The 55,452-nt window shown below is 71.7% G+C and carries 57 protein-coding genes and 3 tRNA genes (1 of these 60 only partly in view); 28 read left to right on the top strand and 32 right to left on the bottom strand.

The window, feature by feature from the left end:
- The first annotated feature begins 132 nt into the window (after positions 1–132).
- Positions 133–1,146 carry an arabinan endo-1,5-alpha-L-arabinosidase gene (locus ACFHWE_RS02450; RefSeq protein ID WP_416598885.1) on the top strand — a complete coding sequence of 338 codons (1,014 nt, stop codon included), beginning with the start codon at positions 133–135 and terminating at the stop codon, positions 1,144–1,146.
- Positions 1,147–1,194: 48 nt separating this feature from the next.
- Here the strand turns inward: ACFHWE_RS02450 and ACFHWE_RS02445 are convergent, their stop codons facing one another.
- The gene (locus ACFHWE_RS02445) at positions 1,195–2,973 is read right to left on the bottom strand and encodes a Na+/H+ antiporter NhaC family protein (protein WP_416598884.1); all 1,779 of its coding nucleotides are present in this window, start codon (positions 2,971–2,973) and stop codon (positions 1,195–1,197) included.
- Between the two features lie 246 nt (positions 2,974–3,219).
- Between ACFHWE_RS02445 and ACFHWE_RS02440 the strand changes: the two genes are divergently transcribed.
- Complete coding sequence (locus tag ACFHWE_RS02440) at positions 3,220–3,762, top strand: hypothetical protein (protein ID WP_416598883.1); 543 nt, start codon at positions 3,220–3,222, stop codon at positions 3,760–3,762.
- A 63-nt stretch (positions 3,763–3,825) separates the two neighbouring features.
- On the opposite strand, the gene ACFHWE_RS02435 is transcribed toward ACFHWE_RS02440, so the two are convergent.
- Positions 3,826–4,272 (bottom strand): carboxymuconolactone decarboxylase family protein, encoded by a 447-nt coding sequence (locus tag ACFHWE_RS02435; RefSeq protein ID WP_416598882.1) that lies wholly within the window; start codon positions 4,270–4,272, stop codon positions 3,826–3,828.
- Positions 4,273–4,421: 149 nt separating this feature from the next.
- Positions 4,422–5,063, bottom strand: coding sequence for a TetR/AcrR family transcriptional regulator (locus ACFHWE_RS02430; protein WP_416598881.1), 642 nt, complete (start codon positions 5,061–5,063; stop codon positions 4,422–4,424).
- A gap of 177 nt (positions 5,064–5,240) precedes the next feature.
- Here ACFHWE_RS02430 and ACFHWE_RS02425 point away from each other — a divergent pair, with 177 nt between their 5' ends.
- Positions 5,241–6,416 (top strand): acyl-CoA dehydrogenase family protein, encoded by a 1,176-nt coding sequence (locus tag ACFHWE_RS02425; protein ID WP_416598880.1) that lies wholly within the window; start codon positions 5,241–5,243, stop codon positions 6,414–6,416.
- A gap of 75 nt (positions 6,417–6,491) precedes the next feature.
- Here the strand turns inward: ACFHWE_RS02425 and ACFHWE_RS02420 are convergent, their stop codons facing one another.
- The 3 genes from ACFHWE_RS02420 to ACFHWE_RS02410 all read right to left on the bottom strand — a co-directional run bounded on the left by ACFHWE_RS02420 (position 6,492) and on the right by ACFHWE_RS02410 (position 9,011).
- Complete coding sequence (locus tag ACFHWE_RS02420) at positions 6,492–6,866, bottom strand: FKBP-type peptidyl-prolyl cis-trans isomerase (protein ID WP_416598879.1); 375 nt, start codon at positions 6,864–6,866, stop codon at positions 6,492–6,494.
- Between the two features lie 117 nt (positions 6,867–6,983).
- Entirely contained in the window at positions 6,984–8,168 is a 1,185-nt protein-coding gene (gene manA / locus ACFHWE_RS02415) for a mannose-6-phosphate isomerase, class I (RefSeq protein WP_416598878.1), read from the bottom strand.
- Between the two features lie 267 nt (positions 8,169–8,435).
- Complete coding sequence (locus ACFHWE_RS02410) at positions 8,436–9,011, bottom strand: TetR/AcrR family transcriptional regulator (RefSeq protein ID WP_416598877.1); 576 nt, start codon at positions 9,009–9,011, stop codon at positions 8,436–8,438.
- A gap of 145 nt (positions 9,012–9,156) precedes the next feature.
- On the opposite strand from ACFHWE_RS02410, the gene ACFHWE_RS02405 reads away from it, so the two are divergent.
- Positions 9,157–10,749 (top strand): MFS transporter, encoded by a 1,593-nt coding sequence (locus tag ACFHWE_RS02405; RefSeq protein WP_416598876.1) that lies wholly within the window; start codon positions 9,157–9,159, stop codon positions 10,747–10,749.
- Here the strand turns inward: ACFHWE_RS02405 and ACFHWE_RS02400 are convergent.
- Positions 10,689–11,870 carry a molybdopterin molybdotransferase MoeA gene (locus ACFHWE_RS02400; protein ID WP_416598875.1) on the bottom strand — a complete coding sequence of 394 codons (1,182 nt, stop codon included), beginning with the start codon at positions 11,868–11,870 and terminating at the stop codon, positions 10,689–10,691. The genes ACFHWE_RS02405 and ACFHWE_RS02400 overlap by 61 nt on opposite strands.
- A gap of 143 nt (positions 11,871–12,013) precedes the next feature.
- Between ACFHWE_RS02400 and ACFHWE_RS02395 the strand changes: the two genes are divergently transcribed.
- The 3 genes from ACFHWE_RS02395 to ACFHWE_RS02385 all read left to right on the top strand — a co-directional run bounded on the left by ACFHWE_RS02395 (position 12,014) and on the right by ACFHWE_RS02385 (position 12,286).
- Positions 12,014–12,086: transfer RNA gene (locus tag ACFHWE_RS02395), tRNA-Gly, on the top strand.
- A gap of 40 nt (positions 12,087–12,126) precedes the next feature.
- Positions 12,127–12,197, top strand: a tRNA-Cys gene (locus ACFHWE_RS02390).
- A 15-nt stretch (positions 12,198–12,212) separates the two neighbouring features.
- Positions 12,213–12,286, top strand: a tRNA-Val gene (locus ACFHWE_RS02385).
- 160 nt (positions 12,287–12,446) lie between these two features.
- Here the strand turns inward: ACFHWE_RS02385 and ACFHWE_RS02380 are convergent.
- Positions 12,447–13,388 (bottom strand): NAD-dependent epimerase/dehydratase family protein, encoded by a 942-nt coding sequence (locus ACFHWE_RS02380; protein WP_416598874.1) that lies wholly within the window; start codon positions 13,386–13,388, stop codon positions 12,447–12,449.
- Between the two features lie 128 nt (positions 13,389–13,516).
- On the opposite strand from ACFHWE_RS02380, the gene ACFHWE_RS02375 reads away from it, so the two are divergent.
- Complete coding sequence (locus ACFHWE_RS02375; protein WP_416598873.1) at positions 13,517–14,242, top strand: TetR/AcrR family transcriptional regulator; 726 nt, start codon at positions 13,517–13,519, stop codon at positions 14,240–14,242.
- A gap of 87 nt (positions 14,243–14,329) precedes the next feature.
- Here ACFHWE_RS02375 and ACFHWE_RS02370 read toward each other — a convergent pair whose 3' ends face one another.
- The 5 genes from ACFHWE_RS02370 to ACFHWE_RS02350 form a co-directional block, all read right to left on the bottom strand.
- Positions 14,330–15,373, bottom strand: coding sequence for an ABC transporter substrate-binding protein (locus ACFHWE_RS02370; protein WP_416598872.1), 1,044 nt, complete (start codon positions 15,371–15,373; stop codon positions 14,330–14,332).
- A 15-nt stretch (positions 15,374–15,388) separates the two neighbouring features.
- Entirely contained in the window at positions 15,389–16,207 is an 819-nt protein-coding gene (locus ACFHWE_RS02365; RefSeq protein WP_416598871.1) for an ABC transporter ATP-binding protein, read from the bottom strand.
- Entirely contained in the window at positions 16,204–17,229 is a 1,026-nt protein-coding gene (locus ACFHWE_RS02360; RefSeq protein WP_416598915.1) for a FecCD family ABC transporter permease, read from the bottom strand. The genes ACFHWE_RS02365 and ACFHWE_RS02360 overlap by 4 nt, the downstream gene beginning before the upstream one ends.
- A 140-nt stretch (positions 17,230–17,369) precedes the next feature.
- Complete coding sequence (locus tag ACFHWE_RS02355) at positions 17,370–19,112, bottom strand: prolyl oligopeptidase family serine peptidase (RefSeq protein WP_416598870.1); 1,743 nt, start codon at positions 19,110–19,112, stop codon at positions 17,370–17,372.
- A gap of 4 nt (positions 19,113–19,116) precedes the next feature.
- Entirely contained in the window at positions 19,117–20,319 is a 1,203-nt protein-coding gene (locus tag ACFHWE_RS02350; RefSeq protein ID WP_416598869.1) for a hypothetical protein, read from the bottom strand.
- A 113-nt stretch (positions 20,320–20,432) separates the two neighbouring features.
- Between ACFHWE_RS02350 and amiA the strand changes: the two genes are divergently transcribed.
- From amiA to rpmF, 10 genes are all read left to right on the top strand, one after another.
- The gene (amiA, locus tag ACFHWE_RS02345) at positions 20,433–20,531 is read left to right on the top strand and encodes a streptamidine family RiPP (protein WP_416598868.1); all 99 of its coding nucleotides are present in this window, start codon (positions 20,433–20,435) and stop codon (positions 20,529–20,531) included.
- Between the two features lie 89 nt (positions 20,532–20,620).
- Complete coding sequence (locus ACFHWE_RS02340) at positions 20,621–21,487, top strand: hypothetical protein (protein ID WP_416598867.1); 867 nt, start codon at positions 20,621–20,623, stop codon at positions 21,485–21,487.
- Complete coding sequence (locus ACFHWE_RS02335; protein WP_416598866.1) at positions 21,484–22,482, top strand: CocE/NonD family hydrolase; 999 nt, start codon at positions 21,484–21,486, stop codon at positions 22,480–22,482. Before ACFHWE_RS02340 ends, ACFHWE_RS02335 begins: the two co-directional genes overlap by 4 nt.
- Positions 22,479–23,909 carry a YcaO-like family protein gene (locus ACFHWE_RS02330; protein WP_416598865.1) on the top strand — a complete coding sequence of 477 codons (1,431 nt, stop codon included), beginning with the start codon at positions 22,479–22,481 and terminating at the stop codon, positions 23,907–23,909. The genes ACFHWE_RS02335 and ACFHWE_RS02330 overlap by 4 nt, the downstream gene beginning before the upstream one ends.
- A 7-nt stretch (positions 23,910–23,916) precedes the next feature.
- Positions 23,917–24,990 carry a hypothetical protein gene (locus tag ACFHWE_RS02325; RefSeq protein WP_416598864.1) on the top strand — a complete coding sequence of 358 codons (1,074 nt, stop codon included), beginning with the start codon at positions 23,917–23,919 and terminating at the stop codon, positions 24,988–24,990.
- Positions 24,987–26,642, top strand: a complete 1,656-nt coding sequence (locus tag ACFHWE_RS02320) for an ABC transporter ATP-binding protein/permease (protein WP_416598863.1) — start codon at positions 24,987–24,989, stop codon at positions 26,640–26,642. The genes ACFHWE_RS02325 and ACFHWE_RS02320 overlap by 4 nt, the downstream gene beginning before the upstream one ends.
- The gene (locus tag ACFHWE_RS02315) at positions 26,639–28,327 is read left to right on the top strand and encodes an ATP-binding cassette domain-containing protein (protein ID WP_416598862.1); all 1,689 of its coding nucleotides are present in this window, start codon (positions 26,639–26,641) and stop codon (positions 28,325–28,327) included. Before ACFHWE_RS02320 ends, ACFHWE_RS02315 begins: the two co-directional genes overlap by 4 nt.
- 106 nt (positions 28,328–28,433) lie before the next feature.
- Complete coding sequence (gene rpmG, locus ACFHWE_RS02310; protein ID WP_416598861.1) at positions 28,434–28,598, top strand: 50S ribosomal protein L33; 165 nt, start codon at positions 28,434–28,436, stop codon at positions 28,596–28,598.
- A 33-nt stretch (positions 28,599–28,631) separates the two neighbouring features.
- Positions 28,632–28,877: a type B 50S ribosomal protein L31 gene (locus ACFHWE_RS02305; protein ID WP_416598860.1), complete on the top strand. Its 246-nt coding sequence runs from the start codon at positions 28,632–28,634 to the stop codon at positions 28,875–28,877.
- Between the two features lie 51 nt (positions 28,878–28,928).
- A complete protein-coding gene (rpmF, locus tag ACFHWE_RS02300; protein WP_028649759.1) occupies positions 28,929–29,099 on the top strand; it encodes a 50S ribosomal protein L32 in 171 nt (56 codons plus the stop codon).
- Between the two features lie 21 nt (positions 29,100–29,120).
- On the opposite strand, the gene ACFHWE_RS02295 is transcribed toward rpmF, so the two are convergent.
- The 3 genes from ACFHWE_RS02295 to ACFHWE_RS02285 are packed head-to-tail and all read right to left on the bottom strand — an operon-like array spanning position 29,121 to position 31,389.
- On the bottom strand, positions 29,121–29,753 hold the full coding sequence (locus tag ACFHWE_RS02295) for an MBL fold metallo-hydrolase (protein WP_416598859.1): 633 nt from the start codon (positions 29,751–29,753) through the stop codon (positions 29,121–29,123).
- Positions 29,750–30,832 (bottom strand): S-(hydroxymethyl)mycothiol dehydrogenase, encoded by a 1,083-nt coding sequence (locus ACFHWE_RS02290; RefSeq protein WP_416598858.1) that lies wholly within the window; start codon positions 30,830–30,832, stop codon positions 29,750–29,752. Before ACFHWE_RS02290 ends, ACFHWE_RS02295 begins: the two co-directional genes overlap by 4 nt.
- A gap of 50 nt (positions 30,833–30,882) precedes the next feature.
- Entirely contained in the window at positions 30,883–31,389 is a 507-nt protein-coding gene (locus ACFHWE_RS02285; RefSeq protein ID WP_416598857.1) for a cytochrome P450, read from the bottom strand.
- Positions 31,390–31,531: 142 nt separating this feature from the next.
- Between ACFHWE_RS02285 and ACFHWE_RS02280 the strand changes: the two genes are divergently transcribed.
- Positions 31,532–31,885 (top strand): hypothetical protein, encoded by a 354-nt coding sequence (locus ACFHWE_RS02280; RefSeq protein WP_416598856.1) that lies wholly within the window; start codon positions 31,532–31,534, stop codon positions 31,883–31,885.
- Here the strand turns inward: ACFHWE_RS02280 and ACFHWE_RS02275 are convergent.
- Both ACFHWE_RS02275 and ACFHWE_RS02270 read right to left on the bottom strand, forming a co-directional pair.
- A complete protein-coding gene (locus ACFHWE_RS02275) occupies positions 31,882–32,139 on the bottom strand; it encodes a hypothetical protein (RefSeq protein WP_416598855.1) in 258 nt (85 codons plus the stop codon). The genes ACFHWE_RS02280 and ACFHWE_RS02275 overlap by 4 nt on opposite strands.
- A 231-nt stretch (positions 32,140–32,370) precedes the next feature.
- On the bottom strand, positions 32,371–32,769 hold the full coding sequence (locus ACFHWE_RS02270) for an IclR family transcriptional regulator domain-containing protein (RefSeq protein WP_416598854.1): 399 nt from the start codon (positions 32,767–32,769) through the stop codon (positions 32,371–32,373).
- A gap of 207 nt (positions 32,770–32,976) precedes the next feature.
- Between ACFHWE_RS02270 and ACFHWE_RS02265 the strand changes: the two genes are divergently transcribed.
- Entirely contained in the window at positions 32,977–33,990 is a 1,014-nt protein-coding gene (locus ACFHWE_RS02265) for an alpha/beta hydrolase (protein WP_416598853.1), read from the top strand.
- Positions 33,991–34,095: 105 nt separating this feature from the next.
- Here the strand turns inward: ACFHWE_RS02265 and ACFHWE_RS02260 are convergent, their stop codons facing one another.
- Positions 34,096–35,010, bottom strand: a complete 915-nt coding sequence (locus ACFHWE_RS02260; protein WP_416598852.1) for a LysR family transcriptional regulator — start codon at positions 35,008–35,010, stop codon at positions 34,096–34,098.
- A gap of 115 nt (positions 35,011–35,125) precedes the next feature.
- Here ACFHWE_RS02260 and ACFHWE_RS02255 point away from each other — a divergent pair, with 115 nt between their 5' ends.
- From ACFHWE_RS02255 to ACFHWE_RS02230, 6 genes are read left to right on the top strand one after another with little or no spacing between them, the layout of a single operon-like run.
- Complete coding sequence (locus ACFHWE_RS02255) at positions 35,126–36,133, top strand: fumarylacetoacetate hydrolase family protein (protein ID WP_416598851.1); 1,008 nt, start codon at positions 35,126–35,128, stop codon at positions 36,131–36,133.
- Positions 36,133–37,092: a cyclase family protein gene (locus tag ACFHWE_RS02250; protein ID WP_416598850.1), complete on the top strand. Its 960-nt coding sequence runs from the start codon at positions 36,133–36,135 to the stop codon at positions 37,090–37,092. Before ACFHWE_RS02255 ends, ACFHWE_RS02250 begins: the two co-directional genes overlap by 1 nt.
- Before the next feature lie 10 nt (positions 37,093–37,102).
- A complete protein-coding gene (locus tag ACFHWE_RS02245; protein WP_416598849.1) occupies positions 37,103–38,230 on the top strand; it encodes an FAD-dependent oxidoreductase in 1,128 nt (375 codons plus the stop codon).
- Positions 38,227–39,237, top strand: coding sequence for an amidohydrolase family protein (locus ACFHWE_RS02240; RefSeq protein WP_416598848.1), 1,011 nt, complete (start codon positions 38,227–38,229; stop codon positions 39,235–39,237). Before ACFHWE_RS02245 ends, ACFHWE_RS02240 begins: the two co-directional genes overlap by 4 nt.
- The gene (locus ACFHWE_RS02235) at positions 39,234–40,172 is read left to right on the top strand and encodes a VOC family protein (protein WP_416598847.1); all 939 of its coding nucleotides are present in this window, start codon (positions 39,234–39,236) and stop codon (positions 40,170–40,172) included. The genes ACFHWE_RS02240 and ACFHWE_RS02235 overlap by 4 nt, the downstream gene beginning before the upstream one ends.
- Before the next feature lie 15 nt (positions 40,173–40,187).
- Positions 40,188–41,129, top strand: coding sequence for a fumarylacetoacetate hydrolase family protein (locus tag ACFHWE_RS02230; protein ID WP_416598846.1), 942 nt, complete (start codon positions 40,188–40,190; stop codon positions 41,127–41,129).
- 73 nt (positions 41,130–41,202) lie between these two features.
- Here ACFHWE_RS02230 and ACFHWE_RS02225 read toward each other — a convergent pair whose 3' ends face one another.
- Positions 41,203–42,414, bottom strand: coding sequence for an RNA-guided endonuclease InsQ/TnpB family protein (locus tag ACFHWE_RS02225; protein WP_416598845.1), 1,212 nt, complete (start codon positions 42,412–42,414; stop codon positions 41,203–41,205).
- A gap of 267 nt (positions 42,415–42,681) precedes the next feature.
- On the opposite strand from ACFHWE_RS02225, the gene ACFHWE_RS02220 reads away from it, so the two are divergent.
- Positions 42,682–43,467: an SDR family oxidoreductase gene (locus ACFHWE_RS02220; protein ID WP_416598844.1), complete on the top strand. Its 786-nt coding sequence runs from the start codon at positions 42,682–42,684 to the stop codon at positions 43,465–43,467.
- Between the two features lie 54 nt (positions 43,468–43,521).
- Here the strand turns inward: ACFHWE_RS02220 and ACFHWE_RS02215 are convergent, their stop codons facing one another.
- From ACFHWE_RS02215 to ACFHWE_RS02205, 3 genes are all read right to left on the bottom strand, one after another.
- Positions 43,522–44,904 (bottom strand): PepSY-associated TM helix domain-containing protein, encoded by a 1,383-nt coding sequence (locus tag ACFHWE_RS02215; protein ID WP_416598843.1) that lies wholly within the window; start codon positions 44,902–44,904, stop codon positions 43,522–43,524.
- Between the two features lie 216 nt (positions 44,905–45,120).
- Positions 45,121–45,294, bottom strand: coding sequence for a DUF397 domain-containing protein (locus ACFHWE_RS02210; protein WP_416598842.1), 174 nt, complete (start codon positions 45,292–45,294; stop codon positions 45,121–45,123).
- A complete protein-coding gene (locus ACFHWE_RS02205) occupies positions 45,291–46,067 on the bottom strand; it encodes a Scr1 family TA system antitoxin-like transcriptional regulator (RefSeq protein WP_416598841.1) in 777 nt (258 codons plus the stop codon). Before ACFHWE_RS02205 ends, ACFHWE_RS02210 begins: the two co-directional genes overlap by 4 nt.
- Before the next feature lie 181 nt (positions 46,068–46,248).
- Between ACFHWE_RS02205 and ACFHWE_RS02200 the strand changes: the two genes are divergently transcribed.
- The gene (locus ACFHWE_RS02200) at positions 46,249–46,434 is read left to right on the top strand and encodes a hypothetical protein (RefSeq protein ID WP_416598840.1); all 186 of its coding nucleotides are present in this window, start codon (positions 46,249–46,251) and stop codon (positions 46,432–46,434) included.
- A 419-nt stretch (positions 46,435–46,853) separates the two neighbouring features.
- On the opposite strand, the gene cas2 is transcribed toward ACFHWE_RS02200, so the two are convergent.
- The 9 genes from cas2 to ACFHWE_RS02155 form a co-directional block, all read right to left on the bottom strand.
- The gene (gene cas2, locus ACFHWE_RS02195; RefSeq protein ID WP_416598839.1) at positions 46,854–47,120 is read right to left on the bottom strand and encodes a CRISPR-associated endonuclease Cas2; all 267 of its coding nucleotides are present in this window, start codon (positions 47,118–47,120) and stop codon (positions 46,854–46,856) included.
- Positions 47,121–47,159: 39 nt separating this feature from the next.
- Complete coding sequence (cas1, locus tag ACFHWE_RS02190) at positions 47,160–47,657, bottom strand: CRISPR-associated endonuclease Cas1 (RefSeq protein WP_416598838.1); 498 nt, start codon at positions 47,655–47,657, stop codon at positions 47,160–47,162.
- A gap of 1,330 nt (positions 47,658–48,987) precedes the next feature.
- Positions 48,988–50,259, bottom strand: a complete 1,272-nt coding sequence (gene cmr1, locus ACFHWE_RS02185) for a type III-B CRISPR module RAMP protein Cmr1 (protein WP_416598837.1) — start codon at positions 50,257–50,259, stop codon at positions 48,988–48,990.
- Positions 50,260–50,265: 6 nt separating this feature from the next.
- Positions 50,266–51,870, bottom strand: a complete 1,605-nt coding sequence (locus ACFHWE_RS02180; RefSeq protein WP_416598836.1) for a hypothetical protein — start codon at positions 51,868–51,870, stop codon at positions 50,266–50,268.
- Positions 51,867–52,853 carry a hypothetical protein gene (locus ACFHWE_RS02175; protein WP_416598835.1) on the bottom strand — a complete coding sequence of 329 codons (987 nt, stop codon included), beginning with the start codon at positions 52,851–52,853 and terminating at the stop codon, positions 51,867–51,869. Before ACFHWE_RS02175 ends, ACFHWE_RS02180 begins: the two co-directional genes overlap by 4 nt.
- Positions 52,850–53,752, bottom strand: a complete 903-nt coding sequence (gene cmr6 / locus ACFHWE_RS02170; RefSeq protein ID WP_416598834.1) for a type III-B CRISPR module RAMP protein Cmr6 — start codon at positions 53,750–53,752, stop codon at positions 52,850–52,852. The genes ACFHWE_RS02175 and cmr6 overlap by 4 nt, the downstream gene beginning before the upstream one ends.
- 190 nt (positions 53,753–53,942) lie before the next feature.
- Positions 53,943–54,392, bottom strand: a complete 450-nt coding sequence (cmr5, locus tag ACFHWE_RS02165) for a type III-B CRISPR module-associated protein Cmr5 (RefSeq protein WP_416598833.1) — start codon at positions 54,390–54,392, stop codon at positions 53,943–53,945.
- Positions 54,385–55,296 carry a type III-B CRISPR module RAMP protein Cmr4 gene (gene cmr4, locus ACFHWE_RS02160; RefSeq protein ID WP_416598832.1) on the bottom strand — a complete coding sequence of 304 codons (912 nt, stop codon included), beginning with the start codon at positions 55,294–55,296 and terminating at the stop codon, positions 54,385–54,387. Before cmr4 ends, cmr5 begins: the two co-directional genes overlap by 8 nt.
- A protein-coding gene (locus ACFHWE_RS02155; RefSeq protein WP_416598831.1) for a type III-B CRISPR module-associated Cmr3 family protein crosses the window boundary here: on the bottom strand, positions 55,293–55,452 show its 3' end. It continues 1,013 nt past the right edge of the window; 160 of the gene's 1,173 nt are visible here — the last part of the coding sequence; its start codon lies beyond the right edge, outside the window — the gene reads right to left on this strand; the stop codon is at positions 55,293–55,295. Before ACFHWE_RS02155 ends, cmr4 begins: the two co-directional genes overlap by 4 nt.

Raw genomic sequence — 55,452 nt, 5'->3', positions numbered from 1 at the left:
ACCGCACGCCACCCCCGTGCCCAGCACCATCGGTGCCGACGCCCTCCTCCCGTACCGGACGCCCGGGTTCCACGCCCGGGGCGCACGGCGGTGCACCCCCCACCCCCCAGCAGAGCCCGAGGAGACTCCCCCATGACGGACCACCCGCTCACGTCCTCCGTCCCCACTCGCCCCGCACCCCTCTCCCGCCGCAGGATGCTGGGCACGGCCCTGGCCGCCGGAGCGGTGGCCGCCGCGCCGTCCCTGACCGGCGCGGCGGCCGCGGCCTACCCCTGGCCCGGGCCCGTGAACGGGGACGTCGCCATGCACGACCCCTCCTTCGTCAAGCGGCCGGAGGGCGGCTACCTGGTCGCCCACACCGGGAACGGGGTGTCCCTGACCACCTCGACCGACCGCACCGCCTTCCACTACGCCGGCGCGGCCTTCCCCTACGGCACCTCGTGGGCCTACCGCTACACGCGCTGGTCGCGCAACCTGTGGGCACCGCACCTGTCCTACCACGACAGCCGGTACTACCTCTACTACTCCGCGTCGACCTTCGGCTCCAACCGGTCGGCGATCTTCCTCGCCACCAGCATCAGCGGGAACCCCGGCACCTGGAACAACGAGGGCCTGGTCGTGGAGTCGTACAGCTCCAACGACTACAACGCCATCGACCCCCACCTCCAGGTCGACGAGCAGGGGCGCTGGTGGCTGGCGTTCGGCTCGTTCTGGTCGGGGATCAAGATGATCAGCATCGACCCGGGGACCGGCCTGCGCTCCGGACGCACCATGTACTCGCTCGCGAGCCGGGGCGGCGACCCCATCGAGGCCCCGACCCTCTTCCGGCACGGCGGCTGGTACTACCTGTTCGTCTCCTTCGACCTGTGCTGCCAGGGGGCCGACAGCACCTACCGCGTCATGGTCGGCCGGTCCCGGAGCATCACCGGCCCCTTCTACGACCGCAACGGCACCGACATGATGCGGGGCGGAGGCACAGAGATCCTGGCCGGCCACGGCGGCATCCACGGCCCCGGCCACCAGGACGTCTTCGCCGACGCCGACAGCGACATCCTCGCCTACCACTACTACGCCGACGACGGCACCGCTCTGCTGGGTGTCAACTGGCTCGGCTGGGACTCCGCAGGATGGCCCTACGTGCACTGACCCGCCGTGACCGGGGCGCGGCGGTGGCACGACCGCACCCCGGGGCGCCTATCCCGCGCCCTCCGGACCGGAAGCGGGCTCCGGACCGGAAGCGGGCTCCGGCTCCCGCTCGGAGCAGCTGCCGAGGAGCCACAACCCTCCCACGGCCGCCGCCGCGCACAGGGGCATCGCCGCCCACCAGGGCAGGCCGAGCCCCACGGGCAGCAGGCCCAGGACGATCGCGACCGCCGCCACGAAGAGCGCGTAGGGCAACTGCGTGCGCACGTGGTCGACCACGTCGCACCGGGAGGCCAGGGACGAGATCACCGTGGTGTCGGAGATGGGGGAGCAGTGGTCGCCCCACACCGCTCCGGCCAGGACGGTGGAGACCGACGCGAACAGCAGGGGGTGGCCCTCCGGCCCGGCCAGGCCCCGGGCCTCCAGCACCGCCCAGGCCAAGGGGACCGCCAACGGCGTCAGGACGCCCATGGTCCCCCAACTGGTGCCGGTGGCGAAGGCCACGGCGGCGGCGACCACGAACAGCAGGGCCGGCAGGAGGAAGGGCGGCAGTACCCCGCCGAGCGCTCCGGCGACGAAGTCGGCCGTGCCCAGCAGGGCCGTGATGTCGGACAGCGACCAGGCCAGCGTCAGGATGACGATCACGTACATCACGGACGTGACTCCCTGGAACCAGGCGTCGACGACCTCCCCCAGGGTCAGGATGCGCTGGGCGGCGCTCATGGCCCACGCCGCGGCCAGCGCCAGGAGCGAGCCCCACAGCAGGGAGGAGAAGGCGTCCCCGCTGCCGACCCGCATCACGAACGAGTCGCCCTGGCCGGTGGTGAGCAGTCCGGTGACCGTGGTGGCGACCAGGACGAGGATCGGCACGAGCGCGTTGAGGAGCCTGCGGGGCGTCTCCCGCGCCGGTTCCAGCGCGTCGGCGCCTCCGGCACCCAGGTGCGAGCCCTCCCGCAGGACCGCGCCGGTGGTGCGGGCCCGGCGCTCGGCCGCGAGCATCGGGCCGAAGTCGCGTCCGGTCAGGGCGACGGCGAAGACGAACACGACCGCCAGAACCGGGTAGAAGGCGTACTTCAGGGACTCGACGAAGACGGCGAACCCGCCCATCACCAGGCCGGTCCCTGCGACGGACTCGTCGATGAGGGCCACCTGGAAACCGATCCAGGTGGAGAGCAGCGCGAGGGTGGCCACCGGCGCGGCCGTGGAGTCGACGACGTAGGCGAGTTTCTCGCGGGAGACGCGCAGCCGGTCCAGGACGGGGCGCATCGTGTTGCCGACGACCAGGGTGTTGGCGTAGTCGTCGAAGAAGACGACCAGCCCCAGGCCGCCGGTGACGGCCTGGCCCCGGCGGGGGGTGGAGGCCCACCGGGTCACGGCGCGGACGATCCCGTCGGTGCCGCCGTTCTTGCGGATGACACCGACCAGCCCGCCGATCATCAGGGTGAAGAGGACGATCGTGATGCGGTCGGCACGGGCGAGCGCGCCCACGACATAGATCCCCGCGGAGTCGAGCAGGGACAGGGCCAGCCCCGCCGGGGACAGTCCTTCGAGGAGCCAGGCGCCCAGCCAGACGCCGGCGAACAGCGCGGGCAGGATCTGGCGTGTGGTGAGCGCCAGGCCGATGGCCAGGACGGGCGGCAGGACCGACCACCAGCCCCCCGGTTCCAGGTCCCCCGGTTCCCGGAGGGTTCCGGCGGGGGCGCTGCCCGCCGCGAAGGCGCCCAGGACGGCCACCCCCGCCATGGCGGCCAGCACGGCGGCGGCACGGCGGCGCCGGGCCCGGCGCGCGCGGTACCCGGTGCCGTCCGTGGTCGGTCTGCTCTGTGCCATCGCCGTTCCTTCCGGAGGGGGGACCCCACGTCGGAAGTGTGCTGGTACGCATCGGGCCTTACCTGACGGAAAATCCGAGCTTTGCCTGATTTGCGAGGAATGTTGGGAGAGCGCTGACCACCGTTGTCGGATGATGAACGCAACGGTGCGCGTATCCGCGCGTCCGCACTGTGACATCCGAGGTTCCGCCCACGGTCCCGGACCGGTGAGGGTCCGGCCCGGGCGGCCGCTAGGGGGCACGACACCATGCGCAAGACATCAGCGAACGGTTGGCAGTTCTTCGTCGCGACACTGCTGATCGTCATCGGCGTCATCAACATCGGCCAGGGGCTCGTCGCCCTCGTGACTCCGGAGTTCTACATCGCCACCGAGGCGAACATGCTCTTCCTGGAGTACGGGGCGTGGGGCGCCCTGCTGGCCCTGTGGGGGGCGGTCCTGGTCATCGCGGGCTTCTCCGTACTGTCGGGCAGCACGTGGGCCCGGGTGTTCGGCGTGGTGCTCGCCGCGTTGAACATCATCGCCCAACTGGTCTTCCTGTTCGCCATGCCGCTGTGGTCGCTGGTGGTGATCGCCGTCAACGTCCTGGTGATCTACGGCATGACAGCGGGCTGGCCGTCCAAGGCGGAGCTGAGGGAGCAGGAGGCCCGGGAGGCGGAGGCCTCCTACCGGGCCGGCTACCGGGCCGCCCACGAGAAGCCCCGCGAGGAGAAGGCGCGCACGGAGAAGGCGCGCCACGCCGCGGAGAAGGCCGGGGGCGAGACCCGCGAGCACGAGCAGCCGACCGGCTGACCGGTCGCCGCGTCGGTGCCCGGCCGGGGCCGCCCTCCGGCCGGGCACCGACGCTTCGCGGGCTCAGTGCTTGCGCGGACGCAGGTGCGAGGCCACCGCCAGCCTGTTGTAGAGGTTGATCATCGCGATCGCCGCCATCAGCGCGGCGACCTGCTCGTCGGAGAAGTGCGCGGCGACCGCGTCGTAGACCTCGTCGCTCACCCCGCCCTCCCCCATCCGCGTCATCTCGTCGGTGAGCGCTAGGACGGCCCGCTCCGCGCCGGTGAAGATCTCGCCCGCCTCGTGCCAGGTCGCCACCTGGAAGAGGCGCTGGCGGCTCTCCCCCTCCTTGAGCGCCTTCTCGGTGTGCAGGTCGACGCAGAAGGCGCAGCCGTTGAGGATCGAAGAACGCAGTTTCAGCAGTTCCAGGAGCGTGCCGTCCAGGTGGTCGGCGACGACCTTGTCGATCTCGTCGAGTTTCCCGTACACCTCGGGAAGCTTCTTGGCCCAGATCACGCGCGCTTCGGCCATGGGTCCCCCTTCGTCCGCCGCCACTCCTCGTAGTGGCCGTTCGACACCACCATGGCACGGACACCCCCGCCGCGCCCCCTCAACGGCGTCCCCGGGGCCGTGTCCGGGGGCGGGGTTCAGTCCCGGGCCGCGCCCGGCGGCGCGTCCCCCTATCCGGCGGTGGCCGCCCGGACCCGCTCGAAGACGCGGGCGAGCCCGTCCAGGAAGGCCTCCAGGGCCAGGTCGAAGCTGGCCTGGTCGATCTCAGCGGCGTGCTCGGACAGCCTGTGCGCCTGGGACAGGTTGGGGTAGCGGTCGCGGTAGACCCACACGTCGTCGGCGAAACCGCGCGCGAAGGACTGGGTGGCGGCACCCACCACGAGGTACTTGGCCGAGGCGCCGATCATCGTGGCGTAGCGCGGGGGCCATCCCGCTCGGACGAGGGCGCCGTGGACGGCGTCCGCGCGGCGCAGCGCCTCGTCGCGCCGGCCGGGACCGGCCGCCACGACGGGGACGAGGTTGGGGTGCTCGGCCAGGGCCGCGCGGTAGGAGCGGGCCCACGAGCCGATCCCCTCACGCCAGTCGCCGCTGTCGAACCCGGAGACGTCGATGCGCGAGGTCACCTCGTCGGCCACCTCGCCGAGCAGCTCCTCCTTGGTCCGGTAGTGGCTGTAGAGGGAGGCCGCCTGCACGTCGAGTTCCTGGGCGAGTTTGCGCATGGACAGCCACTCCAGGCCCTCGCGGTCGATGAGGGCCAGAGCGGCGGCGCGGATGGCGGGCTTGCTCAGGATCGGCGTTCTGGGTCGGGCCACTGACGGGGTTCCCTTCTCGGTTCAGCGGCGGACGGTCCGATCCGTCCCTTCCGGGCTGATCATCGCACGTTCGCGCACGGTCGGGACCGCTCTTTCGAGCGGAGGCGGGCTTGCGTGCCTGGTAGGGGACACCGTACCCTCAAATAACCGAACACCGTTAGGTTACTGGGAGCAGCCGTGATCGATTTCTCGCTGACCGACGAGCAGCGCGCCATCCGTGACTGGGTGCGGACCTTCGTGGAGCGCGAGCTCATGCCACTGGAGAACGAGATCTTGCGCCGTGAGCGCGAGGGACACGTTCCGGGCCTCACCGCGGAGGAGACCAAGAGCCTGCGTGAACTGGCCCGCAAGTCCGACTTCTGGGGCGTGGACACCCCCGAGGAGTACGGCGGCATGGGCCTGGATCCCATCTCCGTCGCCCTCATCGAGACCGAGCTCGGCCGCACCTTCGCCAGTTTCAGGTTCGGCGGCAGCGCCGACAACATCCTCTTCCACGCCAACGAGGAGCAGAAGGAGCGGTACCTGCTCCCCACCATCAACGGTGACCGCCACTCCTGCTTCGCCATCACCGAGCCCGGTGCCGGGTCGGACGCCAAGGCCATCCGCACCCGCGCGGTCCGCGACGGCGACGAGTGGGTCATCAACGGCGAGAAGACCTTCATCACCGGCGGCGAGCAGGCCGACTTCACCATGGTCTTCGCCGTCACCGACCAGGAGAAGGGCGCCAACGGGGGCGTGACCTGCTTCCTGGTCGACCGCGACATGGGCTGGACCTCCGAGCCCATCGACACCATGGGCGAGCGCCGCCCCGCGTCCCTGGTCTTCCAGGACGTGCGCGTACCGCACGAGAACATCCTCGGCGAGGAGGGCCAGGGCTTCGCGCTGGCCATGCAGTGGATCGGCAAGGGCCGCTACATGCTGCCCGCCCGTGCCCTGGGCGGCTGCGAGCGGCTGCTCGGCATGGCGATCGATTACTCCCGGACCCGTGAGACCTTCGGCGAACCGATCGCCGAACGCCAGGCCATCCAGTGGATGATCGCCGACTCCCAGACCGACGTCGAGGCGCTGCGCCTGCTGGTGCTGCACGCCGCCTGGCAGGTCTCCCAGGGGATGGACTCCCGGCACGCCCAGTCGATCGCCAAACTCTTCGGCGGCGTCAAGGCCAACGAGATCGTCGACCGCGTCATGCAGATCCACGGCGGCATGGGCTACACCCGTGAACTGCCGATCGAACGCTGGTACCGCGACCTGCGGCTGCTGCGCATCTTCGAGGGCACCGACGAGATCCAGCGCCGCACGATCGCCCGCGACCTGCTCAAGGGCCACGTGAAGGTGGGCGCAACCCTGAGTTAGGAGCGGGAACGAGAACGGGGCCCGTGCCGCGCGCCAGGGAGCGCGACACGGGCCCCGTCACATGCGGCCCCGGTGTCAGGCGACGTCGACCAGGTCGACGACGAACACCAGGGTCTCCCCCGGCTTGATGGCCGGTGTCGGGCTCTGGTCGCCGTAGGCCAGGTGCGGCGGTATGACCAGCTTGCGGCGGCCACCCACGCGCATACCCATGACCCCCTGGTCCCAGCCCGGGATGACCATGCCCGCGCCCAGGCGGAAGTTCAGCGGGGTGCCGCGATTCCAACTGGCGTCGAACTCCTCACCGGTGGAGTGGGAGACCCCGACGTAGTGGACGCCGACGTTGCTGCCGTGCCCGGCCTGGGCGCCCTCCCCGATGGTGATGTCGGTGACCTCCAGGTCCGCCGGCGGCGGGCCGCCCGGGAAGTCGATCTCGGGACGCTCAAGGGCCATGGTGGTTCCCCTCGTGTTGTCGGAGCTTCGTCGAAGGGCCAGCGTATCGGCGCCCGGAACGGCCCGTGGCGCGGAGAGTCCCCGGAGGGGCCGCGCCCCCGTCGCGGAACGGTCCTCTCACAGGGCGCCGACGGTCGCCGCCACCACGTGGCCGCGCCCCTCGACCTTGACCGGTCCGCTGCCGGCGGGGATGAACACCGACTCCCCGCGCACCAGGGTGAGGCCGTGGCCGACCTCGGCGACCAACTCCACCCGGCCGTCCAGGGCCAGCACCACCGAGGGCCCCTCCCCCGGCAGGTACGCGGCGACGCGCCCGGGCCCGATCTCATGGAGCGTGAACTCGGGCGCCTCCGGGCGGAACTCACGGCGCCCGTCCAGACGGCGGGGGCCGGTGTAGGGGACCGGCAGGACCGAGAAGTCCACCACGTCCAGCAGTTCGGGCACGTCCACGTGCTTGTGGGTGAGCCCGGCACGGAGCACGTTGTCGGAACTGGCCATGACCTCGACGGCCGTTCCGCGCAGGTAGGCGTGCAGGTTGCCCGCCGGCAGGAACAGGGCCTGGCCGGGCCGGAGGGTGACCCGGTTGAGCAGCAGGGCCGCCACGGCGCCCGGGTCGCCGGGGTAGCGGTCGGCCAGGTCGGTGACGATGCCCGTGTGCGCGCCGCGCCCACCGCAGGCCGACCACTCGGCGACGAACTCGGCGAGCAGTCGTCCGCGCTCCGGCGCGGGCAGTCTGAGCAGGCGGGTCAGCGCCGAGCGCAGGGCCTCGTGGGTGTCGGACGCCGCCAGGTCCCCTCTCAACAGTCCGGCCAGCTCGCCGTCCAGGCCCTCCAGGTCCCGCCGGGCCGCGGCGGGCTCGCGGAACCCGCACAGCGCCTCGAAGGGATCCAGGGCCAGGAGGAGTTCGGGCTTGTGGTGGGGGTCGCGGTAGTTGCGGTGCGGGGCGCCGACGGGGATGCCCGCCCGTTCCTCGGCCTCGAACCCCGAGCGGGCGCGGGCGGTGTCCGGGTGCACCTGGAGCGACAGGGGCGCGTCGGCGGCCAGGAACTTCAGCAGGAAGGGGAGCCGGGCGCCGAAGCGTTCGACGGTGCGGGGGCCGAGTACGCCGTGGGGGTCGTCGGCGATGAACCGGGGCAGGGGGACGGGCCCCCCGTCCGGGTGCACGGTGCTGGGCGCGCCGTGGTGGGCTCCCAGCCACAGTTCGGCCTGGGGGGTGCCGTCTGGCTCGGCACCCAGGAGCCTGGGGATCGCGGTCCGGGCACCCCAGGCGTACGGCCGTACCTGGTTGGTGAGCCTGAGCATCCGCTCCGCCTTCCCATGTGCGTGTCCTCACCCCGCGGACACCCCGGCGGGGTGACATCCAGTGTCGCGGAACACGGTGCCGAGGTCGATACGGCCCACCCCCACGTCCTGAGTGGTACACACCCCACCGTGCCAGGCGGGCGGATATCCAACGCTCCCGGGGCCGGGAAGCGGCGATGAAGTTACCGACGGCCAAACCATGACCGGGAACCCACGGACCAGTGCCGGGACGTCACCGAATGGTGAGACATACACCCGTATTCCTGGTCATTCCCTGGACCGTGCCGTGGACACGCGCGGGCGACGCACCCGGTCGGACTCCTCGATGAGGCGGTCGCACATCCGCTGGAGCATCTCCGGCTCGGGCTGGGACAGTCCGGCGATCGACGCCAGGTAGAGCCCGTCGCCCGCCCGGAGGATGATCTCGGCGAGCACCGGGTCGGTGAGCTCCTCCCTGAGCAGTGCGCCCCAGTGCTCGAAGAGGTGCCGCACGAGCGCGCCGGCCTCCTCCGAGAGCTCCTCCTGACTGCGCAGGGAGGCGATGACCGCCCAGTACAGCTCACGCTCCTCGGAGCTGCTCGGCAGTGACGTGCGCAGGAACACCCGTACCACGCCCTCGCCCCCGGTGAGGGCCTCCTCGAACTGGTCCTCGGCGAGTGCGCCCAGACGGTCGATCAAGCCGGTGAACAGCGCCTTCTTGGACGGGAAGTGATAGAGCAGGCCGCCCTTGGAGACGGCGGCGGCGTGGGCGACCGCCTCCAGGGTGACTCCGGAGTAGCCCTGGTGGATGAGGATGTCCTGGAGGGCGTCGAGGATCCGGTCCCGGGTGCTGGATGTACTCACGATTGCGACTTTACCGGCCGGACGGTACTGTACCGTCTGGACGGTTCACTAGGGTCCCGGGGTCTCCCGGTCGACCGCCGTCCCCGCGGCCCGCGCCACCACGGCGCCGCCCGCGCAGACACCGCTTCGAAAGTCACGAGGAAAGATGAGTTCCGCCAACACGCTCGCGGGCCCCCGCGAGTGGACCGCGCTCGCCGTCCTGGTCCTGCCCGTCGTCCTGATCTCGGTCGACATGACCGTGCTCGGGTTCGCCGTACCCGCACTGAGCGAGGACCTCGACCCCACGTCCGGGCAACTGCTGTGGATCGTCGACGTCTACGGCTTCGTCCTGGCCGGGCTGCTGGTCACCATGGGGGCGCTGGGCGACCGCATCGGCCGCCGCCGACTGCTCATGGTGGGCTCCGCCGCCTTCGGCACCGCTTCGCTGGTGGCGGCGTTCGCTCCCAGCGCCGAGGTGCTCATCATCGCCCGGGCGCTGCTCGGCGTCGCGGGCGCCTCCCTGATGCCCTCGACCCTGTCACTGCTGCGCAACACCTTCCTCGACGACCGCCAGCGCCTGCTGGCCATCGCCGTCTGGGCCTCCGGCTTCTCCGCCGGGGCCGCGCTCGGCCCGATCCTGGGCGGCTGGCTGCTCGAACACTTCTCCTGGGGATCGGTCTTCCTCGTCAACCTGCCCGTGATGGCCGTGCTCCTGGTGGCCCTGCCGCTGCTGGTGCGCGAGTCCCGCGACCCCTCCCCCGGCCGGATGGACCCGCTCAGCGTCGTGCTGTCGCTGGCGACCATGCTGCCCGCCGTCTACGCGGTCAAGGAGCTGGCCGCGCACGGCCCCTCCCTGACCGCGTTCGGCCTGCTCGCGGCCGGGCTGATCGCGGGAGCGGTGTTCGTCCGGCGGCAGCGGGCCCTGCCCGACCCGCTGATCGACGTGGACCTGTTCCGCTCCCGCGCCTTCAGCGTGACCGTGGCCACCAACCTGGTGATGGTGTTCTCCCTGGTCGCGTCGTTGTTCTTCCTGACGCAGTACCTGCAACTGGTCCTGGACATCTCGCCCATGCGCGCCGGGTTCGTGCTGGTGCCCGGACTGGTGGTCTCGGTGGTGGCCAGCTTCGTCGCGGTCCGCCTGTCCCGGCGGCTCAGCCTGGCCGCCGTGGTCGGCGGCTCCCTGGCCGTGACCTCCTCCGGGTTCGCCCTGCTGGTGCTGGCCTCCCCCGGCGCCCCCGCCACCGGGGCGCTCATCGTGGCGACGGGGTTCGCGCTGGTCGCCCTGGGCTCGGGCCTGGCCGAGACCCTCACCAACGGCGCGATCATGTCGGCGGCCCCGCCGGAGCGCGCCGGCGCGGCCTCGGCCATCTCCGAGACCGCCTACGAACTGGGCGGGGCCCTCGGCGTAGCCGTGCTGGGCAGTGTGCTGACCGCGTCCTACCGCGCCGACCTGACCGCCGTCGACGGCGTACCCCAGAGCGCGGTGGAGAGCGCCCGGGAGACGCTGGGCGGTGCCGCCCAGACCTCCGCGGAGCTGGGCGGCACGGCGGGCGCCGACCTCATGGCGGCGGCGCAGTCCGCGTTCACCAGCGGAATGCACATCACCAGCGCCATCGCGGCGGTGATGGTGCTGGTCGCCGCCGTGCAGGCGTGGCTGCTGCTGCGCGGCCAGGCGGGCCCCGCCGCGGAGGCCCCCGGTCAGGACAGCCGGACCAGCTCCACCTCGGAGCCGTCCCAGCCGGGCGGCACCACCGCGTAGGCGTCGGCCCGCGCCGGTTCGCGCAGGCTGCCCGGCCGGTCCCGGCCCACCGGCCGGGCGCCGTCGGCCCCCACCCGCACGGCGACCAGGCGGGTGTCCCGGTGGTGGGCGCGCACGTCCCCCGCCAGGGGCACCCGCTCCGGGACCCGTGCCGGATCCGGGCGTCCGGCCATGCCGGTGAGCAGCGGGACCAGGAGGGTGAGCGCGGCCACCAGGGCGGCCCCCGGGTTCCCCGGCAGACCCACCAGAAGGGTGGGGCCGGCCGATGCCAGGACCTGGGGATGGCCCGGACGGCAGGCGACGCCGTCCACGACGGTGTCGGCCCCGATCTCCTCCAGGACCGCGCGGAAGTGGTCGGCGGGCCCCTTGGAGGAGGAACCGCACACCGCGACCACGTCGGCGGCGGCACCGGTGACGCACTCCCGGAGCATGCGGCGATCGTCGCCCAGATGGCGGACCCGCCCCACCTCCGCGCCCGCCCAGACCACGATGCCGGGCAGCATCGGACCGATGGCGTCGCGGACGGTGCCCTCACCCGGCAGCCCGCTCCGGGCGACCTCGTCCCCGGTGACGACCACGTCCACCCGGGGGCGCACCACCGGCAAGGACTCGTGGCCCAGGCTCGCGGCCAGGCCGAGCGCGGCGGGCGTGACCTCGGCGCCCCGCGCGAGCACCGTCTCCCCCGGCGCGGTCTCCTCGCCCTCCCAGCGCACGTGCCGCCCCGCGTCGATGTGTCCTTCCACACCCCCGGATCCGGTGGTCGCGTGCTCGTAGGGCAGGACCGCCTCCGCCCCCTTGGGCACACGCGCGCCCGTGGCGATCTCCACCGCCTCCCCCGGGCGCAGCCCCGAACGGACGGCCGAAGCGCCGGCCAGATGGGCGCCCACCAACCGCCACGGGCCCGCGCCCGCCACCGCGTACCCGTCCATGGCGGCGGCGTCGAAGGCCGGAAGGCCCACCAGGGCACGCAGGTCAGCGCCGAGGACGGCCCCCAGCGCCCGCCCCAGCGGCACGTCCCGGGGCACGGGGGCACACTCCTCACCGAGTCGGCGCGCGACCGCGCGCGCCTCCGCCCACGTTCGGCCCATCCCGCTCTCCCCTCGTCTTACGCCTGGCTCCATTGTCCCCGGGCGGCCCCGCCACCCCCCATCGCGCCGGGCCCGGCGAGGCGGTCCCGATTTCGATTTGCGGTCTGCGGGCTTTCCGCTAGAGTTCTTACCAGCGGCACGGCAGGGTCACGCAGGAGGGACCCGGGCCGAGCGGCGCGGACGTGGCTCAGCTGGTAGAGCATCACCTTGCCAAGGTGAGGGTCGCGGGTTCGAATCCCGTCGTCCGCTCGGAGGAGGCGCGGGGCGTCATCACGTCCCACGTGTGCTCGGTGGAGTGGCCGAGAGGCGAGGCAGCGGCCTGCAAAGCCGTCTACACGGGTTCAAATCCCGTCTCCACCTCCCTGTTTTCCCTCGGGGCGGTTAGCTCAGTTGGTTAGAGCGCTACCTTGACACGGTAGAGGTCACAGGTTCGAATCCTGTATCGCCCACTCGACTCCGAGGCGGCCCTGTTCGCGCGTGAACGCGCTCACCGGGCCGCCTCGTCATTTCCCTGGGGGACACCCCCAGACCCCCAGACCCCCAGACCCCCGGACTCTGGACGACCCTGCTCGGGGGCCTGCGGCCCCCTCGCCGGGTCGTCCGCGGCTGTCAGGGGGTGCGGGCGCCGTCCCGGATCCAACGGGCGGTCTCGCGCACGATCTCCTCCCACGGTGTGGCCTCGATACCGAAGGTCTCGGTGGTCACGCCCGCGTCGAGGAGGTAGGGGCGGTCCCACTGGTACAGCAGTTCCCCCATCTCCCGCAGGAACGGGGAGAACGGGAGGGCCGCTCTGAGCAGCGGTCGGGGGAACCTCCGCACACGCGGGCCGCGCGCCCCGCCCTCCCGGACCAGGTCCGCCACCATCGCGCGCACGGTGAGCGCCGGCGGCGAGGGCACGTGCCAGGCCCGGCCCCACGCCCGCTCGTCGGTGGCCGCCGCGGCGAGCGTGCGGGCGACGTCGGGGACGTAGGTGACGGTGTGCGGCAGGTCCCAGCGGCCGAAGGTGCGTACCGTCCGGCCCTGGAACGCCTGTTCGGCGTAGAAGACGACATAGCTGCTGAGCGGGGCCACCGCGCCGATGTAGTCGGAGGAGCGCACCTCCACCGCCCGGATCGCACCCGCCTCGTGACGGTCCAGCGCCTCCTGCCACATACGTGCCCGCAGGCGGCCCTTGTGGTCGGTGGCGGCGAGCGGGAGGTCGCGGTGCATCGGGCCGTCGACCGGCCCGTACCCGTAGAGGTTCCCCGCGACGACCAGCACCGCGCCGGTCTCCTCGGCGGCGTGGAGCAGGGATGCGGCCAGCGGCGGCCAGTCCCTCTCCCACTGGGTGTAGGAGGGCGGGTTCGCGCAGTTGTAGAGGGCCGCGGCGCCGCTCGCAGCCCGGGTGAGCGCGGCGGGGCCGGAGGCGTCGGCCCGCACCCGCTCGATTCGGGGGTGCCGGGGACCGCCGCCGGAGCGGGTGACGACGCGGACCTCCTCCCCCGACTCGGCGAGCAGGCGGGCGAGCGCGGTACCGAGCGGTCCGGCGCCGACGATGGTGTGGAGGGGCATGGCGCGACCTTTCCCAAAAAATCGAGAACACTGATCTCTTCTGTGATCACTGTTCCACCTTCGGGCGATCCGGCCAAGAACACTGTTCTCTTTTGAAATCACCGTTCTTCCCATGGCAGACTCGCCGTATGGCTGGTATCCGAGACCGCGTCCGCGCCGAGTTCGCCGCCGAGATCACCGAGGTAGCCCGGCGGCACCTCGCCGAGCACGGCGCCGCCGGGTTGTCCGTGCGCGCCGTCACCCGGGAGCTCGGCATCGCCCCGTCGGCGGTCTACCGCTACTTCCCCAACCGGGACGCGCTGCTGACGGCGCTCATCGTCGCCGCCTACGAGGGGGTGGGGGACGCGGCCCGCGAGGCCGAGGCCGCCGTCGGCCGCGACGACCTCGCCAGGCGGTGGACCGCCGTCTTCCGGGGGGTGCGGGGCTGGGCGCTGGAGCACCCGCACGAGTACGCGCTCATCTACGGCTCACCGGTCCCGGGGTACGCCGCGCCGCAGGACACCACCGAACCGGCCACCCAGGTGGTCCTGCTGCTGGCGCGCATCGCCTTCGACGCCTCGCGGGGGCCGGGGCTGGTGCCCTCCGGCCTCCCGCCCGCCCCGGCGGCCGTGCGGGCCGACGTCGAGGCCCTGATCGCGCGGATGTCCGCCGACACCGATCCCGAACAGGCCGAGGTGCTCACCGGCTCCCCGCCGGAGACGGCGCTCGGCGTCATCGACGCGTGGACCGCCCTGTTCGGGACGGTCAGCTTCGAACTCTTCGGCCAGTACGACCGGGTCGTCGAGGCCCGCGCGGCACACCTGGACCACCAGGCGCGCCTGACCGCGCGCGCCGTCGGCATCCCCGGCGCCTGAGGCGGGCCGGGGGCGCCGACGGCCTCCCGTTGGAGATCACTGCATCGGCGACCGGGCCGAGAGGCCGCCGTACACGGTGTGCGGCGGTCAGAAGGCGTCGGGGTAGAGAACCTGCGCGATCACCTCCACCGCGTCGATGTTCCCCAGGGTGCCGGGGAAGAGGTCGCTCGCGGGAACGGCGACGAGGAGGTCGTCCTCCACTGCGGGGACCTCGGGGAAGGTGCTGCGGAGGTACTCCCGGACCTGCTCCTCGTGCTCGGGGCCGCTCACGCCGAACACGATGGCGTCGGGGCTGCGGGCGATGATCTCCTCGGGGTTGATCTGGGCCGCGAAGAAGTCGGCGAACTCGGGGGCGTCGGGGTCGAAGACGTTGTCGCCCCCGGCCGTCGCGATGATGTCGGCCTCGACCCCGGCCCCGATCGCCGACAGCGACTCGCCCTCGACGTAGACCTGGGCGACGGTGGGACGCGGGGAACCGCTGATCGCGTCCGCCACGGCGGACAGCCGTGCCTCGGCCTGCGCCGTGAGTTCGTCGGCCGCCTCCGGGACGCGCATGATCGCGCCGAGGTCGGCGATGTCGGTCAGGACGTCGGTGACCTCCGCGGTGTTGCGGCGGTCGGCGCAGCCGCCGGTCGCGACGTAGGCCTGGGCGCCGTTCTCCCCGAGCTGCTCGATGCTGGCGAAGCCCTGCTCCGCCGTGAACTCGTACTCCGTCGGTGCGACGACCAGGTCGGGGGCGACGGCGAGCAGGTCCTCGCGGGCGGGCGGAGCGTCGGTGCTGAGCACCGGAAGACCGGCGGCCTGGTCGGCGATGTCGTCGGGCAGCTCCGAGACCTCGGTCTGGGCCTGGGCGGCCATGGACTCCACTACACCGAGGCGGATGAGCAGCTCGGTCTGTGAGGGCATCATCCCGACGACGCTCGCGGGAGCCGTGTCGAAGGTCAGTTCCCGTCCGCAGTTGGTGACGGTCACGGCCCCCGCGGAGACGTCGGCGGTGCTCGTCTCCTCGGGTGTGACAGCGGTGCCGCAGCCCGCCAGTGCCAGCACCGCCGCCGCGGACACCGCGCTTGCGGTCGTGAGGCCGCGGGCTCGGGGGCGCCGGGACTCGGTCTGGTTCTCCGTGTACGTCATGGTCTCGTGATCTCTCTATGTGTGTGAGGCGGGTTGGTTCCGGGGGGTGTGACCGTTCGGCTCCAGCGGGCTGCGGGCGTCGAAGAGGAAGTGCCGCCGTCCGGAGTCCGGATGTTCGACGGCCGTCGAATCGACACCGAAGACCGAACGGATCAGGTCGGTGTGCAGCACCTCGTCCGGGCTGCCGAGCGAGAGCAGACGTCCCCCGGCCAGGACGCCGATGGCGTCACAGGAGCGCGCGGCCAGGTTCAGGTCGTGCAGGGCGACCAGGACGGTACGTTCGGTGGCCTTGACCAGGTCGAGGAGTTCGAGCTGGTGGGCGATGTCGAGGTGGTTGGTGGGCTCGTCGAGGACGAGCACGGGGGTGTCCTGGGTGAGCGCGCGGGCGAAGAGCACGCGTTGGCGCTCGCCTCCCGAGAGCTGCGCGAACGAGCGGTGGGCCAGGTGGTCGGCACCGGTGCGTTCGAGGGCCTCCAGGGCCACGGCGACGTCGTGGTCGGAGTCGCGGCCGTATCCGCGGCCGTGGGGGATGCGCCCGAGCAGCACCATGTCGAGGACGGGGATCTCGAACTCCTCGCTGTGCTCCTGCGCCATCACCGCCACACGCCGCGCCAGTTCCCTGCGGTGCAGGGTGGCGATGTCGGTGCCGTCCAGGCGCACGCGCCCAGTCGAGGGGGTGCCCAGGCCCGCCACGACGCGCAGGAGGGTGGACTTGCCGCTCCCGTTGGGGCCGACCAGTCCGAGCACGGTGCCCGAGGGCACCGAGATGTTCACTCCGGCGACGACGGGCCGCCCGCCGCGCCGGGCTCCGAGGTCCTCGATCTCCACCCTCATCGGCCCGCCCCCACGCTGTCGGCCCGGTCGCGCCGCAGCAGCCACAGGAAGAACGGTGCTCCGACCAGGGCGGTGAGCACGCCCAGCGGGATCTCCGCCGGTGCGGCGAGGGTCCGGGACAGCAGGTCACAGGTGGCGAGGAACGCCGCCCCGGCGAGGAGGGCGACCGGGAGCATCCTGCGGTGGTCGGAGCCGACGACGATGCGTGCGATGTGGGGGATGATCAGGCCCACGAAGCCGATCCCGCCGGAGACCGCGACGACCGACCCGGTCAGCAGTGCGGCGGCGACGAGAGCGCCGCTGCGCAGCCGGTTGACGTTCACCCCCAGCGACGCGGCCGCGTCGTCACCGACGAGGAGGGCGTTGAGGGAGCGTGCGTGCAGCGCCGTGTAGAGCCCGACCGCGGACAGCGCCGCCACCGGCAGGGCGAGGTGCCCCATCGTGGCGGCGGAGACCGAGCCGAGCAGGAAGAACATGATGCTGAAGACGTTCTGCGCGTCGGTGGTGATCGTCAGGTAGCTGGTGATGGCGCTGAACAGGGAGCCCAGGGCCACGCCCGCGAGGATGAGGCGCTGCGGTGCGATACGGCCGTTCTTGTGGGCCAGGGCGTAGACGGCGGCGGTGGCCAGGAGCGCGCCGACGAAGGCCGAGGCCCCCACTCCCAGGGAACCGACCCCGAGGCCCAGGACGATGAACGACACCGCGCCTACCCCGGCGCCCGCGGAGACGCCGAGGATGTAGGGCTCTGCCAGGGAGTTGTGGACCACCGCCTGCATCAGCGCACCGGCCAGGGCGAGCGCGGCGCCGGTGGTGGCGGCCAGCAGTGCGCGGGGCAGGCGGAACCGCCAGACGGCGCTGTCCTGGACCGTGGTCAGCGAGCCGTCCGACATCCACGGCATTCCGGGGACGAGGTGGCCGGTGACGATACGCAGCGCCTCCACCGGGGAGACCTCGATCGTGCCGACCGCCGCCGACAGCAGCAGCACGGCCACGAGCACGAGTGCCAGGGCGGGGACGAGGATCCGGGCGGCGAGTGCGCCGCGGCGCCGGGGAGCGCGCTCGCGGGAGCCCTTCTCGGACCGGGCTCCGCTCGGGAGGGGTGGGCGGGGGGCCGGTGTGCGTCCCCCGTCGGTTGTTCGTGCCATGTGTCCGGGGTGCCTTCTCAGGTGGTCCGTGGGGTGGTCGATGCTGACGCGGTGGTGGCGGCGAAGCTGAGCACGGTCGCCCCGAGTCGGTGGAGACCGTCGAGGTGGTTGCCGCCGTGCCCGGTGTCCGGCAGGCGCCACAGCTCGGCGTCGCCGCCGGATCTTCGGAGCGCCTCGACGACCGCCCGGGTGTCGTCGGCACTCACCCGGGAGTCCTCCGCCAGGACGGTGCCGAGGAATCGGGGTGGGACCGTGTCGGGGGCGAGGGTCTGGGCGCGGTGCAGGGGGGAGATCCGGCGCAGGCGCTCCGTGCCCTCCGGGGTGTCCGAGGCGCCGAACTCACCGGTCCAGTGCGCGCCCAGGGGGTGGGACCCAAGGTTGAGCAGGTCGAGTGGCGCGGCCGTACTGGCGACGCCGGCGCACAGTCCGGGGGAACCGAGCGCGGCGCTGGCGGCCAACACCCCGCCGTGGGAGGCGCCGACCAGGACGAGCAGTCCGGGCCGGGTGAGCCCGGACTCGGCCAGCCCTCGGGCGACGGCCGCGAGGTCGTCGACGCCGCGGGCCTTGTGGACGCCCGCTCCGGCCCGCCGCCAGGCGGCACCGTGCTCCCCGCCGCCCCGGACCTGCGCGATGGCGTACCGTCCCCCGTGCTCGATCCAGGCCGGCACGGTCGGCTCGAACACCGGCAGGCTCGCTGCCCCGAAACCGCCGTAGCAGGTCAGGATGAGCGGAGTGGGGCCGTCCGCGTCCGCCGGTGAGGTGACCACGACCGGTACGGGCGTACCGTCGTCGGCGGTCACGGTGTGCCGCTCGGTGCGTGCCCAGACCCTCCCCCGTGCCGCGGCGGGCCGGTCGGACAGCAGTTCCCCGACGGGCACGGCCCTCGGGGGAAGCACCGGCCCCTCGATGAGGGCGTGGAACCGTCCCGCGTCGGCGCCCACCGCCGTCACGACGGCCGGATCCCCCTGGTAGAGGGCCTCCCGCTCGGCCGTGACCGCGCCCCGGTCCAGTCGCACCAGGACGCTGCGGCCGGCGCGCACGCCCGCGAGCACGACGTCCGGGCCGCAGGCGGCGACCGAGGTGACGCGCAGGTCCGGGTCCTCCCAGTGCCACCTCCCGGTACCGCTGTGCGGGTCGAGGGCGTGCAGGCGGGTGCCGTCGTCGACGAGGACGTCGTCACCGAGGGGCAGGACCCGTCTGATGGCGGCGAACACGGCGACCTCGTCCCCGGTGGCCCGGTCGACGAGGCGGCTGGGACCGCCGGGGCGGCTCTCGGCGAGCAGCCCGCGCGGGCCGCCGGGAAAGAGCCTGGTCCGGCCGTCCCCGCTCACGGGCGAGACGGAGCACCGCCCGGTGCTCGCGTCGAGGGCGACGAGGCCGCCGGACCGTCCGGCGACGAGCTCGGCCCTGGAGGAGTCGCTGTGCCAGAGCACCGGGTCGTAGCGGCAGCGGACGTCCGGGTAGAGCCGCAGGGCGCCCGTGGCGGTGTCGACCAGGCCCAGCGCGGCGTCCTCGTCGGCGCGGTCGGCCAGTTGGACGCAGATGCGGCGCCCGTCCGGGGAGGGGTCCATGCGCAGGATGTGCCCCTCGGGTTCGAGTACCGGTGCGCCGGTGTCCACCCGGTAGATCCCGCGCCGCCGCTTTCCGGGAAGGCGGCCGAGCGTGAACCCGTTCTCGGGCAGGCCGGGGCGTCCGTGGTGCTCCCACCGGGCGAGCGCGGCGTCGAGGGAGGGGACGGGCGGGGGAAGGGGTCCGTTCACCGCTTCACCGACCGATCGTGTCGGTGCCGCCGGGCCAGTGGAGGCAGCCGCCCTCGTCGAGAGGGCTGGGCAGGGTGAGGGTGGTGGGTCCGCCGTCGTGGAACAGGTGGAGCTGGCCGTCTCCGCCGCGGGTGACAGCGACCGTCGTCCCGGCGGGGTCGACGGCCACCGACCGCCGCTGCGCGGGGGCGTCGCCGACCGGGTCCCAGGGCAGGTGCCCGGGGGCGGGCGGGCACGACATCGGGGGGAGCGCGGTCCGGTACACCACGCGCATCCGCGGTTCGGCGCGCTCGATGACGGTCAGCTCGTCCCCATCGGGGTGGATGGTGGCGACGGCGGCCCGGGTGCCGCCGAGCGCGAACCGGAAGGCCAGCCCCGACGGCAGTGGGAGGCAGCGCGTCCGCCCGGTGGCGAGGTCGATGTCGGCCAGGTGGTTGCTCCACTCGGTCCAGGACCGGGGTGAGGCCGGGCCGCCGCGGACCACGCCCACCGCACGGCCCGCGGAGGGGTCGAGCCGCAGGTAGTAGGCGCGTCCGGGGACCGGCCAGTCCACGGCGCCCAGCGCGCGCGGAACCCCGCCGTCGACGACGAAGCGCTCCAGCCCCCTGCCGGTGGCGGTCGCCGCGATGCCGGTGCGGTGGTCGACGACGTCGCCGTGCCCGTCGTCGGCGATGCCGTCCAGGACCGCACCGGTCACCCTGGGAACGTGGGGCGGGGTGTCGAGGCAGTGGGCGAGCGGGAACGCCTCGACGGCCCCGGGTTCCCTGTGGCGCAGCACGACCGCGGGCTCGCCGCCGGACTGGTCCGGGACGACCATCGCCCCGGGTTCACCGACCCGGGAACGGAACCGCACCGACGCGCCCCGTTCCAGGTCGACCAGGGTGACCACGTCGCTCCAGGCCTCCGGGTTGGCGCCCAGGCCGGTCGTCACCACCACGTAGCGGCCCGAGGGGTCGCAGGCGAGGTGCTCGCCGGGGATCGCCACCGGGAAGCGCCGCTCCCCCGAGGGTTCGGAGACGACGAGTTCGCCGGAGCGGTCGTCGACGAAGGCCCTTCCCGGGGCCTCCGCTCCCGGGCGGGGCAGCGTGAGGACCCCCGCGTGTTCGGCCAGGACAGCGCGGCCGAGGGGGTCCGCCGTGCCGTCGCCGCCGACGGTGTAGGTGCGGCCCGCCCGGTAGTCGGCCACGAGGAGGTTCTGGGGAATCATGCGGCAAACCTATTGCAAACGATAACCGTTATCAATATGGTGATCCTGTTCGTCACCCCACGAACACGCATCGGGACACAACGATGCGTCTCCCTTGCAGAGAGGAGTCCGCCATGGACCAGGACATCATCGTCGAGATCGAGGAGCCCGAGCAGCTCGCGCACCTGTCCTCGACCCACTCGAACGCCCTCGTCGAGAACCCCTTCGACTAAGACCGTCGCTGACGACGCAACCCGTCTGAATCGACACCCGGCCGGGCGGCACGGGCCCGCCCGGCCGGGGCCACGTGGAGAGGTCGGCCATGGCCTGGGAACCATTCATCGCACGTCTGCCGGGAACCAGTGCGGACGTGCTCATCGACGGCGGGGACACGGCGGTCGTGCGCACCTCCGCGGGGCGCTTCCTGCGTCTGCAGTCCCCCCCGCCCGGCCTGCCGGACGCCCTGAGCGGCGGCTCGAACGCCGACGAGGACGCCGTCGCCTACGCCGACAGGCTCCAAGCGGTGATGGCCGCGCGCGAGGACGACGAGGCGAGCCACCGCTGGCCCGAGGCGCGGCGCGCGGTCGCCCTGGTCGGCGCGGGCCCGATCGTCGACGCGGTGGCCGAAGCGCTGTCTGAGTGGCGGGTCTCCGTCAGCCGCTACGACGACGTTGCCGCCCTGATCGCCGCGGTCGACGGCGCGGAAGCCGGCGTCGCCGACGGGGAGAGCACCCCGCCCTGGCACCTGGTGATCGCCTACGCCGACTCCCCCGCCGAACGCGGCGGATGGGACCGGATCGACCGGCTGCCGCGCCGCGGCACCGCCTGGCTGCGCGCCTACCGCGAGGGGGAGAACTGCTTCGTCGACCCCATCTGCCTCACCCCGGACGACCCCGGATCCGACCAGGTGCTCCGGCGCCGCCTGGCGGCGAGCCCCACCCCCCGTGAGACCGACGCCTGGCGACGCGCGGCCGCACCCGACGCGCCACCCTCACCGGCCGCGCGCACCCTGCTCGTCGGCCGACTGCTCACGGTGGCCCTCACCTGGGCCCGGGAGGACACCGCGCTGGAGGGCTACCGCACCACGCTGTGGAAACTGGTCCCGGCCTCGGGCGCGGTCAGCGAGCACACGGTCCTGGCCTACGACCCGCCGCCCCCTCTCGACCGCGCGGCGAGGCGGCGGGCATGACGGCGGAGCCGGGGCGCGAACACCTCTGCGGGCTGCGCGACGGCACCGTCCTGGGCGGGCTGATGTGGGAGTGCGAGCACCCCGGGGGGCTCGTGGTGATCCGCACCCCCTACGACGCCGAGCAGCACGAGCCCATCGCGCGCTCATGGAACGCACGGGGGTACCACTGCCTGGTCCAGGACGTGCGCGGGCGGTACCGGTCCACCGGCGACTGGTCCCCCTACACCAGTGAGGGCGGCGACGGCGCGCAGGTCCTCGCCCGGCTGTCCTCGGAGTACCCGGGCCTGCCGCTGGTCCTCTTCGGCGCCTCCTACGCGGCCCACACGGCTCTCGAAGCCGCCCGCGGCGCGGCGTTCGCCAGCGCGGCCCCGGTCGCGGCGGTCATCACCCTCGTCCCCGCGCTCGGGCCGGCGGAGACCGCGTGGGACGCCGACGGCGCTCCGTGGATCACGCACCGGATCGGGTGGTGGCACGAGCACGGGCGCCACCGGCGCTCACTCCCCCCGCTGCCGACGGCCGAACTCGACCGCCGCACCGCGCAGGCCCGGGAGCAGGGGTTCGTCGAGGCCGCCCGGAACTGGGACTGGGCCCCCGCGGCGCTGGCCGACTGGCGTCGGCTGTGGAGCGCCGAGCGGGTCGACCTGTCGGCGCGCTACGGACACCTGGACACGCCCCTGCTGGTCATCAGCGGCGACGACGACTTCTTCGACCACGACGCCCGTCGGCTCGCGCGCGCCTGGAGCGCCCCGGTCCACTTCGCCAGCGGCCCGTGGGGGCACCGCCTCGTCGGCGGCGTCACCGACGAGGCCCTGCGCTCGCGGATCACCTCCGCCGGCGGGCTGAGCCACATCATCGACCCCTGGCTGCGGGCCCAGGGAATGCCCGGCACCGCCGCGGCGTGGACCGGAGTCCTGGCGTCCGCGGCGGCCTCCCGCACCCGCTCGCTCCTCGATCCCGTGTCGGGGGCCTGGTGCCATGAAAGGACCTCGCCTTGACCCTCCTCAGTACCGGACGCCCCCCCGAACAGGCCTCCCCCGCCGCACCGGTGGCGGACGAGCGCCCCCTGCCGGTGGAGTCCCTGGTCGATCCCGAATGCGGGATCATCCGCTCCGTGCGGGCCGTGCCCCACCCTGCCGGTGCACCCTCCTCCTACAAGGGGCTGACCGCGTCCGTCGCCGACGCCCGTCGGCTCGGCGAGTGGCCGGCCGACCGCGTCTCGCTGGGAACGACGTTCGACGACGTCGGGCAGGCCAGGATCGCGGCGATCGCCGAGGGGGTCGAGCGCTACTGCGGGAACTGGCTTCCCGCCGACCTGCCCCCCGGTGAGCTGCGTGTCGGCTCCCGCGCCGAGCTCCTCGCCGCGGACGTCCCCCCGATCGACCCGGGCGACCTTCCCGTGTTTGCCCCGTGGCAGTACGACCGGGACGGCTTCCCCTACGCGAGGCTCACCGAGGACACGCCCACCCTCTGGGCACGCTGCGAGCACCTCGACGGCACCGAGGTCTGGATGCCCGACTCGCTGATCCACCTCAACTGGCGGCAGTCCCGTTTCCGCCACCTGCCGCGCGTCCACCACCTGAACTACGCCGGTATCGCCACTGGGCAGGGGGTCGACGACGCGAGGGACCGGGGGGTGATGGAGGTCGTCGAGCGCGACGCCCTCGAACTGTGGTGGCACCTGGACGGGCCCACCTTCGGCATCGACCCCGCCAGTGTCCCCGGATTGTCGGACCACCTCCGCGACAGCGCGCTGAAGGTGTGGTTGGTGGCCATGCCCTCGGAGTTCGCCCCGGCCGTGGCGGCCCTGGCCTACGACGGGGAGCGTGGCCTGTACGCCGCCGGGTTCTCCGCCGCGCTCGACCCGGTGCGGGCCGCGCACAAGGCCGTCCTGGAGGCCGTCCACACGTGGGTCTACACCCAGGGCTGCACCAGTGCCGACGGGTGGGTCTTCCGCGCGGTCGAACAGGGCCTGATGGCCCGGGGCCTCTACCTCGACTTCCGTGCCGACGCCACCTACCTCGACGCCGCCGGGGGCCAGTGCGAGCGCATCATCGACCTGGGCGCCCACGTCCAGCTCTGGCTCGACCCGCGCGTCCACACCGAGGCCAGGCGCTTCACCGAGCCCGCGCTGGGGACGCGTCCGATCTCCGCGCTGTCGGCCGTGTCCATGGACGAGGTCTACCAGCGGCTGTCCGAACGCGGACACCGTGTCATCACCCGGGACCTGACCACGTCCGACGTCCGCCGCACGCCGCTGCGGGTGGTGCGCAGCTTCGTCACGGGACTCGTCCCCAACGCCCCCGCCGCCTTCACCTACCTCGGCATGCCGCGCTTCGGGGACGCGGCCCTCGAACGCGGGTGGCGCGCCTCCTGGCACGGACACCCGGACGAGGTCTCCCTGATCCCGCCCCCGCACATGTGAGGCCCCGATGTCCCGCACCACCCGACCGGCTCCGACGCCCCACGGCGCGGAGACCGGCCCACTGCCGCCCGTGCTGGCACGCGCGTTCGCCCCCGAGGCCCCGGGGCCGCCGTGCCCGCCCGGCCCGCGCGCCAACCCCTGGTACCTGGCCGGCGCCGAACCCGTCGCCGCCCCGGAACGCGAAGGCGGCCTGCTCGACGGCCTGTGGCGGAGCGCGGGCCGCCACCGCCTGCCCGACGGGACGGTGACCCGCGTCCACAAGCGCCCGGTACCCTCCGCAGGGGCGGCCTACCCGGTCCACACCCACCTGGTCGTCGGCACCGGCGAAGGCGCACTGGAGGCGGGGCGCTACGTCCACGACACGGAGCACGGCACGCTGTTCCGGCGCGACGAGAGGCGCGACCAGGAAGCGGGCTGGCCCCCCGGAGCCGACACCCGGGGCACCCACCTGGTGCTGACCGTGCAGCCCGGCCGCAGCTTCGGCCGGTACCGGCACCGGGCCTGGCCGCTGTGGATCGCCGACACCGCCTACGCACTGGCCGCCGCCGAGTTCCTGTGCACGGCCGCGCCCGTCGCGGTGCGGCTGGGTCCGAGCCGGTGGCTGCGCGACCTGCTCGGCGTACCGCTCGCGTCCGAGCACGGGCGGTGGCTCGCGCGCGGGCTCGCTCCGGAGATCCCGTTGGCCGCCGTCGAACTGCCCGGGGACTGGGCGGTCGACCCCGCACGCCGCCGCGCCCTGGCCGCGCGGCGCTCCCCGGCGATCGCCGAGTTCGAAAGCGGCGTGCGCGCGCCCGCACCGCGGACCGCGGAGGTCGCGGCGGCGTCCGGGCAGCGGTGGGTGCTCGGCGCCCACCATCTGGAGGCGTGGTCCGTGGCCGTGGACGCCCCCGCCGCGGAGGTCGCCGCGACCCTGTGGCGGGCCCACAGGTCCGCGGCCGGCCTCTGCTACGCGGGAGCGCTCTCCCGGAGATGGCGCTGCCGTCCCGTGTCGGGGCTGGTCGCCGCGCACGGCCGCTGGACCGTCCACGCCCTCGCGATGCTCCCCGGCGAGCACGACCCCGCAAAGGAGACCACCGCATGATGATCGTTCCCCTGCTGTGGCGGGAGGCGGCCCGGTTCCCCTCGACCCTGGCGTGGAGCGTCGCGCTGCTCGTGCTGGTCTTCCTCACCCACCTCGGGCAGGCCGCGTCGATCGCCTGGGCGATGTCGGCGGTCCTGCGCGGCCAGGCCCAGGGGGTCGTCGCCGCACTGTCCCTGATCATCGGCGTCGCGCTGATCAGACTGGCGCTCTCCCTCGCCCAGACCTCGGTGGCGGCTCGCCTGGGCGGACAGGTCAGGCAGGCGGTCCGCACCCGTGCGATGCGCGCGGCGCTCGTGCCGGAGCGGCTGCACGACACGGCGGCGCGGGACGGCTCCATGCGCGCCGCCCTGGGCGACGGCGTCGACGGTACCGACGCCTATGTCGCCAAGTACATCCCCGCCGTCGCGCAGTTGCTGATCACCTGCCCGGTGGTCGTGGCCGGCCTGTTCCTGCTCTCACCCGCGGCGGCGCTGTGTGTGACCGCCGGGGTCGTGCTCGCGCTGCTGGGCCCCATGGCGTGGAAGCGGATGATGGCCCGGCGCGGCCTCGACCACTGGGACAGCTACGAGGCGCTCGGCGCCGACCTGCTCGAATCGCTGCGCGGCATGGCCACCCTGCGCGCGCTGGGCGACGTGTCCGGAACCCGCCGCCGACTGGCGGCACGGTCCGAGGCGCTGCGCCGGGCCACCGAGCGGATCATGCGCGGTTCCCTGGCCGAGACCGCCGTCACCGACCTCGCCGTCCAGGGGGGCGTGGTCGCCGCCGCCGTCGTCGCCGCGGCCCACGCCGCCACCGGCCAGGGCCCCGCCATCGAGGTCTACCTCGTCCTGCTGTTCGCCTCCGAGGCGTTCCGGCCCATCCGCGACCTCTCCCGGCACTGGCACGCGGGGTTCCTCGGGCTCACGGCGGTACCCGGCCTCGACCGGATCGGCGCGTTCACCGAACCATGCGGTCCCGGCCCGGCCGGGCCCGGTCCCGACCGTCCCGCCGCAGGCCGCACGGCCGAGGTCCTGCGCGTGAGGGGGCTGGGCTTCCGCTACCCCGGAGCGGCCGAGGACGTGCTCCACGACCTCGACCTGACCGCCCGCAGGGGCTCCCTGTGCGCGGTCGTCGGGGCCTCCGGAACGGGGAAGTCGACCCTCTTCGACCTCCTGCTCGGCTTCCTCACACCGCACTCCGGCAGTATCGAGCTGGACGGCCGGCCGCTGCGCCCCAGCGACATCGCCGTGGTCTCCCAGAGGCCGATCCTCTTCGCCGGGACCATCCGGGACAACCTCGCGGTCGCCGCACCGGAGGCGGCATCGGAGGCGGACCTGGTCGCGGCCTGCCGCGCGGCCGGGATCCTCGACGAGATCAACGGCTTCCCGCACGGTTTCGACACCGAGGTGGCCGAGGCCGGTACCGGTCTCTCGGGAGGGCAGCGCCAACGCCTGGCCCTGGCCCGCGCGCTGCTCGCGCGGCGCCCCGTCCTCCTCGTCGACGAGCCGACGAGCGCGTTGGACGCCGCCCGCGCGGCCGGTGTCGTCGAGACGCTGCACCGGGTGGCCCGCGACCGCGTCGTCATCATGATCAGTCATCGCCCCGAGAGCCTCGCGCGGGTCTCCGACGTGCTGCGCCTCGGCTCCGGGGCCCTGGACAGGAGGATTCCGTGAACACCCTTTCCGCACTGCGCGCCTTCCTCGGGCTCCTGCCCGTCCTGCGGCCCGAGCGGCGGGGCATGCTCTGGAGCTACCTCGTCGGCACCGCGAGCTCGCTCGCCCTGGCCGCCCTGACCGTCCTCACCGCGTGGGCGGTGGGCCACGCCGTGGTCGACCAGGCGCCGCCCGATCCGCTCTGGTGGGCCCTCGTCCTCTGGCTCGTCCTGCTGCGCACGGCCCTGACCTGGCAGGAGATGGACGTCTCACATGCCCTGGCCTACCGTGTGCTGGCACGGCTGCGGATGGCGCTGTTCGACTCCTACGCCCGGAGCGTCCCCGGGCGCCGACGTGAGCACTCCGGGCGCGCTGCCGCCGTCGCGATGGACGACATCGAGAAGCTCGAATTCTTCTACGCGCACACCGTCGCCCAGCTCGGCGCCTCGCTCACCCTGTTCCTGGCCTCCTCGGCCACCGCGTTCCTCCTGCTGCCCGAGGCGGGGGCCGTCATGGTCGTCGGCAGCCTGCTCGTGGCGAGCAGCGCACTGTGCTGGGCCCACACGGCCCGGCGGCTGGGTGAGCGGGAGCAGAGCGAGCGGTCGGCCCTGTCCACGCGCATCGTCGATTCGCTCGGAGCCCTGCGCGAGGTGCTCGCCTACGGGCTCGCCCCCCGGATCGTCGCCGAGACCGGTGCCGCCACCGCACGCGCCGCCGGGATCGCCCGCCGCGGCGAGATGCTGTCGCAACTGGTCACCGCCGTCCGCGAGCTCGTCCTCACCGCGGTGGTCATCGGTGTCATCGCCGCCAGTGCCACGGGAGCGGGCGTGCTCTCCAACGAAGCGGCGGTACGGATCTCGCCGGCGGAGCTGCCCGCGCTCATCGCCCTGGCCCTGGCCGGGGTAACCGCGATCGCCGATGCCACCACGGCGCTCACCCGGCTCCATCCGCTGGTCGCCAGTGCCGACCGTGTCTCCGCCGGGATCGGCCGCCCTCCGGTGGTCGCACCGCCGGAGGCGCCCCGCCCCCTGCCAGACGGACCGCTCGGCCTGCGCCTGCGGAACGTGTCCTTCGGCTACGCGGGCCGAAAGCCGATCCTCACCTCCTGGTCGGCCGACATCGCACCCGGCGAGCACGTCGGGCTGGTCGGCCCGTCCGGGTCGGGCAAGAGCACGGTCGTCGCCCTGGCGGCCCGGTTGTGGGATCCCGCGTCGGGCGCCGTCGAACTCGTCGCGGCGGACGGCACCGGCGTCTCCGTGGCCGACCTCGACGACGCCTGCCTGCGCGGAGCCGTCGCCCTGGTCGACCAGGAGGCCACCCTCTTCCACGGCACTGTCCGCGACAACCTGTCGCGCGGCTGCCCGCCCCGCTCGGACGCCGAGCTGGCCGCAGCGCTCGAACGCGTCGGCGCCGGTGACTGGATCGGTCTCGACGACGGGCTCGGCGAGGGCGGGCTGCGGCTCTCCGGCGGGCAGCGGGCACGCCTGGCCCTGGCTCGCGCCCTGGTCCGTCGACCGCGGGTCCTGCTCGTCGACGAGGTCACGGCCAGCCTCGACCCCGCCACCGAGCGGGCGGTCTCGGAGGTCATCGCGGGTTTCCGCGGCACCGTCCTCATCGCCTCCCACCGCGCCGAGACCCTCGCCCGCCTCGAACGGCTCATCGACGTGACCGAACCGGTCTCCGTTCCCCGGAAGGCGGGGGTCTGAGCCGCCTGCCCTCCGCCGCTCCCCTGATCGGACGGGCCGACGCACACCTCGGGAATGAAAACGGTTATCATTGCTGTTACAGAGCCCGTCAGCCGAGGAGGCACGCATGGCACGCAACGACGTCCGGCCCATCATCAAGCTCAAGTCCACAGCGGGAACCGGGACCACCTACGTGACCCGCAAGAACCGGCGCAACACACCCGACCGCCTGGTCCTGCGCAAGTACGACCCCAAGATCCAAAGCCACGTCGAGTTCCGCGAGGAACGCTGACCCCGGCCGAGCACCACACCACGAGAGGCCCTCATGAGACACGGAATCCATCCCGAGTACCGGCACGTCGTCTTCCGGGACCGGGCCGCCGACTTCGCCTTCCTCACCCGGTCGACCATGGACAGCGACAGGACGATCGAGTGGGAGGACGGCCGGACCTACCCGGTCGTCGACGTCGAGATCTCCAGCGCCAGCCACCCGTTCTACACCGGCAACGCCCGCGTGGTGGACACCGCGGGCCGGGTGGAGCGCTTCAACCGCCGCTACCAGCGGAAATAACACACCACGGGGCGGGGCGCACGTGCCCCGTCCCCAGGAGAGGAACACACGATGGCCGTCCCCAAGCGCAGGATGTCGCGCGCCAACACCCGCACCCGCCGCTCCCAGTGGAAGGCGCAGACCCCCGACCTCGTCACCGTGCACCTGCGGGGCCGCGAGTACCGCGTCCCCCGCAACCTCGTGCGCGCCTACGAGCGCGGATACCTGTCCCCTCCGGAGTAGGGGCCGCCCGGCGCCTCCCCCTCAGCGCCCCCGGTCGATCCACTCCTGGAGGTGGGGCGCCTCGTCACCGATCGCGGTGGAGGGGCCGTGGCCCGTGTGCACCACCGTCTCCGGCGGCAGCACCAACAGCCGGTCACGGATCGAGGCGACGATCGTCGGGAAGTCGGAGAAGGACCGCCCCGTCGCGCCCGGCCCGCCCTGGAAGAGCGTGTCGCCGGAGAACACCGCGTCCAGGCCGGGCGCGTGCAGGCACACCGCCCCGGGGCTGTGCCCGGGGGTGTGCAGCACCCGCAGGTCGGTCCCGCCCACCGCGATCACCTGTCCGTCGGACAGTTCCCCGTCCGGGCGGGTGCCGGGGTGCGCGCGCTCCCACAGCATGAGGTCGTCGGGGTGCAGCAGCACGGGCGCTCCGGTGCGCTCGGCCACGGCGGGGGCGGCGTCGATGTGGTCGTCGTGCCCGTGGGTGGACACGATCGCCACCACGCGGCGCCCGCCCACCGCCGCCACGATGGCGTCGGCGTCGTGGGCGGCGTCGATGACGACCGCCTCGGTGTCATCACCCACGATCCAGACGTTGTTGTCCACCTCCCAGCTGCCGCCGTCCAGGGTGAACAAGCCGGAGGTGACCAGGTGCTCGATGCGCGCGCCGCTCACAGGACCACCACCGAGCGCAGGACGTCGCCGTGGTTCATGCGCTCGAACGCCGCCTCCACGCCGTCGATCCCGACCGTCTCGGAGACGAAGGCGTCCAGGTCCAGGCGGCCCTGGAGGTAGAGGTCGGTGAGCATCGGGAAGTCCCGCGAGGGCAGGCAGTCGCCGTACCAGGAGGACTTCAGCGCCCCGCCCCGCCCGAAGACGTCCAGCAGCGGCAGCTCCAGCCGCATCTCGGGGGTGGGCACGCCCACCAGGACCACGGTCCCGGCCAGGTCGCGGGCGTAGAAGGCCTGCTCGTAGGTCTTGGGGGTGCCCACCGCGTCGATGACCACGTCGGCTCCGAACCCGTCGGTGAGCTCGCGTACGGCGGTGACCGGGTCGGCATTGGCGGCGTTCACGGTGTGCGTGGCGCCCAGCCTCATGGCCGTGTCGAGTTTGCGCTTGGCCAGGTCGACGGCGATGATCCGCCCGGCCCCCGCCAGGCGTGCCCCAGCCACGGCCGCGGCGCCCACGCCTCCGCAGCCGATGACGGCGACCGAGTCGCCGCGCCCCACCCGCCCGGTGTTGAGGGCGGCGCCCAGCCCGGCCATCACGCCGCATCCGAGCAGCCCGACGGCCTCGGGGCGGGCGGTGTGGTCGACCTTGGTGCACTGTCCGGCGGCCACGAGGGTCTTGTCGGCGAAGGCGCCGATGCCCAGGGCGGGGGTGAGTTCGGTGCCGTCGGCCAGGGTCATCCGCTGCTTGGCGTTGTGGGTGTCGAAGCAGTACTGGGGGCGGCCGCGGCCGCAGGCGCGGCACTGGCCGCACACGGCCCGCCAGTTGAGGACGACGAAGTCGCCGGGTTCGATCCCGGTCACCCCCTCACCGACCGATTCCACGCTCCCGGCGGCTTCGTGGCCGAGCAGGAAGGGGAACTCGTCGTTGATGCCGCCCTCCCGGTAGTGCAGGTCGGTGTGGCACACCCCGCACGCCCACACCTTCACCACGGCCTCTCCGGGGCCGGGGTCGGGGACCAGCACGGTCTCGACCGAGACCGGTTCCCCCTTGGCTCTGGCGACCACTCCGCGTACACGCTGCATGGCTGTTCCTTCCTCTCGTTCACTCCGTACCCGAAGGCACCGGGCGGTGGTCAGGCGGTCCGGACGCGCACCGGCATCGAGGACCAGGCGCGGAGGGCGTTGTTGAGGTGCCGCACCGGCGTCCCGGCGAGTTCGATGCGCTCGAACCGTTCGGCCAGGGCGGTGAGCAGCGACTCCGCCTCCAGGCGGGCGACGTGCTGGCCCACGCACTGGTGCAGGCCCATGCCGAACCCCACGTGCGCGGAGGGGTCGCGGGAGAGGTCGAAGGCGTCGGGGTCCTCCCATCGGCGCGGGTCGCGGTTGGCCGCACCCAGGAACATGAGGATCTTCGTACCGTCGGGAACGGTGGTACCCGCGATCTCGGTGTCGCATGTGGCCGTACGGAAGAAGGTCTGCACCAGCGACTCCCAGCGCACCGCCTCGTCGAAGGCGACCCGGGCCAGGCGGGGCTCCTCGCGCAGGCGCCGCCACTGCCCGGGGTGGGTGGCGAAGGCGTACAGGATCGCCCCCAGTGCGTGGACGGTGGTGTCCACGCCGGTGGTGAGCAGGGAGCGCACGACGAGGGGCGCCTGCTCCGCCGAACCCGCCGGGGGCGAGCCGCTCGCGCGCGCACTGGCCGTTGACCCACGCCGAGAGCTCCGCGACGCGCGGAGCGCCCTTGGCCACCAGCGCGTTGGAGGGGCCGAAGGCGTTGAAGGCGTGGTCGCCGCAGGGCAGGAGGTGCTCGCGGCCCTCCTTCTCCAGGCCCACCGCGTCGGGGAAGACCCGCAGGGGGAAGGCCTGCGCGAGTGCGGTGACGGCGTCGAACTCGGTGTGGCGCACCACCCGGTCGACGAGGTCCCGGGCGTCATCGGCCCACTCCTCGCGCAGTCTGCGCAGCGCCCGCGGCCCAGGTCCGCGACCGCCCGGCCCGCGCCACCCGCCACCTGGTCGAGGGAGGACTCCAGCCCCCGGGCCACGTGCTCCAGGATCTGCGGGTTCGCGTCGATGGTCCGCAGGACCCGGGTGATGATGTCGCGGACGTCGTCGAGCCGCACCTTGAGCACGGCCTAGGCCTCGACCCCCTTGACGGTGAGGGAGACGCGGCCGAGTTCGACGTCCGCTCCCACCTTCAGCCTGAGCAGGTCCAGTACCTCGGCCTGGAGGGAGACCGAGGCCAGGAGGTTGTCGACCTCAAGGTCGATCTCCTCGACCTTCACGGACGGGACGTCGAGGAACACGTCCGGTTCCTCGGCTCCATGATCGGGGTGTTCGCGGCCGGTGTGCTCGTGGCGGGGCTCCGCGCCCTCCCGGCCACGGTTCCGCACCCGCGTTCGCTTCCTGCCGGTGCCCCGTCCGGGTGGCGCGTCGGCCGTCCCGCCGCTGCGGGCGGCCCCGCTTCCGCCTTCTCCGTTGCCCTGGCCCACTTTCTCCGCACCCTTCCGAGCGCTCCGGGCGCGCCTCGCGGTCCCGTGCTCTCCTAGGGAGGTGGTCCGTACCATCGGCCGCGCTGCGCCCGGACCGATGGGTCGATTTCTCCTTATTTGAGAAATATGTGGCTATATCTGCTCGGCGTACCCCCGGCCACCCGCCCGAAACGGTCCCTCCCGCTCACGGCATGCGCGAAGGCCGCCGTCACCGCCCGGGCTCCCGGAGGGCGGCCCCTCCGGCACGGTGCCGCTCAGCGCACGGCTCAGGGACAGCCCGGCGAGCATGAGCGGTCGACTGAGCGCCCACGCGGAATCGTCGTTGGGGACCACGAGGCCCAAGGCCGCCACCACGTGCCCGTCCCGGCGCACCGGCACGGCCAGTCCCGTGGCGTCGGAATGGATGTGCCCGGGGCAGAAGGCGAAGCCCCTGCGGCGGACCTCCGCGATCTCGGCGCGCAGTTCACGCTCCCCGGTGAGAGTGGCCGGCGTGTACGCCCTCAGTGGGGAGCCCAGTACACGCTCCCACATGCGCGTCCCGATGCGGACCCGCCGCCGGACGACCGTGCCATGGCGGTCGCTCCCTCCTGCTCCGGCTGCCGGGGAACGCACCCCGCGTACGGGATCCCCATCCCGGGAACCGGATCGCGCCAACTTTCGGGAAACCCTGTTTCCGCTGGTGGAAGGCCGGAAAGCCCTGCTGTGGACACAGCACACCACACCGAGCCGGGGAGACGCATGTCCGAGAACAAGGTGGTCCTGGAGCGGGCCGCGCAGGAGTTCGCCGACGCCAACTCCATCCCGCCCTTCATCTACCAGCTCCCCCCTGAACAGGGCCGGGAGATCCTGGAGGAGGTCCAGAACGGCGAGGGCGTGCCCAAGCCCGAGATCACCGACGAGTGGATCACCGTGGAGGGCGGCCCCACCGGACAGGTACCCCTGCGGATCATGCGCCCGGCCGGGGCCACCGGAACGCTTCCGGTGATCCTCTACATCCACGGCGCGGGCTGGGTGTTCGGCAGCGCCGACACCCACGACCGCCTGGTGCGGGAACTGGCGGTACGCAGCGGCGCCGCGGTGGTCTTCCCCGAGTACGACCGCGCCCCCGAGGCGAAGTATCCCACCGCGATCGAGCAGAACTACGCGGCCGCCCACTGGGTGGCCGAGCACGGCTCGGAGAAGAACCTGGACGGGACCCGCATGGCGGTGTGCGGAGACTCGGTGGGCGGCAACATGGCCACGGTGCTGGCGCTGATGGCCAAGGATCGGGGGGACGTGGAGCTCAGGGGGCAGGCGCTGCTGTACCCGGTGACCGACGCCGCCTTCGACACCGACTCCTACCGCGAGTTCGCCACCGGGTACTTCCTGACCCGAGAGGGCATGATGTGGTTCTGGGACCAGTACACGACCGACCCCGAGGACCGGGCGGAGATCTACGCGTCCCCGCTGCGGGCCCCGATGGAGGAGCTGCGCGGGCTGCCGCCGGCGATCGTGCTCAACGGTGAGGCCGACGTGCTGCGCGACGAGGGCGAGGCGTACGCGCGCAGGCTGCGGGAGGCCGGTGTGCCGGTGACGGCGGTCCGCTTCCAGGGCATGATCCACGACTTCATGATGGTCGACAGCATGCGCGACACCCAGGCCAACCAGGCCGCCCTGATGCTGGCCTCGAACTTCCTGGCCGAGGTGCTGGGCACCCGGTCGACGGTGCCCCGGCAGCAGGCCGGGCAGCGCTCGGCGACCGGCGTGCGCTAGCCGCGCCGACACGGAAGGGCCGGGGCCGCCGCGACGGCCCCGGCCGAGGCTCTCACCTGCGCTCAGCGGAGGACCCACCCGACCGCGCTGACCGAACGCTCCCGGTCAGCGCTCCCGTGACGGGTCGAGCCCCGCCGCGACCCGGGCGGCGGTCTCGCGCAGCCAGATGTGGGCGGCGTCGTCGCGGTGGACGGGGTGCCACCACAGCGCCTCCCGGACCGGCGCGGCGGGGAAGGGGCAGGGCAGCACGCGCAGGTCGGCGTCCCCGACGGCCTCGGCCAGGCGGCGCTGGACCAGCGCGACCCGCCGCGTGCCCCGGACCAGTTCGGGGAGCATACGGAAGTTCTGCACGGAGACCTCCACCCGGGGCTCCTGGCCCAGCATGCCGAACTGGTGGGCGACCGGGGTGTCGTAGGGGCGCTGGTAGACCGCCCACGGCAGCCGCGCCAGGTCTGCCATGGTGATCTCCTCGCCCACGGTGCGGTTGCCCGAGTCGACCAGGCAGACCCACTCGTCGCGGTACAGCTCCACGGCCGGGTACCCGCTGATCACCCCGTGCAGGATGAACGCCCCGTCCACACTGCCGAGGACGCTGTCGGTAGCCTCCACGATCGTGTCGGGCAACTGCCGAAAGTGCAGGCGCAGGCCCGGCGCCTGCTCGTGCAGCACACGGGCCAGCCGGGCGCCGAAGACCGTGACCGCGTAGTCGGAGGCCAGGAGGGTGAAGTCGCGCTCCTCGGTGCCGGGGTGGAAGTGGGCGCGGCTGCTGAAGAGCCGCTCCATGACCGAGCAGGCGTTGGCCGCGGGCGCGCGCAGGGCATGCCCCAGGGGCGTCAGCTCGTAGTGGTTGCCCCGGCGCACCAGGAGTTCGTCGCAGAAGTGGCGGCGCAGGCGGCCCAGCGCGGCGCTGGTGGCGGGCTGGCTCAGTCCGATGCGCTCACCGGCCCTGGTGACGTTGCGCTCCTCCAGCAGGGCGCGCAGGGCGACGAGCAGGTTCAGATCCAGGTTCGCGATGTTCACGCCCGTGCCCTCCCATGGATATCCACAGTGTGGATGCCGTCCATATGAGAGATCTATTTCACAAATCCCTCCTGCGTGAGCCAATGTTAAGGGCATCACGTCGGGAGGAAACACCGTGGCAACAGATCCATCTCTCACCGGGGAACTCGCCCCCGGGACCTTCGCCCTCGGCACCTTCTCCGTCGGGGGCGGAGCCCCCTTCCCGGCACTGGTGACGGGAGAGGAGGTCCTCGACCTGCGGACCGTGTCCGGCCTGCGGGGCGCCCCGGGCGCGCACCTGGACACCCGGGAGCTGCTGGAGCGCTGGTCCGAGGTGCTGCCCGTGCTGCGCGACCTGGCGGCCTCCGGCGGCGAGGGTCGGCACCGGCTCGCCGACCTGCGCGTGCACGCCCCCGTGCGGCCGCGCCAGATCCTGCAGTCGGGGGCCAACTACCGCACCCACGTCATCGACCTGGCCGTCGCCCACGAACCGGAGGACGGGCGCCCGGCCGAGCAGGTGCGCGCAGAGGTGGCCGCCATGATGGACCGCCGGGCGGCCGAGGACCAGCCGTACGTGTTCATCGGCCTGCCCTCCTCGGTGACCGGCCCCTACGACGACGTGGTGATCCCGAGCTGGTGCACCAAGCCCGACTGGGAGCTGGAACTGGCCGCCGTGATCGGCGCGCCCGCCCACCGGGTCTCCCCCGAGCGGGCGCTGGAGCACGTGGCGGGCTACACCATCGCCAACGACCTCACCGCCCGCGAACTGGTGTTCCGCCAGGACATGCCGGAGATCGGCACCGACTGGCTGCGCGCCAAGAACGCCCCCACCTTCACCCCGCTGGGCCCCTACCTGGTGCCCGCCGAGTGCGTGGGCGACCCCGGCGACCTGCGGGTGACCCTGAGGCTCAACGGCGAGGCCATGCAGGACGAGTCCACCGAGGACATGATCTTCGACGTGGCCCGCCTGGTCTCCTACGCCTCCCAGACCGTGGAGCTGCTGCCCGGCGACCTGGTCCTGACCGGCAGCCCGGCGGGCAACGGCATGCACTGGGGCCGGCTGCTGCGTGCGGGCGACGTCATGGAGGGCACCGTCACCGGCTTGGGCGTCCAGCGCAACACCTGTGTGGCGGAGGAGGCCTGATGCCGGACCGCACCGACCCCGAGGGCGCGATCGCCGAAGCGGCCGAGAAGTACTCCAACTGGGGCCGCTGGGGCTCAGGCGACGTCCTGGGCACCGTCAACTTCATCGACGCCGACACCCGCCGCGCGGCCGCCGCCCTGGTCAGAACCGGGGAGAGCTTCTCCCTCGCGCAGAGCTTCGACATGAACGGCCCGCAGAAGGGCTGGCGGCGCCGGACCAACCCCGTGCACACCATGCTCGACACCGGCGTGGACGCGGCCCTGGGCAACCAGGGCTTCCCGCACGGCATCGGCGGCGCCGACGACGTGGTGTCCATGCCGCTCCAGTGCTCCACCCAGTGGGACGGGCTCGGCCACATCTTCGACCACGGCAGGGCGTGGAACGGCCGAGACGCCGCGAAGGTGGTCACCTCCGAGGGCGACCTGGTCACCGGTATCGAGCACATGGCCGCACCCGTCACGGGCAGGGGCGTGCTGCTGGACGTGGGCCGCGTCGTCGGCGAGGACGGCGAACTGCCCGACGGCTTCGCCATCACCGCCGAACACCTGAAGGCCACGGCCGAGGCGCACGGCGTCCGGGTGGGCCGCGGCGACATCGTGTGCGTGCGCACCGGCCGCCTGGCCCGTGCCCGCCGCGAGGGCTGGGGCGACTACGCGGGCGGCCCCGCCCCCGGCCTGTCCTTCACCACCGCCGGGTGGCTGCACGGCACCGAGATCGCGGCGATCGCCACCGACACGTGGGGCTTCGAGGTGCGCCCCAACGAGTTCGACGACGCCTTCCAGCCCCTGCACCAGGTGGCCATCCCCCACATCGGCCTGCTCATCGGCGAGATGTGGGACCTGGACGCGCTGGCCGAGCGCTGCGCGGCCGACGGCGTCCACGCGTTCTTCCTCACCGCCGCTCCGATCCCCTTCACGGGGGCGGTCGGCTCACCCGTCAACCCCATCGCCGTCAAGTGAGGTGTCCCCCATGGCAGCCGTGAGCAACGCACTGATCGTCGGGGCCGGAACGTCCGGCCTGGCCCTAGCCGTCCTGCTCGCCCGCGAGGGCGTGAAGGTGGAGGTGGCCGAGATCCGCCCCGACGCCCAGGCCCTGGGTTCGGGCATCACCCTCCAGGGCAACGCCCTGCGCGTGCTGCGCGAACTCGGTGTGTGGGAGGAGGTGGAGCGCTCCTGCTTCCCCTTCGACAGCCTGGGCATCCGCACCCCGGACGGCTCGCTCGTCGCCGAGATCCCCGACGCGCGCATGGGAGGCCCCGACCTGCCCGCCACCGTGGGGATGAACCGCCCCGAACTGGCCGCGATCCTCACCCGGGCGGCCCGCGCCGCCGGGGCGGACCTGCGCTACGGGCTGACCGTCGAGGAACTCCACGACCGGGGCGAGAGCGTGCGGGTGGAGCTCTCCGACGGCACCGCCGCCCACTACGACCTGGTGGTGGGCGCCGACGGCATCCGCTCCAGCGTGCGCGCCATGATCGGGATCGACACCGAGCCCGAGCCCACCGGCATGGGCATCTGGCGCATCCACACCCGCCGCCCCGCCAGCGTGCAGCGCACCGACCTGGTCTACGGCGGCCCCTGCTTCATCGCCGGGTACTGCCCCACCGGCCCCGACACCATGTACGCCTACCTGGTGGAGAAGGCCCGCACCGACACCGACTTCACCGAGCGGGAGCGGGCCGAGCACATGACCGAGCTGTCCAGGGGCTATGGCGGCGTGTGGGACGAGATCCGCGACGACATCGCCGCCTCCGACCGGGTCAACTACACCTGGTTCGAGTCGCTGCTGGTGGAGCGCCCCTGGAACCGCGGCCGGACCGTCCTCATCGGCGACGCCGCGCACGCCTGTCCGCCCACCCTCGCCCAGGGCGCCGCCCAGGGCCTGGAGGACGCCCTGGTCCTGGCCGAAATGGTGCTGGCGGCCGACACCCCCGACCAGCCGCTGTTCGACGCCTTCACCGACCGCCGCCTGGCCCGAGCCCGCACCGTGGTGGAGTCGTCGGTGACCCTCGCCCAGTGGCAGCTCGACGGAGTGCGCGACGCCGACGTGCCCGGCCTGATGCGCGAGGTCTCCACGATGCTGACGGAGCTGCCGTGATCATCGACGTCCACGCCCACGTCCTGCTCCCGGAGGTCGAGGCCGAGGTCGCCGGCCATCCCGGACACGACGCGCACCGGGACCTGGACGCCCGGCGCAACGGCGCCGAGGCCCTCAGGGTCAGCGGCGCCATGATCGGCGAGCGCTTCGCCCGCCTCACCGAGATCGGCGCCCGCCTGGCCGACATGGACGCCGCCGGGGTGGACACGCAGGTCGTCAGCCCCTCTCCGTCCCACTACCACTACTGGGCCGACGCCGCCACGGCCGAGCGGGCGCACCGGCTCGCCAATCGGGGGGTGGCCGAGCACTGCGCGCAGGCCCCCGAACGCCTCGTCGGGCTCGGCGTGGTCCCGCTCCAGCACCCGGACCTGGCCGTGGAGCTGCTCGACCACGCCCTGTCCCTCGGGCTCAAGGGCGTGGAGATCTCCTCCCACGCGCCCGGCCGGGAGCTGTCCGACGCCGCCTACGAACCGCTGTGGGCACGGGCCGCCGAGACCGGCGCCGTCGTGTTCCTGCACCCCTTCGGCTGCACGCTCGACGAGCGGCTGGACCGCTGGTACCTGTCCAACATCGTCGGCCAGCCCACCGAGAACGCCGTCGCCCTGTCCCACCTCATCTTCTCCGGCGTGCTGGACCGGCACCCCGGCCTGAAGGTGGTGGCGGCCCACGGCGGCGGCTACCTGCCCACCCACCTGGGCCGCGCCGACCACGGCTGGCGCACCCGCGCGGACGCCCGGGGCTGCGCCGAGGCGCCCAGCTCCTACCTGCGCAGACTGTGGTTCGACTCCCTCGTCCACGACCCCGTGGTGCTGCGGCACCTGGTGGAGGCGGCCGGCGCCGACCGCGTCGTCCTGGGTTCGGACCACCCCTTCGACATGGGCACCGACACACCCCTGGACGCGCTGCGCGCGGCCGGGCTGGACCCCGGCGCCCTCACCGCGATCGGCGGCGCCAACGCCGCCGCCCTGTTCGACCTGCCCACCGGCACACCTAAGGAGTCACCATGACCGACCGGCTCATCACCCACCTGCGGCACGTCGCCCTGGCCGTGCCCGACTTCGACAAGCAGCAGAAGTTCTTCACCGACATGTGGAAGCTCACCGAGGCCGAGCGGGACGGCGGCGTGTCCTTCCTCGCTGCCGAGGGCTCCCCCGAGAACTACGTGGTCCGCCTGCGCCGGGCGGAGGAGAAGCGCATCGACCTGGTGTCCTTCGGCGCCGCCTCCCCCGCCGACGTGGACGCGCTCGCCGACCGGCTCATCCGCTCCGGGGTCCGGATGGTGAGCGAGCCCGGCCCCGTGGACACCCCCGGCGGCGGCTACGGCGTCCGCTTCTTCGACGTGGACGGGCGCACCATCGAGGTCTCCGCCGACGTGGCCGTGCGCGTGCACCGCAAGGTGGAGGAGCGCGAGTCCGTGCCGGTGCGCCTGTCCCACGTGGTGCTCAACTCCCCCGACCTGGACCGCACCCGCCTGTGGTACGAGAAGCACCTGGGCTTCGCGCTCTCGGACACCCTCATGCACCCGAGGATGGGCAAGGTCATGCACTTCATGCGGTGCAACCCCACCCACCACAGCATCGCCATCGCCCAGTGCCCGCACACCTCGCTGCACCACGTCTCCTTCGAGATGCGCGGCATCGACGAGTACATGCGCGGCACCGGCCGCCTGCTGCGCTCGGGCGTGCGCAAGATCTGGGGACCGGGCCGCCACATGGCGGGCAACAACACGTTCTCCTACTTCATGGACCCGCACGGCAACACCCTGGAGTACACCACCGAGCTGGAGCGCCTCGACGAGGACACCTGGCACCCGCACATGTACGACTTCTCCGACCCCAGCGTCAGCGACCAGTGGGGTACGGCCAACCCGATGGACGAGTTCGTCGCCAAGGAGTCCTTCAACGACCCCGACCGCGGCTGCTTCGTCGCCCCGCCCCTGTAACCGGATCGGAGACCCATGCGACTGGCCACCTACGAACACGAGGGGACGCGCCGCTGCGGCGCGGTCGAGGGAGAGGAAGTTCTGCCCTTCCCTGCGGGCACCGAGCTGATCGACCTGGTCGGCGGTGCGCCCGTCCCCGCCACGGGCGCGCCCGTGCCTCTGGCGGAGATCCGGCTGCTCCCGCCGCTGGAACCGCCGTCGGTGCGCGACTTCGTCACCTTCGAGGAGCACGTGGAGGGGGTGCGCCGCAGCGTGAGCGGCGCCTCGGGCGTCCCCGACGCCTGGTACGACGCGCCCACCTTCTACTTCACCAACCCCGCAGCCCTGGTGGGCGCCCACGACGACGTCCCCGTGCCACCCGGCTGCACGGACTTCGACTTCGAACTGGAGGTGGCCGCCGTCGTCGGCCGCCCCGGCGGCGACCTGTCGCCGCAGCAGGCGCGCGGGCACGTCTTCGGCTACACCGTGTTCAACGACTGGTCCGCGCGCGACCTCCAGTCGCGCGAGATGCAGGTGGGCCTGGGCCCGTGCAAGGGCAAGGACGCGGCGGCCACCCTGGGACCCTGGCTGGTCACCGCCGACGAACTGGAGCCCCACCGCGACGCCGACGGGTTCCTGCGCCTGGCCCTGACCGCCGAGGTCAACGGACGGGTGGTCGGCAGCGACCTGCTGTCCAACATGGGGTGGACCTTCGAGGACCTGCTCGCCCACGCCTCGCGCGGCACCCGGCTGCGCACCGGCGACGTCCTCGGTTCGGGCACCTGCGGCAACGGCGGCTGCCTCGCCGAACTGTGGGGACGCAACGGCCGCCAGGACCCGCCGCCGCTGGCGCCCGGCGACACGGTCACCCTGACCGTGGAGGGCATCGGCACCGTCGCCAACACGATCGTGCCCGGCCGGGATCCCGCACCGGTGCCGCGCGCCCGCGAGCGTCCCCGTGACCGGCCGTCAACTTGACCCGGTCCTGAAGGGCCGGGCTTGGAGGTAGCGCCCAACCGGCTGCTGGGTAGGCTCCTCCGTCCAGACACCCCTATGGGGTGGCAGGGGCGCGTGACTCACGCCCCGCGTTCCACACGTCCTCGCCTCTGCGGGCAAGGACGTGGGAAGCGTTCCGGTCGGCGTGGGCAACGACCCCGCACCCCCGGCAGAGGAAAAGGGCCTGGGAGACCCGGTTCCCCTTCTCGATGTGGCCGCACTCGGCGCATTCCCGGCCGCTGTACGCCGGGTCCACCAACACCAGCGGCACCCCGGCCCGCCGTGCCTTGTACTCAAGGAACCGTCCGAGTTGGGCAAAGGCCCAGGAGTGGAGCGTGGCCCGTTGGGGCTTCGGGGGAAGGACTGCGGCCGAAGGCCGTCCGCTGAGGGTGGTGGCGGGCCGACGGGCGGGCCGTACCCTCTGCCGGATGCCCTTGAGTCCTTCCAGGGCGATCCCCGACGAGGTGCGTTCAGCCTCGGCCACGATCCTCTTGGCGATGACGTGGTTGGTGTTCTTGACGTGCCGCTGTTCGCGGCGGGAACGCTCCTTGAGCCTGCGCTTGGCGGACTTGGTGCGCTTCTTCTGGAGCTTGGCGCGCAGGGCGAGCTGACGCCTGCGGTACCGGTTGAGCTTTCGGCCCGCGGCCCGGTACCCGGTGGAGGCGGTGGCGATGTTGACGATGCCCAGGTCCACACCGACGAAGCCGTCGGGCTCGTACTCCTCGGCTTCGGGAACCTCACACGTGGCGATCAGGTAGAAGGCGCCGTCGCGCTCGATCAGGTCGGACTCGCCCCTGCGGTGCTCGCGCAGGGTCTTGAGCGCATCCGGAGAGCCGGTGAAGGGCACGTTCTTGATGCGCCCGGCGGTGGTCCAGATGGACACGGTCTGTGCGTCGTACTGCCAGGACAGGCACCGGTCGTCGTAGGGCTGGGCGGCCTGGGGCCGGAACACGATCGGCTTCGATTCGGCCCTGCGGCGGCGTTGGGAGCCCGGCCTGCCCAGGTTCCCGGCCTTGATGTTGGCGTGCAGCGCGGTGTAGGCGTCGCGGACCTTCTTGATGGTGTGCTGGGCGGCCTGCGCCCCGATACCTCGCGCCTTGAGCTCGGCATAGGTGTGCTTGCGCAGCTCGTACTCACGCGGAACACCATGCTCGAACGCCACCTGGGACACCCAGCACGCCAGGTCGTTGACCGTGCGCAGGGTCGCCGACAGCGCCGCCTCCTGGGCGGCGTCGGGCATGAGTTTGACCTGCACGACGATCTTCACGGGTCCAACCGTAGGACCTGTGCCGCCCCGGTGGGGGCCGAATCCCGATATACGTCGGGACCACACGGTCATCCGCACCCTCCCTGCCCGCGTGGTCTGCACCCCCGGGTACCGGCGCGGCCCGTGCACCGACGAGGTCCTCCGACGCTGCGCAATCGACGGAAGCGATTCCTCCCGGCTCTGAAGAGCCGGGGTTCCTCGCTAGAAGATGCTGAAGCACGCGCCCCGGGCGGAGACGGTCCGCCCGGGGCCGGGAAGGAACCCCCTATGCCACGCCTGTGCCACAAGGTCGTGGTGGTGACCGGCGCCGCGCGCGGCCAGGGCGCGGCGGCCGCCACCGCCCTGGCCGAGGCGGGCGCGCACGTCGTCGCCCTCGACGTCGTCGACCCCGACACGTCCCAGCCGCCCGGCATGGTGGTCCACCGCCGCCTGGACGTCACCGATGCCGACGGGTGGGCCGCCCTGGCCGCCTGGCTGCGCGAACGCTACGGCCGGGTGGACGCCCTGGTCAACAACGCCGGGATCACCCTGCGCCACCGCGTGGGCGAGGTCGACCCCGACGAGTTCGACCGCGTGCACCGGGTCAACACCACCGGGCCGCTGCTCGGCATCCAGGCCCTGCTGCCACTCATGCAACGCGGCGCCTCCATCGTCAACGTGGGGTCGGTGGCGGCGCTGACCGGCCACTATCCGGTCGCCTACACCTCCAGCAAGTGGGCTCTGCGCGGCCTGTCGGCGGCGGCCGCCCTGGAGCTGGGGCCGCGCGGCATCCGCGTGAACACGCTGCACCCCTGGTTCGTGGAGACCCCGATGACCGCCTCGGCACCCGAGGCGATGCGCCGCGCCACCGTCGAGCAGTCCCCGCTGGGACGCGCCGGGACGGTGGACGACATCGCGCCGCTGGTGGTGTTCCTGGTCTCCGACGAGTCGTCGTTCATCACCGGCGCGGAGATCCCCGTGGACGGCGGGTACAGCGGCCACGGCGGCGCCAAGGCGGTCTCCGACGCGCTGCGCAGCGGGGACGGTCCGCCCGGAGCCGGCGGCCGGGTCTGAGGTTCGTCTTACGGCGAAGGCCGACGCCGACCTTCGCCGTAAGACGAAGGTGGGCTACGCCTCGGCGGACCGGCGGGCGCGCCAGCCCAGGGCGACGTCGATGGCCAAGAACAGCAGCAGCGACACCCCCAGCATGGGCACCGCCCAGCCGACCAGTGCCAGCACGGCCACCACCGCGATCTTCAGCGGCAGGGACAGCTCCCGGAAGGCGCCGCGCGGGTAGGGGCGGCCCACGCCCAGCGCCCGGGTTCGGGTGGGGCGGCGCTGCCACCACATCCGGTAGCCCAGGAACAGCACGGCGAGCAGTCCGGCTATGAGGGCACTCAGCACGAGCTGGTTGGGCAGCCCGAAGAGCAGCCCCATGTGGGCGGCGATCCCCCAGCTCGTGAGCTTGGCCATGACCGGGTAGTCGTCGAAGCGCAGGACGTCGACGATCTCGGCGGTGGCTGGGTCGATCGCCGCCGAGTCCGCGCCGGTGGGCCAGCTCAGGTCGACCTGCTTGACCAGGTAGGAGGAGCCGGCCTCGGCTGGCGGCACCACCTCGACCGGCCCGTCCAGATCGGCCTCGCGTGCGGTGGCCAGCACGGCGTCGATCCCCGCGTCAGCACCGGGGGCGGAGGTGACGGACTCGGGCAGCTCGGTGGAGACCGAGGGGGTGGTCCAGTCCAGCCGCTGGCGCAGGTCGCTGATGTTGGCGCCCGCGTACTGCGACCAGGTCATCCCGGTCGCCGACAGGAACAGCAGGCCGACGAGGATCCACAGCCCGGTGGCCCCGTGCACCGACAGCGACCGGGGGTAGCCCTTGCGCGCACCCGCGCCGGGCACCAGCAGGCGGCGCGCGCCGCCGCGCACGCGCCGGGTGCGCGACACCCACAGGGCGAGGCCGCCCAGGGCGACCACCCACATCCAGCTCGCGGCGAACTCGCTGTACAGGCGCCCGGCGTCGCCCAGGTGCAGGTTGCGGTGCATGTTGCTGATCCACGCCCGAGCGGGGAGGGCGCCGCTACTGCCGTAGGTCTGCATCACCCCGAGCACCTCGCCGTCGTGGGGGTCGACGAAGACGGTGTTGCGGTAGCTGGCGTTGGGCTCCTCCGGAGCGTCGAACAGCACCCGGGTGGAGTCCTCGCCGGTGGTGGCGGGGCGCACCGCGTCGAGTTCGGCGCCGGGGAGCTCGGCCTGGGCGATGCGCACCTGCTCGCTGAGCGGGAGCGTCTGGCCGGTGGGCTCAACGCGCAGTTGGTCGGCGTAGAGCGCCTGCTCGATCTGGGGCGTCCACACGTAGAGCAGTCCGGTGACGGCGGCGACGGCGATGAACGGGGCGACGAAGACGCCCGCGTAGAAGTGCAGCCGCAGCACCAGGGATCGGAGGGAGCTCCACTGGTTCCCCTGCTTCGGGGAGGTCGTTCTCTCAGAAGTCGTGTCCGTTTCCTGTGTCATGGGGGGTCTTCTCCTTGGGTCCGGTGCGTCCAAGCCGATGACCTCGGCCTTTCGCGTAGTGGAATGAACGCACAGAGTAAGAGTACGTTCCTGCCTTGAGAGTCGCCTCGGGAGGCCCACTGGTTCCGGACACAGGGAACTTTCAGAACACAACACCCCGCGGAACCGTGTTCGGGGGTGTTGTGGAGGGGGTTGTGGAGCGTGGGATTGAGGAGGTCAGTGGGGGTGGTGTTCACCGGCGAGCAGGGCGACCCACTCGGCGGCCGGAAAGGCCAGGGTGGCCGAGGCACGGTTGCGGGTATCGCGGACCAGTACCTGGTTCGTCAGGTGCCGCAGTTCAACGCAATGAGCGGCGTTCTCCGAGTACGAGGATTTGAACCACTCGTTCACAGCAACTCCTCCAACCGTCGGGCCGTGTCACCCACAGGGAGGCAACGGCCGATCACATGCGTCACGATCCCTTCGATCTTCTCAGCCTCGTCAGGGGTCGTGTACACGTGATTGCCGTTGGCGTGATCGGAAGCGGCGACCTTCCTGCCGTCCAACAATCGGTAGACCTGGATAGGTGCCGCCACAGCGAGGATCGGGGTTTCGTCGGGCACCAGGTGCACTGCCAACCGCCCCCTGTCGATGTGCCGGATCAGCGTCTTGACCTGGTCGATCCTGACGTGGTCGGGAAGTCCTTTGAGCGCGGAGAACGGAAAGACCACCGTCACGAACGGATCGTTCTTCCTGATCAACGACTCATAGCGTGAAACCCGCAGTTGTGCCAGGCGTTCGATCTCGGACACGGACGCCGTTGGATGACCGGCGCGGAAGACCTGGCGTGCGTACTCGACCGACTGGACGAGTCCGGGCACCAGGTTGGAGACGGTCACCACCGAGATCGAGACGGCCTTCTCCTCCAGCGCTCCGGCCGACCTCATCCACGGCGGGATCTGCAAACCGGTCGCGACCGGTTCCCAAACCCGCACCAATCTGCCCCGGCCGTTCAGGGCTCGATCGAGCTGTTCGACCTTCGCGCGCTTCGGGGTGATCACCCCGGTCTCCCAACGGGACACAGAGGCGCCGGAAGAACCGACCCGGTCAGCGAGTTCACCCTGACTGAAACCGGACAATTCTCGAAGCTTGGACAGCAGAGATGTGAAGTCGTTCTCAGGCACACCCCAAGGCTATGCATGAGCTTACGCTCAGAACCATTGCCCTTCAGTTAGATATTAGTAACTGTGTAAGATCGCCGGTCGCATCAATCCTGGGATCATAGATGAGATCGAGCAGTCACAGAACAAACCTCATGCACATAATCAGGACATAGAAACGCAAAAGCGTCCGACCGCATCGGACATGTACATGGACCCGGTGGACGCCGCCGAAGTCCTGGAGGTACACACCTCCACCCTGCGCACGTGGGCACGCACCGGACGGCTGGACGGGATCGTGGACTGGTTCCACGACCCGTGCAACGGCTGGCGCTACTACCGGGTCGGCGACATCCGCGCCCTCGCGGAGAAGCGCAGGCGCGCCAGGTGAGACCACCGGTGCCGTGGCCGCTCACATCGGGCGGCCAGAGTTGATCTTGCTTCTGGCGCAGGAATAAGGCTCGAACCCTGAGCTGGTAGCAAGATCATTCCGTTTCGGGGGTTCGCGAAAAGGATGGGGCGCCCTACGGGGGGATTTATAGGTCTCCGGAACCTGGCTCTGCAGAACAGCAACGGGGAGGAGGTTTCCATGCCCTACGGGCTTAATAGGCCTCCGAAACCCTTGCCCTTTTTCACGCCCTCTGACCTGCGACGACACACCCCCTCTGCACGCAACCACCCTCAAACACCCCCAAGGGCACGTGACCCACGCCATATTTCACTCTCGCGAGCCCCTGAACAGCATAAACACCTTGCACGCAAACCGGGGGTTCGGCAACCGAACCGGATTCGGTGTACACGCCCCTCCGCTCACACGATCCAGAAGTCCTCACGCTCCTCCAACCTACGATTCCCCAACACCATCACCTTGTCCAGATCCGGAACCCTGAGCGGATACACGCGAACCTGGTCCTCGTCCGGCTCGATCGCCTCCACCAACGCCTTCCGCAACTCCTCGAACGCGGGTGGCGAGGGCACGGTCACCTCGAACACGCTGTACTGCACCCGGGGTCCGTACCCTGCCAGCAGTTCCGACGCCCTCTGGCACCGGTCGTCGTCGGCGATGTCGTAGCACACCAGGTAGAACCTGCGACGCTGCGGATGTTCCCCCACCACTCACCGCCACACCATCGACACGTAGGCGTCCTCACGCCCCGAGAGCACACCGGCCAGCAGCCGGGCCTGCGCGGTCAACGCCGCCCTGTAGGACACCCGGCGCCCCAGTCCGGGGTGCTTGACCAGGGTGAGCATCCGCTTCTCGTAAGCAGCCAGGAAGACCTTCAACACCTCCGGCGACATCCGGCAGCCCTGACCCTCCTCGGCCGGATGGTCGAACCCTTCCGGGGCCACCCTGCCGCCCATCACCAAGCCGTTGACGACGGTGTCCACCACCGTCGGGCGGAACTCCTCCATCAGGTCCAGCGCCAGGCTGGCCCGCCCCTGCTTCAGCGAGTGCAGGAACCCGCCCTCGGGATCGAGTCCGGCGATGTGGCAGGCCACCACGGCGTCGTTGAGCAGCAGCGTGTATCCGAACGAGAGCATCGCGTTGACCGGGTCCGGAGGCGGACGCCTCCTGCGGTGTGTGAAGTCCCAGGCCAAATCACACCAAAGCACCGACCTGATCAACCGTGCGTACACATGAGCTCTCTGGTGGGCGGATCAGAGATCCGCCCACCAGAGTTCAAAGTGATGGTATTCCGCCGGTACCACAAACAGACCAAGCGGTGGAACCGTATGCCCTGCGGGCTTTCTAACCTCCACCAAACAGCGAAGGAAATTTCGATCTTATCAAAAAATCAATGTCACAATATGCGACCATTCCCATTGGGGTTAATAATACCTTGACCGATTCCCCACGCCCGAAGATTATCGAGCATAATATTCTCTTTCTTCTTTTCAAACATAAGCATACCAGACGCACATCCACTCCTACCGAAGCACCATATGCCGCAACTCAACCCCTGGGCCATAGGATGATCCCATGAAAGGATATATAGAACCCGACATAAATCTCATTGAACTCGAAACCATCGGCAATCAGACCTTTAATATAAATCTTACTTCAAAGCCTCCACCTGGTAATATGTGAGATTCTTCGCCGTAGCCAGATTCATGTGGCACACTGCACTCCAGGAGGTACCACGTGAGCGCAAGACCACCCCTTCCCCTGCAGACGTCCCGCCCCCCACCCTGCATCTTCGATCTTTTTCAAAAAATGACTGTCATTCTAACCAACCACACAACAAGGAGTATTATGCCCAAGGGTCCGGTCGAGCCCAGAACTCCCGGAAGCCCTTCTGGCGGGACTCCCCCCTGGAAGAGCGCCATTCTTCTCCTCATGAACACCATGCTGTTGCTTGCTCAGCAGTTCATCGGGAGTGACATGTATGTCACGATCACCATCAACAGTCTCTTGTAAAACAAGAATGCAGACATCGCGACACAGGACTGGGGAAATCTATAAAGCGTCAGATATCTCCATCCCGAATGTCCTTGGGCTCCACGTCATAGTTATGGCGTGGAGCCACACTGGCTTCTCCCAGAACCCCGTTAACCCCACGGCCCCGCGTGAAGGTCAGACATCGTGTCACTGACGGCCTCAAACCGACACGGTAGACAAAAATCCACGGCGAGAGCATCGCGCGTTCCACGATCTGCTTCCAGCATTATTCCCTGAGGGTAAAAGATTCTCACCGCCCGCAACCTGGCGAAGCAGATATCTCATAAAGGAAGGGCCTTCTAAGAGAATATCACCCTATCGATTTCCTGCATGCCCTACGGGCTTATCAGGCGTTCGGTTCGAATGCTTTAATCCGATCATAAACGAAGAAACTTACGTTTCCATACCCTATGGGCTTCATGAGGCTTCTATAATACACTCACCCGCGCTCGAACCGGATCTTGCGCACCGCCCTCTCGCTGCTCACCGCCGCACCCATTCGGATCAGGGAACGAACGCGGTGCCCTCCGCCTCGGTGATGCCCTCGATCCACTCCCTCACCAGAGCGTGGCTGTCCTCCGTAGTGACAGTGAGCTCGCGGCTCTGCCGTTTCCCGCCTCCCTGGCCGCGCCACAGATGCACGCCGACCTCCTCCTCTGGGAGGAACTCGGTGAGGAAAGCGAAGGAGAACAACCGCCACTCGTCGCCCTCCCCCACCGGCCGGAGCCACAGAGGCGAAGCCCGCCGCAGCGTCTCGGCCTCCTGCCCCTCTCCCCTGTCGGCGTGCACCTCGGTGTCCTTCTTGAAGACGATGGGCAGTCCCAAGCCGCCGAGCGCGAAGTCGTCCCGGTCCTCGTCGTGGACGACCTCCAGCCACTCACGTGTCTTGACCTTCGGGCTGTACATCACCTGGGGGGTGAATTCGGATGCCCGGAAGTGGCGCAACTCCTCACCCGCCTGGATCAGTACGTTCACCCAGTCAGGGAAGGTTCCGCCACCGCTGACGCCCGCGACGGTACGGGTCTTGGACAACACGGGGTAGGTGGGCGGCGCCGACCAGTCATGCACCCGCTTCGGCAGGCCGGCCTTCTCCGCGATGGCCATGAGCGCGGGCATCGCCCGGGACGCCGTCCCCGACGGCCACAGCGACTTCGTGTTCTCGTAGAAGTCCAGGCCGGGTGAGAGCAGGGCGTTCTCTGGCCAGTCGAGCAGCGATCCGCCCTCCACCCCCGTGATCCGTATACCGCCGAACCCGCGCCGGGTGCGCGCTCCGATGCCGCCGAAGACCAGGCTCATCCACAGTGCACCGAGGGCGACCGTGTGGGCGTCGCGGTCCTCGCCGACGAGTTTGATCCGCAGGTCGAACTCCTCCCCTGGCGGGGTGAAGGCGCGGGTGATCTTCGTAGCGCCCGGCAGCCCCTTCCTCTGGTCCCTGGGCTCCCAGGCGGTCAGGCCGGGGCCGAGGAGGTAGCTGATCCACTTGTTGTTCGGACTCTGGGCGCGCGGCAGGAAGTCCGGGAACGGTTCGGTGGAGAACCGGGGCTGTGCGGGGATGCGCAGCCGGATCGGCGAAACGGCCTCGGTGGAGCCGAGAACGCGGTTCTCGATGCGCCGCAGCGCGTCGAGGTCCTTCCCCGCGAGGACCCCCGCCATGGCACGCAACCAGAAGTGCATCCCTCCGCGGATCGAGGAGACGCGGACCTGCGCCGAGGTCGGGTCTCCGTCACCGCAGAAGAGGGGGGTCTCCACCCGCAGGCGCAGTGTGGTCCAGGGCATCGCTTCCTACCTTTCGTCACGCCAACGCCGATGGGACAGGGGTGCGGTGATGGGCCGGTCGTCCCACAGGATCTGGGAGAAGACGCCCGCGGCCAGACACCAGAAGGCGGCGGCGATCAGGATCGCCACCGGGTCCCCCAACTCGGAGGTCCCCGCCCAGACGCCCCGGAGCCTGTCCCCGTCCTCCCCGAAGACGGTGGTGACGGCGACCATACCGATCACCGCGACGAACAGGGAGTGCACCAGACCGGTCACGGCCACCGCCAGGGCCCGGCCGGCCAGGACCCCGGGGACGAACCTGCGCTCGTCCCCACTGGCGGTCCCGGTGTTGTGGTTGCGGACCTCCACGAGGAGGTAGCCGAAGGCGGCCCCGGCCAGCACGAGCGGCAGTTGCCAGTCCAGGGTGACCCCCTCCCACCAGGTGGGATGGAACGCCACCAGAACGATGAGCCCGACCGCCCCGGCCGCCGGAAGGCGCAGCATCAGCGGCATCGCCCACAGCCGCCCGAAGAAGACGGTGCCAGAGACGATGAGCGTGTAGACGAAGCCGATCGCACCCAGCGCCCAGTGGAACGTGACCGTTGCGGTGAACGCCGCCAGTGCCACGGCCGCCACCGCGATGATCACCGCCGCTCCAACCAGGACGTACCCGCCCAGCGCCCACCCGTTCCGGGTGTGCAGGTACAGCCCGCACACCGCCGACCAGGACCCCACGACGGCGAAGCGCGGAAGAAGGTGCTGTTCCACCGCCTCGCTAAGGACGGCCCGGTCCGCTGTAGTGGACGGGGGCGGTCCCACCCAAGGGGCCGCTTCGTCTCCCGCCCGTTCCGTCGGCGTGGACAGGGCGAGCGGCCCTCCACAGAAGGACCGTCGTTCGGGCACGGTGTCCTGGAAGGCGAGCGCCCGCACCTCCCGCTCCACCGCCGAGGGGGGAGCGTGGTCGAACAGTGGCAGGGCCTGGTACCGGTCGAGGTGGGCGCGCCACACTTCACGCGCCTCCCGCGTCTTGCGGACCAGGGGCACCCAGTTGTCGTTACGGCCGAAGAGGTGTTTGAGGTCCTCGCTCCGCCACCACGGTTCCCACTCCTTCTCACGGCCCCTGTGGCGGAAGGGCTCCGACAGGGCCAGGAAACGGGTGCGAGCCACCAGCGGCTGCACGTGCCGGTGGGTCCGGGCGCCGTCGCCGGTCACGTACCCCCACAGGACGTCGACGCACACCGTGAACACCGTCCACGCCTCCACCGCGTCCGCTTCGGCTGCAGGTCTGCCCTTGGGGGAGAGGAGAGCGGGAAGCACCGCGCCGAGCAGGTGTCCGGGGGCGTGGGCCAATGCCCTCACCAGGCTTTCGGAGGCCGGTCGCGCGAGCAGTTCGGACAGAGCCGAACATTCGCCCACCAGCTCCGCGTCGCTCCCGCTGATCAGGGCTTCGCTCAGTTCGCGCAGCGCGGCCCGGAACCCGGCGTTCCTCCAGGCCTGGGCATCGTTTTCGATGGCGTAGGGCCCGCGATCCGCGTGCGTCACGGCGCCGATGCCCGATTCCAGGCGTTCGACCAGGGGGGACTGAGGGGGGCCGAGATCGACGGGAACATCGTCGGGGGCTGCGTCCGTCACGGTTCCCCTCTCGTCTCGGGCGCGAGTTTGAGCAGGGCCATCCCGAAGGGCGTCAACCGCCACAAGCACTGATCCTTGATCCACTCATATGCGAACCCCGACCAGACCGCGTCCTGAGACGGCCTCCCCTTACCCGTGAAGTAACCGTCCTTTCCGAACCTGGCGAGCTTGCCCCGCAGGTCGTCGGACCGGGGCGAGCTCAGAGGGAGTTCGATCAGGCGCGGGGGTGTGGAGAACTCGTACTGGGCGTGGGCGGTGACCCGGGTGCCGTACAGGCTCCGGAGCGCCTGGGCGAAGCCCAGAAGGAAGGGAAGAGCAACGCGGAAACCGCCGCTGAGGTGGAACCGGCACGTGGATCGGGGGTCAGCCATGAGGTTCTTGATCTGGCCGCCGAACTCACCGAGCCGTTCCATCGCTCCGAGGAAGTCCTTGTCCTGTTCGGCGTCGAGGCCGGGCAGGCGGACGATGGCGACCCGGCCGGGGCCGGTCTCGACGCGGCCTTCGGGCTCGGGCAGGTAGTCCACCCGGTCCACCTTCCCTCCCGTCATCGCCAAGGCGTTGAACAGGGCTGCGCGCAGGCCACGGCCCGTGTCGCTGGCGATGAGGAGGACCGTCTCGTTCTCCCCGACCCGGTGACTCGCCTTAGCGGGGTCGGCGGCCAGGGAGGCGAGTTCGGCGCTGATGTGCGAGGGCCACTTGTCGGGGCGGATGGCCGTGAGGAGGTCCTCCAGCTCCTCACGTGCTTCGCCGGAGTCGGAGGAGGTCTCCTTGACGAGACGGTCGGAGACGCGGTCGGCCTCGTCCTTGCGGTCGGGCAGCTCATAGTTGGGGTCGTGGATCCGATCGCGGGCCCGGTGGATCTCCTCCGCCAGGTCGTAGTCGCCCACGGCGTCCTCGATCCGCTCCTCGCTGTCGGCGAGGAGCGTGTCGAACAGGCTCAGTCCCACGGTGGCCACGTGCACGGTGACGGGGCGGTCGGTCACGCGTCCTCCTCGTCCACTGTGGAGCAGTCGAAGTAGCCGTATCCGGCGGTGGTCCGGCCGCCGCCGCCGAGTTCCTCACCGGCCTCAGCCAACCATGCGGACACCGCGTCCAGGTCGCCGCCGTCATCCCCGATCAGGTCCACGTGCATCCGGCCGCTGACGGACAGGAACGGCACCGGGACCGGGTTGTGGTGTTCTGCCGGGGGGCGGGCGTTCCTCTTGGTCTGCGCGTCCTTGTGGGCCTTCGGGTCGGTGCTGGTGTAGTAGGGCTGCTGGTGCGGGGTGATGACGTCATCGTGGACCGTGACGGCATCGGGCAGGGCGTCGAGGAAGCGGACCGTGCCCCGGGTGTGCTCCTCAGTGGTCGGCCTCGGGTCCTGGTCACCGCGCGGCCTGGGGCCTCCCAGCGCCCGGACGATCCTCTCCGTGTCGGCCCCGGCGCTACGGGCGCCGGCCGCCGCCAGACCCTTGAGGGTGGATGCGGGCAGGCCGGGCCAGCCGTAGGTGCCGTGCAGGGCCAGGCCGTTGTCAAGCACCCCGAACTGGAGGCCGAGCCCGGAGGCCATACGCCACTCCACTGTCAGGCGCAGCCTGCGCACGTGGCGGCGGTCGGGATCGAAGGCGGCCCACCGCCGCAGGAAGTGGCGTCTGCGCTGGAGGACCGCGTTCTGGAGGCCGGATCCGCCTTGGCCGAGCCTGTGTTCGGTGGCCCAGCCGTGCAGGGGGACGTGGTTCTTCCAGGGGTTGGTACCGCCGTCGACGGGTTCGAAGGACAGGCGGCGCAGGATGACGAGCGCGTTGGCCTCCGGACCGACCCCCCTCCCCGAGCCGTGCGCTGTCTCCTGGAGCACGCTGGTGGGTTCACCCGTGGCAGAGGGGGTGTGTTCGACCTTGAGCACCCTGCCGAGGGGACCGTTGGCCGGGTACACCGAACCCCGGCCGCCGGAGGGACGCCCCCTGTCGCGAGGGCCGCCTCTGCCTCCCCCGCCACGGGATCCACCCTGGCCAGGGCCGCCTCCGGGTCCCCGCCCCGGAGGGGGGCCGGGCTTCGGGCCGCGGGGACCCTTGGCACCGAAGGCAGTCATGGGGTTAGGCCGGTCCGCCACTGTCGCCCCCTTCCGTGGAAGCGTCGTCGGATTCGGCGCACAGGGCTTCAGCGAGCCTGCTGAGCCAGACCGACAGCGCCTCCACCTCGACGGAGATCCGCGCGTAGTCGTGGACGTCGGCATCCGCCAGCGCCGCAAGGAACCGCTGGGGATCCGTCCGGCGTCCGGCCCCGGTCAGGAGCCCCCGGTCGGCGACGTGCGCGGCGACGCGTTCGGCCAGGCGGTGGTACGCCTTCTCCAGTTCGTTGCCGCGGGCGTCGGCCTTGGAGAGCACGAAGGCGTAGGTGGCGGCCAGCCCGCTGCCGCGCAGCCGCATGGGCAACTGCCGCATGCGGGTGCGCAGTTCGGGCGTGACGTGGTCTCCGAGGATCCGGTGGGCGACGCCGGCCATCGACTGGTCGACCCGCCTGGCGCCACGGCTGTTCTCACTCACCGGCGTCCTCCGTGATCAGCCGCGGCCACACCAGCCCCTTCCCGAGGGTCTCGTCCCCGCCGATCTGAAGCGCCGTCCCGTTGAGCAGTCCGCTCAGGAGTTCCCGGTGCCGGGCGTCGTGCCCGGTGTCCGGGGTCTCCCTCAGGGTGAGCACCGCGGCCAGCAGGGTTTCGGTGGGCAGGTACTCGCTGGTGAACGGCCCGTGTTTGACGGTCTTGGTGGCCGGGTCGAGTTGGACACGCACCGAGTGCTCGGTGCACTCGCGCAGCAGTTGGCCCATGACCGAGGTGCCGACCAGGAGCAGGTCGGAGCGGAACTTGTTCGCGAAGTACGCCAGGTGGGAGCCGTCGCCGATGCCGTCGGCGGCGATACGTCCGGCCCAGTCCGCCAGTGGGTCAGCGGCGTCGCCCTGGGGGAACGACACCAGACACGGCCCCAGCACCTGGTCCGATTCCGACCATTGCGCGTCGGTGGCTGCTCCTTGGTCGTCGGCGACCTCGGGGACCTCCAGGGGTTCCCCCGTGCGCCGCATACGGGCGTACTTGCGGGACAGCCGGGCCAGGGCCACCGAGGAGGTGGCCCAGGCGAAGGTGCGGCGCAGGGTGGGCACCGGGAGGGCCACCAGTTGGGCGTCGCCGACGGCGAGCAGTCCGGCGGTGGGGTTGACCCCCGGATCGCCGTCGCTGCTCTGGACCGCCTTGCCGAACACGCGGTCCAGGTCGCCCGCGTCCCATCCCGCGTCGTGTCCCGCCGCGCGCAGGGCGCCCTTGAGGCTCTGGCCCCACACGACGGGATAGCCGGTGGTCGCCTCCCGCTGGATGGGCAGGTCGAGGGAGCCCTCTGCGTCGGCAGCCCCGGCGTGCAGGGGTGACTCGGTGTACAGGTAGAGCAGATAGCTGGTCACGACCACACTCCGGTCAGGATGACGCCGAACCCGGCGGTGGCCAGGCTGATCTCCCTGTTGCGGCGGACCCGTTCCTGGAGGGGCAGGGCCCTCCCGTGGTACTGGTCGGCCCAGCGTTCGGCGTCATCGGCGTTGGGGAACTTCAGAAGATAGACC

Source organism: Nocardiopsis sp. LOL_012 (genome assembly GCF_048060475.1).
Lineage (GTDB): Bacteria > Actinomycetota > Actinomycetes > Streptosporangiales > Streptosporangiaceae > Nocardiopsis.
The sequence above is the reverse complement of the archived record's forward strand: the minus strand, read 5'-3'. Positions and strand labels throughout refer to the sequence as shown.

Coding starts and splice junctions, on each gene's coding strand:
- ACFHWE_RS02435 (WP_416598882.1), bottom strand. CDS start 4,272: ATGGCCGAAGCGCGCGTGATCTGGGCCAAGAAGCTTCCCGAGGTGTAC.
- manA (WP_416598878.1), bottom strand. CDS start 8,168: ATGCTCAGGCTCACCAACCAGGTACGGCCGTACGCCTGGGGTGCCCGG.
- ACFHWE_RS02230 (WP_416598846.1), top strand. CDS start 40,188: ATGCGACTGGCCACCTACGAACACGAGGGGACGCGCCGCTGCGGCGCG.
- ACFHWE_RS02220 (WP_416598844.1), top strand. CDS start 42,682: ATGCCACGCCTGTGCCACAAGGTCGTGGTGGTGACCGGCGCCGCGCGC.
- ACFHWE_RS02450 (WP_416598885.1), top strand. CDS start 133: ATGACGGACCACCCGCTCACGTCCTCCGTCCCCACTCGCCCCGCACCC.
- ACFHWE_RS02375 (WP_416598873.1), top strand. CDS start 13,517: ATGGCTGGTATCCGAGACCGCGTCCGCGCCGAGTTCGCCGCCGAGATC.
- ACFHWE_RS02405 (WP_416598876.1), top strand. CDS start 9,157: ATGAGTTCCGCCAACACGCTCGCGGGCCCCCGCGAGTGGACCGCGCTC.
- rpmF (WP_028649759.1), top strand. CDS start 28,929: ATGGCCGTCCCCAAGCGCAGGATGTCGCGCGCCAACACCCGCACCCGC.
- ACFHWE_RS02235 (WP_416598847.1), top strand. CDS start 39,234: ATGACCGACCGGCTCATCACCCACCTGCGGCACGTCGCCCTGGCCGTG.
- ACFHWE_RS02290 (WP_416598858.1), bottom strand. CDS start 30,832: ATGCAGCGTGTACGCGGAGTGGTCGCCAGAGCCAAGGGGGAACCGGTC.
- ACFHWE_RS02445 (WP_416598884.1), bottom strand. CDS start 2,973: ATGGCACAGAGCAGACCGACCACGGACGGCACCGGGTACCGCGCGCGC.
- ACFHWE_RS02335 (WP_416598866.1), top strand. CDS start 21,484: ATGACGGCGGAGCCGGGGCGCGAACACCTCTGCGGGCTGCGCGACGGC.
- ACFHWE_RS02305 (WP_416598860.1), top strand. CDS start 28,632: ATGAGACACGGAATCCATCCCGAGTACCGGCACGTCGTCTTCCGGGAC.
- ACFHWE_RS02215 (WP_416598843.1), bottom strand. CDS start 44,904: ATGACACAGGAAACGGACACGACTTCTGAGAGAACGACCTCCCCGAAG.
- ACFHWE_RS02320 (WP_416598863.1), top strand. CDS start 24,987: ATGATGATCGTTCCCCTGCTGTGGCGGGAGGCGGCCCGGTTCCCCTCG.
- ACFHWE_RS02370 (WP_416598872.1), bottom strand. CDS start 15,373: ATGACGTACACGGAGAACCAGACCGAGTCCCGGCGCCCCCGAGCCCGC.
- ACFHWE_RS02350 (WP_416598869.1), bottom strand. CDS start 20,319: ATGATTCCCCAGAACCTCCTCGTGGCCGACTACCGGGCGGGCCGCACC.
- ACFHWE_RS02200 (WP_416598840.1), top strand. CDS start 46,249: ATGTACATGGACCCGGTGGACGCCGCCGAAGTCCTGGAGGTACACACC.
- amiA (WP_416598868.1), top strand. CDS start 20,433: ATGGACCAGGACATCATCGTCGAGATCGAGGAGCCCGAGCAGCTCGCG.
- ACFHWE_RS02365 (WP_416598871.1), bottom strand. CDS start 16,207: ATGAGGGTGGAGATCGAGGACCTCGGAGCCCGGCGCGGCGGGCGGCCC.
- ACFHWE_RS02400 (WP_416598875.1), bottom strand. CDS start 11,870: ATGGAGCCAGGCGTAAGACGAGGGGAGAGCGGGATGGGCCGAACGTGG.
- rpmG (WP_416598861.1), top strand. CDS start 28,434: ATGGCACGCAACGACGTCCGGCCCATCATCAAGCTCAAGTCCACAGCG.
- ACFHWE_RS02420 (WP_416598879.1), bottom strand. CDS start 6,866: ATGGCCCTTGAGCGTCCCGAGATCGACTTCCCGGGCGGCCCGCCGCCG.
- ACFHWE_RS02325 (WP_416598864.1), top strand. CDS start 23,917: ATGTCCCGCACCACCCGACCGGCTCCGACGCCCCACGGCGCGGAGACC.
- ACFHWE_RS02265 (WP_416598853.1), top strand. CDS start 32,977: ATGTCCGAGAACAAGGTGGTCCTGGAGCGGGCCGCGCAGGAGTTCGCC.
- ACFHWE_RS02440 (WP_416598883.1), top strand. CDS start 3,220: ATGCGCAAGACATCAGCGAACGGTTGGCAGTTCTTCGTCGCGACACTG.
- ACFHWE_RS02245 (WP_416598849.1), top strand. CDS start 37,103: ATGGCAGCCGTGAGCAACGCACTGATCGTCGGGGCCGGAACGTCCGGC.
- ACFHWE_RS02380 (WP_416598874.1), bottom strand. CDS start 13,388: ATGCCCCTCCACACCATCGTCGGCGCCGGACCGCTCGGTACCGCGCTC.
- ACFHWE_RS02340 (WP_416598867.1), top strand. CDS start 20,621: ATGGCCTGGGAACCATTCATCGCACGTCTGCCGGGAACCAGTGCGGAC.
- ACFHWE_RS02270 (WP_416598854.1), bottom strand. CDS start 32,769: ATGTGGGAGCGTGTACTGGGCTCCCCACTGAGGGCGTACACGCCGGCC.
- ACFHWE_RS02250 (WP_416598850.1), top strand. CDS start 36,133: ATGCCGGACCGCACCGACCCCGAGGGCGCGATCGCCGAAGCGGCCGAG.
- cmr1 (WP_416598837.1), bottom strand. CDS start 50,259: ATGCCCTGGACCACACTGCGCCTGCGGGTGGAGACCCCCCTCTTCTGC.